This is a genomic window from Streptomyces sp. NPDC052687, assembly GCF_040678395.1.
Classification (GTDB): Bacteria; Actinomycetota; Actinomycetes; order Streptomycetales; family Streptomycetaceae; genus Streptomyces.
In genome coordinates, this window is sequence record NZ_JBFATR010000041.1 from 1 (window position 1) to 57140 (window position 57140).

General features: G+C 71.8%; 50 protein-coding genes, 1 tRNA gene, 1 other RNA gene and 3 pseudogenes (1 of these 55 running past the window's edge). 11 read left to right on the plus strand and 44 right to left on the minus strand.

The features are described from left to right. A partial coding sequence (locus AB0K92_RS25980; RefSeq protein ID WP_365926641.1) for a tetratricopeptide repeat protein occupies window positions 1–1289 on the plus strand: 1289 nt, incomplete at its 5' end. Window positions 1290–1317: 28 nt separating this feature from the next. On the opposite strand, the gene hppD is transcribed toward AB0K92_RS25980, so the two are convergent. Continuing rightward, window positions 1318–2463, minus strand: a complete 1146-nt coding sequence (hppD, locus tag AB0K92_RS25985) for a 4-hydroxyphenylpyruvate dioxygenase (RefSeq protein WP_365926643.1) — start codon at window positions 2461–2463, stop codon at window positions 1318–1320. Between the two features lie 135 nt (window positions 2464–2598). On the opposite strand from hppD, the gene AB0K92_RS25990 reads away from it, so the two are divergent. The 5 genes from AB0K92_RS25990 to AB0K92_RS26010 are packed head-to-tail and all read left to right on the plus strand — an operon-like array spanning window position 2599 to window position 6822. Then, the gene (locus tag AB0K92_RS25990) at window positions 2599–3102 is read left to right on the plus strand and encodes an Lrp/AsnC family transcriptional regulator (protein WP_365926645.1); all 504 of its coding nucleotides are present in this window, start codon (window positions 2599–2601) and stop codon (window positions 3100–3102) included. 16 nt (window positions 3103–3118) lie between these two features. Further along, on the plus strand, window positions 3119–3766 hold the full coding sequence (locus AB0K92_RS25995; protein ID WP_365926714.1) for an ABC transporter permease: 648 nt from the start codon (window positions 3119–3121) through the stop codon (window positions 3764–3766). Then, window positions 3759–5000: a betaine/proline/choline family ABC transporter ATP-binding protein gene (locus tag AB0K92_RS26000; RefSeq protein ID WP_365926647.1), complete on the plus strand. Its 1242-nt coding sequence runs from the start codon at window positions 3759–3761 to the stop codon at window positions 4998–5000. Before AB0K92_RS25995 ends, AB0K92_RS26000 begins: the two co-directional genes overlap by 8 nt. Continuing rightward, window positions 4997–5857: an ABC transporter permease gene (locus AB0K92_RS26005; RefSeq protein WP_365926649.1), complete on the plus strand. Its 861-nt coding sequence runs from the start codon at window positions 4997–4999 to the stop codon at window positions 5855–5857. The genes AB0K92_RS26000 and AB0K92_RS26005 overlap by 4 nt, the downstream gene beginning before the upstream one ends. Further along, complete coding sequence (locus AB0K92_RS26010; protein WP_365926651.1) at window positions 5854–6822, plus strand: glycine betaine ABC transporter substrate-binding protein; 969 nt, start codon at window positions 5854–5856, stop codon at window positions 6820–6822. The genes AB0K92_RS26005 and AB0K92_RS26010 overlap by 4 nt, the downstream gene beginning before the upstream one ends. A gap of 18 nt (window positions 6823–6840) precedes the next feature. On the opposite strand, the gene AB0K92_RS26015 is transcribed toward AB0K92_RS26010, so the two are convergent. The 4 genes from AB0K92_RS26015 to AB0K92_RS26030 form a co-directional block, all read right to left on the minus strand. Beyond that, window positions 6841–7629: a S16 family serine protease gene (locus AB0K92_RS26015; RefSeq protein WP_365926653.1), complete on the minus strand. Its 789-nt coding sequence runs from the start codon at window positions 7627–7629 to the stop codon at window positions 6841–6843. 107 nt (window positions 7630–7736) lie between these two features. After that, window positions 7737–8378 carry a helix-turn-helix domain-containing protein gene (locus AB0K92_RS26020; protein WP_165999190.1) on the minus strand — a complete coding sequence of 214 codons (642 nt, stop codon included), beginning with the start codon at window positions 8376–8378 and terminating at the stop codon, window positions 7737–7739. 606 nt (window positions 8379–8984) lie between these two features. Next, on the minus strand, window positions 8985–10778 hold the full coding sequence (locus tag AB0K92_RS26025; RefSeq protein WP_365926655.1) for a DEAD/DEAH box helicase: 1794 nt from the start codon (window positions 10776–10778) through the stop codon (window positions 8985–8987). Window positions 10779–10926: 148 nt separating this feature from the next. Further along, window positions 10927–12405, minus strand: a complete 1479-nt coding sequence (locus AB0K92_RS26030) for an MFS transporter (protein WP_365926657.1) — start codon at window positions 12403–12405, stop codon at window positions 10927–10929. 180 nt (window positions 12406–12585) lie between these two features. On the opposite strand from AB0K92_RS26030, the gene AB0K92_RS26035 reads away from it, so the two are divergent. After that, window positions 12586–12657, plus strand: a tRNA-Cys gene (locus tag AB0K92_RS26035). On the opposite strand, the pseudogene AB0K92_RS26040 reads toward AB0K92_RS26035, so the two are convergent. From AB0K92_RS26040 to AB0K92_RS26085, 10 genes and pseudogenes are all read right to left on the minus strand, one after another. Then, a pseudogene (locus AB0K92_RS26040) lies at window positions 12629–13126 on the minus strand (SUKH-4 family immunity protein); the annotation flags it as partial. The gene AB0K92_RS26035 and the pseudogene AB0K92_RS26040 sit on opposite strands and share 29 nt — an antisense overlap. 96 nt (window positions 13127–13222) lie before the next feature. Next, window positions 13223–15553, minus strand: coding sequence for a molybdopterin cofactor-binding domain-containing protein (locus AB0K92_RS26045; RefSeq protein WP_365926659.1), 2331 nt, complete (start codon window positions 15551–15553; stop codon window positions 13223–13225). Next, window positions 15550–17541 carry a 2Fe-2S iron-sulfur cluster-binding protein gene (locus AB0K92_RS26050; protein WP_365926661.1) on the minus strand — a complete coding sequence of 664 codons (1992 nt, stop codon included), beginning with the start codon at window positions 17539–17541 and terminating at the stop codon, window positions 15550–15552. The genes AB0K92_RS26045 and AB0K92_RS26050 overlap by 4 nt, the downstream gene beginning before the upstream one ends. Further along, window positions 17538–18431 carry an FAD binding domain-containing protein gene (locus tag AB0K92_RS26055; protein WP_365926663.1) on the minus strand — a complete coding sequence of 298 codons (894 nt, stop codon included), beginning with the start codon at window positions 18429–18431 and terminating at the stop codon, window positions 17538–17540. The genes AB0K92_RS26050 and AB0K92_RS26055 overlap by 4 nt, the downstream gene beginning before the upstream one ends. 285 nt (window positions 18432–18716) lie before the next feature. Further along, a complete protein-coding gene (locus tag AB0K92_RS26060) occupies window positions 18717–20456 on the minus strand; it encodes a beta-N-acetylhexosaminidase (RefSeq protein WP_365926665.1) in 1740 nt (579 codons plus the stop codon). Between the two features lie 4 nt (window positions 20457–20460). Then, window positions 20461–21306 (minus strand): carbohydrate ABC transporter permease, encoded by an 846-nt coding sequence (locus AB0K92_RS26065; RefSeq protein ID WP_365926667.1) that lies wholly within the window; start codon window positions 21304–21306, stop codon window positions 20461–20463. Continuing rightward, window positions 21303–22181, minus strand: a complete 879-nt coding sequence (locus tag AB0K92_RS26070) for a sugar ABC transporter permease (RefSeq protein WP_365926669.1) — start codon at window positions 22179–22181, stop codon at window positions 21303–21305. Before AB0K92_RS26070 ends, AB0K92_RS26065 begins: the two co-directional genes overlap by 4 nt. Before the next feature lie 5 nt (window positions 22182–22186). Beyond that, a complete protein-coding gene (locus tag AB0K92_RS26075) occupies window positions 22187–23479 on the minus strand; it encodes an extracellular solute-binding protein (RefSeq protein WP_365926671.1) in 1293 nt (430 codons plus the stop codon). Window positions 23480–23693: 214 nt separating this feature from the next. After that, the gene (locus tag AB0K92_RS26080; protein WP_165999219.1) at window positions 23694–23975 is read right to left on the minus strand and encodes a DUF3039 domain-containing protein; all 282 of its coding nucleotides are present in this window, start codon (window positions 23973–23975) and stop codon (window positions 23694–23696) included. A 30-nt stretch (window positions 23976–24005) separates the two neighbouring features. After that, a complete protein-coding gene (locus tag AB0K92_RS26085; protein WP_165999221.1) occupies window positions 24006–24578 on the minus strand; it encodes a YqgE/AlgH family protein in 573 nt (190 codons plus the stop codon). A gap of 267 nt (window positions 24579–24845) precedes the next feature. Here AB0K92_RS26085 and murA point away from each other — a divergent pair, with 267 nt between their 5' ends. Then, complete coding sequence (gene murA, locus AB0K92_RS26090; protein ID WP_165999223.1) at window positions 24846–26186, plus strand: UDP-N-acetylglucosamine 1-carboxyvinyltransferase; 1341 nt, start codon at window positions 24846–24848, stop codon at window positions 26184–26186. A gap of 169 nt (window positions 26187–26355) precedes the next feature. Here the strand turns inward: murA and AB0K92_RS26095 are convergent, their stop codons facing one another. The 20 genes and pseudogenes from AB0K92_RS26095 to AB0K92_RS26190 all read right to left on the minus strand — a co-directional run bounded on the left by AB0K92_RS26095 (window position 26356) and on the right by AB0K92_RS26190 (window position 45644). After that, window positions 26356–26637, minus strand: a complete 282-nt coding sequence (locus AB0K92_RS26095; protein ID WP_003990598.1) for an HU family DNA-binding protein — start codon at window positions 26635–26637, stop codon at window positions 26356–26358. Window positions 26638–27008: 371 nt separating this feature from the next. Then, a complete protein-coding gene (locus AB0K92_RS26100) occupies window positions 27009–28424 on the minus strand; it encodes an NAD-dependent malic enzyme (protein ID WP_365926673.1) in 1416 nt (471 codons plus the stop codon). Between the two features lie 389 nt (window positions 28425–28813). Then, entirely contained in the window at window positions 28814–31159 is a 2346-nt protein-coding gene (locus AB0K92_RS26105; protein WP_365926675.1) for a UvrD-helicase domain-containing protein, read from the minus strand. Window positions 31160–31341: 182 nt separating this feature from the next. Continuing rightward, the gene (locus AB0K92_RS26110; RefSeq protein WP_365926677.1) at window positions 31342–32136 is read right to left on the minus strand and encodes a zf-HC2 domain-containing protein; all 795 of its coding nucleotides are present in this window, start codon (window positions 32134–32136) and stop codon (window positions 31342–31344) included. Window positions 32137–32186: 50 nt separating this feature from the next. Further along, entirely contained in the window at window positions 32187–32711 is a 525-nt protein-coding gene (locus AB0K92_RS26115) for a sigma-70 family RNA polymerase sigma factor (RefSeq protein WP_240926208.1), read from the minus strand. Between the two features lie 277 nt (window positions 32712–32988). After that, window positions 32989–33600: an ABATE domain-containing protein gene (locus tag AB0K92_RS26120; RefSeq protein ID WP_365926679.1), complete on the minus strand. Its 612-nt coding sequence runs from the start codon at window positions 33598–33600 to the stop codon at window positions 32989–32991. Between the two features lie 184 nt (window positions 33601–33784). Then, window positions 33785–34960 carry a uroporphyrinogen-III synthase gene (locus tag AB0K92_RS26125; RefSeq protein WP_365926681.1) on the minus strand — a complete coding sequence of 392 codons (1176 nt, stop codon included), beginning with the start codon at window positions 34958–34960 and terminating at the stop codon, window positions 33785–33787. 98 nt (window positions 34961–35058) lie between these two features. Beyond that, window positions 35059–36489 (minus strand): nitrate/nitrite transporter, encoded by a 1431-nt coding sequence (locus AB0K92_RS26130; RefSeq protein WP_365926683.1) that lies wholly within the window; start codon window positions 36487–36489, stop codon window positions 35059–35061. Window positions 36490–36624: 135 nt separating this feature from the next. Then, window positions 36625–37344, minus strand: a complete 720-nt coding sequence (locus tag AB0K92_RS26135) for a hypothetical protein (protein WP_365926685.1) — start codon at window positions 37342–37344, stop codon at window positions 36625–36627. Window positions 37345–37437: 93 nt separating this feature from the next. Next, window positions 37438–38102, minus strand: a pseudogene (locus tag AB0K92_RS26140) (contact-dependent growth inhibition system immunity protein). A gap of 12 nt (window positions 38103–38114) precedes the next feature. Further along, a complete protein-coding gene (locus AB0K92_RS26145; RefSeq protein WP_365926687.1) occupies window positions 38115–38420 on the minus strand; it encodes an RNase A-like domain-containing protein in 306 nt (101 codons plus the stop codon). 29 nt (window positions 38421–38449) lie between these two features. After that, window positions 38450–39223: a hypothetical protein gene (locus AB0K92_RS26150; protein WP_365926689.1), complete on the minus strand. Its 774-nt coding sequence runs from the start codon at window positions 39221–39223 to the stop codon at window positions 38450–38452. After that, on the minus strand, window positions 39223–39537 hold the full coding sequence (locus tag AB0K92_RS26155) for a WXG100 family type VII secretion target (protein ID WP_365759493.1): 315 nt from the start codon (window positions 39535–39537) through the stop codon (window positions 39223–39225). Before AB0K92_RS26155 ends, AB0K92_RS26150 begins: the two co-directional genes overlap by 1 nt. Window positions 39538–39843: 306 nt before the next feature. Further along, a complete protein-coding gene (locus tag AB0K92_RS26160) occupies window positions 39844–40128 on the minus strand; it encodes a hypothetical protein (protein WP_365926691.1) in 285 nt (94 codons plus the stop codon). A gap of 36 nt (window positions 40129–40164) precedes the next feature. After that, window positions 40165–40329 carry a hypothetical protein gene (locus AB0K92_RS26165; RefSeq protein ID WP_165999247.1) on the minus strand — a complete coding sequence of 55 codons (165 nt, stop codon included), beginning with the start codon at window positions 40327–40329 and terminating at the stop codon, window positions 40165–40167. Window positions 40330–40340: 11 nt separating this feature from the next. Then, window positions 40341–41171, minus strand: a complete 831-nt coding sequence (gene nadE, locus AB0K92_RS26170) for an ammonia-dependent NAD(+) synthetase (RefSeq protein ID WP_365926693.1) — start codon at window positions 41169–41171, stop codon at window positions 40341–40343. Window positions 41172–41257: 86 nt separating this feature from the next. Beyond that, entirely contained in the window at window positions 41258–42109 is an 852-nt protein-coding gene (locus AB0K92_RS26175; protein WP_365926695.1) for a DUF4253 domain-containing protein, read from the minus strand. A gap of 7 nt (window positions 42110–42116) precedes the next feature. After that, window positions 42117–42770: a hypothetical protein gene (locus tag AB0K92_RS26180; protein WP_365926697.1), complete on the minus strand. Its 654-nt coding sequence runs from the start codon at window positions 42768–42770 to the stop codon at window positions 42117–42119. A gap of 126 nt (window positions 42771–42896) precedes the next feature. Then, window positions 42897–44553: pseudogene (locus AB0K92_RS26185) on the minus strand (RHS repeat-associated core domain-containing protein); the annotation flags it as partial. Window positions 44554–44690: 137 nt separating this feature from the next. Further along, the gene (locus AB0K92_RS26190; RefSeq protein WP_365926716.1) at window positions 44691–45644 is read right to left on the minus strand and encodes a LysR family transcriptional regulator; all 954 of its coding nucleotides are present in this window, start codon (window positions 45642–45644) and stop codon (window positions 44691–44693) included. A 174-nt stretch (window positions 45645–45818) separates the two neighbouring features. Between AB0K92_RS26190 and AB0K92_RS26195 the strand changes: the two genes are divergently transcribed. Further along, window positions 45819–47015 carry an MFS transporter gene (locus tag AB0K92_RS26195; protein WP_365926699.1) on the plus strand — a complete coding sequence of 399 codons (1197 nt, stop codon included), beginning with the start codon at window positions 45819–45821 and terminating at the stop codon, window positions 47013–47015. A 108-nt stretch (window positions 47016–47123) separates the two neighbouring features. Then, entirely contained in the window at window positions 47124–48143 is a 1020-nt protein-coding gene (locus AB0K92_RS26200; RefSeq protein ID WP_365926701.1) for a LacI family DNA-binding transcriptional regulator, read from the plus strand. A gap of 100 nt (window positions 48144–48243) precedes the next feature. On the opposite strand, the gene ssrA is transcribed toward AB0K92_RS26200, so the two are convergent. From ssrA to ftsE, 5 genes are all read right to left on the minus strand, one after another. Continuing rightward, window positions 48244–48643: a transfer-messenger RNA gene (gene ssrA, locus AB0K92_RS26205) on the minus strand. A gap of 99 nt (window positions 48644–48742) precedes the next feature. Then, window positions 48743–49222 (minus strand): SsrA-binding protein SmpB, encoded by a 480-nt coding sequence (smpB, locus tag AB0K92_RS26210; protein WP_165999259.1) that lies wholly within the window; start codon window positions 49220–49222, stop codon window positions 48743–48745. Window positions 49223–49296: 74 nt separating this feature from the next. Then, a complete protein-coding gene (locus AB0K92_RS26215; RefSeq protein WP_365926703.1) occupies window positions 49297–50460 on the minus strand; it encodes a S41 family peptidase in 1164 nt (387 codons plus the stop codon). Between the two features lie 68 nt (window positions 50461–50528). Next, entirely contained in the window at window positions 50529–51446 is a 918-nt protein-coding gene (gene ftsX, locus AB0K92_RS26220; RefSeq protein ID WP_165999263.1) for a permease-like cell division protein FtsX, read from the minus strand. 32 nt (window positions 51447–51478) lie between these two features. Beyond that, on the minus strand, window positions 51479–52168 hold the full coding sequence (gene ftsE / locus AB0K92_RS26225) for a cell division ATP-binding protein FtsE (RefSeq protein ID WP_165999264.1): 690 nt from the start codon (window positions 52166–52168) through the stop codon (window positions 51479–51481). Window positions 52169–52471: 303 nt separating this feature from the next. Between ftsE and AB0K92_RS26230 the strand changes: the two genes are divergently transcribed. Continuing rightward, window positions 52472–52663, plus strand: a complete 192-nt coding sequence (locus tag AB0K92_RS26230) for a hypothetical protein (protein ID WP_365926706.1) — start codon at window positions 52472–52474, stop codon at window positions 52661–52663. Window positions 52664–52730: 67 nt separating this feature from the next. On the opposite strand, the gene AB0K92_RS26235 is transcribed toward AB0K92_RS26230, so the two are convergent. The 4 genes from AB0K92_RS26235 to AB0K92_RS26250 form a co-directional block, all read right to left on the minus strand. Continuing rightward, window positions 52731–53381, minus strand: a complete 651-nt coding sequence (locus AB0K92_RS26235; RefSeq protein ID WP_365926708.1) for a hypothetical protein — start codon at window positions 53379–53381, stop codon at window positions 52731–52733. A 277-nt stretch (window positions 53382–53658) separates the two neighbouring features. Beyond that, window positions 53659–54765, minus strand: a complete 1107-nt coding sequence (prfB, locus tag AB0K92_RS26240) for a peptide chain release factor 2 (protein ID WP_165999270.1) — start codon at window positions 54763–54765, stop codon at window positions 53659–53661. Window positions 54766–54950: 185 nt separating this feature from the next. Beyond that, on the minus strand, window positions 54951–56195 hold the full coding sequence (locus AB0K92_RS26245) for a serine/threonine-protein kinase (protein WP_365926710.1): 1245 nt from the start codon (window positions 56193–56195) through the stop codon (window positions 54951–54953). Between the two features lie 129 nt (window positions 56196–56324). Continuing rightward, a protein-coding gene (locus tag AB0K92_RS26250) for a protein kinase (RefSeq protein ID WP_365926712.1) crosses the window boundary here: on the minus strand, window positions 56325–57140 show its 3' end. The gene runs 939 nt beyond the window's last position; the window shows 816 of its 1755 coding nt (coding positions 940–1755); its start codon lies beyond the right edge, outside the window; its stop codon occupies window positions 56325–56327.

Below are 57140 nucleotides of genomic sequence, written 5' to 3' on the forward strand. Positions count from 1 at the left end.
CGCCGCCCGCTGCGGGGGCCGCCGCGGCGCGGGCCGCGGTCACCAAGGGGATGCCGGCCGCGCCGCCGGAGCTGGCGGCGCTGATCGGGGAGCGCGAGTCGCACCTGCGCAGGCATCCGCGGGACGCCGCGGCCTGGGCGGTGCTCGGGACGGCGTACGTGGAGCAGGGGCGGCGCGCCGCCGATCCGGGGAACTACCCGAAGGCGGAGCGGGCGCTGCACACCTCGCTGCGGGTGCGGGCCCGCGGCAACGCGGCGGCCCTGGACGGTCTGGCGGCGCTGGCGAACGCGCGGCGGGACTTCCGGGCGGCGCGCAAGTGGGGCGAGGCCGCGCTGAAGGCGGACAGCGAGCGGTGGACGACGTATCCGCTGCTCATCGAGGCGTACACCGGACTCGGTGATCTCAAGGCGGCCCAGCGGACCCTGGACCGGCTGCGGGAGCTGCGGTCGGGTCCGGCCGTGAAGGCCCGCGCGGCCACCCTGTACTGGGATCTGGGCTGGCGCGAGGACGCGGCGGCCCAGCTGTCGGACGCGGCGGCGGCCGCCGGTTCGGCCGCCGAGCGGGCGGCGTGGCTGGAGCGGGCCGGGCAGCTGGCGTGGGAGCGCGGGGAGCGGGAGGCGGCGCTGCGCCACTTCCAGGAGGCGCTGCGCACCGACCCCGATCAGCGGGTCGCGCAGGCCGGGCAGGGCAAGGTGCTGGCGGCGCTGGGCCGGACCTCGGAGGCGCTGACCGCGTACCGGGCGGCGCTGGCCAAGCGGCCGGCGCCGGAGCACGCGCTGGAGCTGGGCGAGCTGTACGAGTCGCTGGGGCTGGACCAGGCGGCGCGGATCCACTACGACCTGCTGCGGGAGCGGGTGCGGGCGGCGGCCGCGGGCGGCGCGGACGAGGAGCTGGTGCTGGGCGTCTTCGAGGCGGACCACGGGGACGCGAGAGCCGCGGTGCGGCGGCTGCGCGCGGAGTGGCGGCGGCAGCCGTCGGTCGCGGTCGCCGACGCCCTGGGGTGGGCGCTGCACCGGGCGGGCGAGCACAAGGAGGCGCGGAAGTTCGCGGTGCGGGTGACCGACCGGCAGAAGGGGATCGGGGTGCGCAGCGCCCTGTACGCGTACCACCGGGGGATGATCGAGCGGGCCCTCGGCCATGAGGGCGCCGCCCGGCGTCATCTCCAGGAGGCGCTGCGCCTGAACCCCTGGTTCTCCCCGCTGCACGCGCCGCGCGCGCGGACGGCTCTGCGGGAGCTGGGCGAACCGCCCGTGGAGCCGCTGCCGCGGGGAGTGCTGGCGCCGGAGTAGCCCCGGCGGCAACGGCTGCCGATGGCGGCTACAGGTTGCCGCGCTTGGCCTGCTCGCGTTCGATCGCCTCGAACAGGGCCTTGAAGTTGCCCTTGCCGAAGCCCATCGAGCCGTGGCGTTCGATGAGTTCGAAGAAGACGGTCGGGCGGTCCTGGACCGGCTTGGTGAAGATCTGCAGCAGGTAGCCGTCCTCGTCGCGGTCGGCGAGGATCTTCAGTTCGCGCAGGGTGTCGATGGGCACGCGGGTCTCGCCGACCCACTCGCCGAGGGTGTCGTAGTAGGAGTCCGGGGTGTCCAGGAACTGCACGCCGTGCTCGCGCATGTGGCGGACGGTGGCGACGATGTCGTTGGTGGCGAGCGCGATGTGCTGGACGCCGGGGCCGTTGTAGAACTCCAGGTACTCGTCGATCTGCGACTTCTTCTTCGCGATCGCGGGCTCGTTGATCGGGAATTTCACCTTGCGGGTGCCGTCCGCGACGACCTTCGACATCAGCGCCGAGTACTCGGTGGCGATGTCGTCGCCGACGAACTCCTTCATGTTGGTGAAGCCCATGACCTTGTTGTAGAAGGCCACCCACTCGTTCATCCGGCCGAGTTCGACGTTGCCGACGCAGTGGTCGATGGCCTGGAAGGTGCGGCGCTCCGGCGGGGCGACGATCGGGGCGGCGGCGGCGTAGCCGGGCAGGTAGGGGCCGTCGTAGCCGGTGCGCTCGACCAGGGTGTGGCGGGTCTCGCCGTAGGTGGCGATGGCGGCGAGGACGACGGTGCCGTGCTCGTCCTTCAGCTCGTACGGCTCGGCGACGCTGCGGGCGCCCTGCTCGATGGCGTGCGCGTAGGCGGCGCGGGCGTCCGGCACCTCGATGGCGAGGTCGATGACGCCGTCGCCGTGCTCGGCCACGTGCTCGGCGAGGAAGTGGCCCCAGGGGGTGGCGGGCTTGATGACCGAGGTGAAGACGAACCGGGCGGAGCCGTTCTCCAGCACGTAGCTCGCGGTCTCGCGGCTGCCGTTCTCCGGTCCGGAGTAGGCGACCAGCTTCATGCCGAAGGCGGTGGAGTAGTAGTGCGCCGCCTGCTTGGCGTTGCCCACGGCGAAGACGACCGCGTCCATTCCCTTGACCGGGAAGGGGTCGGCCTGCCGGGCGGTGTCGGGAGTGTGGTGTGTGGTCTGCGTCATAGCCGAAGCCTGGCCCCGCTCTGCAAGGTGCGCAATAGTTTGCGTATTCACTGGGCAGTCTGCTCAGTCGTACGGCCGTATCGGCGGACTTTCTGTACAGGATGCCCACCCTGTGGGCGGGTGGGAGGGCTCGGCATGGCGATCGATCATCTGGACGGGCGGATCATCGTGCTGCTGGCGCGCGAGCCGCGGATCGGGGTGCTGGAGATGTCCCGGCGGCTGGGCGTGGCGCGCGGCACCGTGCAGGCGCGCCTGGACCGGCTTCAGTCGAACGGAGTCATCCGCGGCTTCGGCCCGCAGGTGGACCCGGCGGCCCTCGGCTACCCGGTGACGGCGTTCGCCACCCTCCAGATCCGGCAGGGGCAAGGAGCCGACGTACGGGCCCACTTGGCGACCGTGCCGGAGGTGCTGGAACTGCACACCACCACCGGGACGGGCGACATGCTGTGCCGTCTGGTGGCCCGCTCCAACGCCGATCTTCAGCGGGTGATCGACCGGGTCGTCGGTTTTGATGGCATTGTCCGGGCCTCGACCGCGATCGTGATGGAGAACCCCGTTCCGCTGCGGATCATCCCGCTGGTGGAGCAGGCGGCGCTGCCGACCGAGCCGTCGGGCCGGGCCCGGGAAGGGACGTCCTAGCCGTGGGGTGAGCGATGTGAACTTCTGGGAGTACCTGGGCAGTCGCCACCAGCAGTTGCTCGCCGACGCCGGGCAGCACGCGAGCGCGGTCTTCCAGTGCATGGTCGTGGCCACCGTCCTCGGGGTGCTGATCGGGGTGGCCACCTACCGCAGCGACTGGGCCGGCAACCTGGCCACCACGGCGACCTCCACCCTCCTCACCATCCCGTCGCTCGCCATGATCGGCCTGCTCGTCCCGGTCGTCGGCCTGGGCGTGCCGCCGACCGTGATCGCGCTGACCCTGTACGGGCTGCTGCCGGTCGTGCGGAACGCGATCGTCGGCCTGCGCGGCGTCGACCCCGCGCTGGTGGACGCCGCCACCGGGATCGGCATGTCGCGGCTGTCCCGGCTGGTGCGGGTGGAGCTGCCGCTGGCCTGGCCACCGATCCTCACCGGCATCCGGGTCTCCACGCAGATGCTGATGGGCATCGCCGCCATCGCCGCGTACGCCTCGGGACCCGGCCTCGGCAACGAGATCTTCCGCGGGATCGCCTCTCTGGGCAGCAGGAACGCGCTGAACCAGGTCCTCGCGGGCACCCTCGGGATCATCGTCCTCGCCCTGCTCTTCGACGCCGCGTACGTCCTGATCGGACGGCTGACCATCCCGAGGGGGATCCGTGCCTGAGAACACCCCGACCGGCGGCGCGACCATCGAGCTGGAGAACCTGACCAAGCGCTACCCCGGCAACCCGGCGCCGTCGGTGGACAACGTCAGCATGGAGATCGGCGCGGGCGAGACGGTGATCTTCGTGGGGCCGTCCGGCTGCGGCAAGTCGACCACCCTGAAGATGATCAACCGGCTGATCGAGCCGACCAGCGGCCGGATCCGCATCAACGGCGAGGACGTCACCGACATCGACCCGGTGAAGCTGCGCCGCAAGGTCGGCTACGCCATCCAGTCCGCGGGCCTCTTCCCGCACATGACCGTCGCCCAGAACATCGGGCTCGTACCGAAGATGATCGGCTGGTCGAAGTCCCGCATCCGCGACCGGGTCGAGGAGCTGCTGGACCTGGTGGGCCTGGACCCCGGCGAGTTCCGTGGCCGCTATCCGCGCCAGCTGTCCGGCGGCCAGCAGCAGCGCGTCGGCGTGGCCCGCGCACTGGCCGCCGACCCGCCGGTGCTGCTGATGGACGAGCCGTTCGGCGCGGTCGACCCGATCACCCGCGACCACCTCCAGGACGAGCTGATCCGGCTCCAGCACGAGCTGCACAAGACGATCGTGTTCGTCACCCACGACTTCGACGAGGCGATCAAGCTGGGCGACCGGATCGCGGTGCTGCGCGAGCGCTCGCACATCGCCCAGTTCGACACCCCGGAGGCGATCCTCACCAACCCGGCGGACGACTTCGTCTCCGGCTTCGTCGGCGCGGGCGCCGCGCTGAAGCGGCTCAACCTCACCCGGGTCGGCGAAGTGGAGATCACCGACTATCCGACGGTGAACGTCGACGACGCCCTGCAGGACATCTTCGACAAGCTCCGCCGCAGCGGCACCAACGAGATCCTGCTGCTGGACAGGCGGGGCCGGCCCTACAAGTGGCTGCGGCGCGGCGACCTGATGCGCGCCAAGGGGTCGCTGGCCCGCGCGGGCACCCTCGTGCACGACACGGTGACCCGGGACGCCACCCTGCGCGACGCCCTGGAGGCGGTGCTCACCGACAACGCCGGGCGGGTCGCGGTGACCGGGCGGCGCGGCGAGTACACGGGGGTCGTCGACGTGGAGACGCTGATGAACTCCATGCACGAGCTGCTGGAGGCCGACCGGCTGGACGCGATGGAGCACCGGCACGAGCTGGAGGAGGCGCGCGAGGAGCTGACGCACGCCGAGCGGGAGGGCCGCGGAGGGGAGGCGACGGCGTGACGAGCGCACCGGACCGCGGGCGCCGCCCCGAGGGCGAGCACGAGGTCAGAGGGCTGCCGTTCCGGGACGACGGCGAGGCCGAGGCGGAGCCCGTCCCGCATCTGCGAAGCCCGCAGCCACGCCGCATCGGCTGGCGGAAGCTGACCTTCCTGCCCGCCTTCCTGGTGGCGCTGCTGCTGGCGACCTGGCTGTGGTTCGACCAGGCCGACCTGGACACCATCTCCGAGAACGCGCTGTCCGGCGGTCAGGTCTCCAAGGCGCTGTGGCAGCACGTCCAGCTGACGGTGATCTCCACCTTCTTCGTGCTGATCATCGCGATCCCGCTGGGCATCCTGCTGACCCGCGGGGCGATCCGCAGGGCGACGCCGGTGGCGATGGCACTGGCCAACATCGGCCAGGCGACCCCCGCAATCGGCTTGCTCGCCCTGCTGGTGATCTGGCTCGGCATCGGCCGCCGGGCCGCCCTGATCGGCATCATCGTCTACGCCGTGCTGCCGGTGCTGTCGAACACCATCGCGGGCCTCAAGGCGAACGACCCGACCCTGCTGGAGGCGGCCCGCGGCATCGGCATGTCCCCGCTCGGGGTGCTCACGAAGGTGGAACTGCCGCTGGCGGTGCCGCTGATCCTGGCGGGCGTGCGCACGGCGCTGGTGCTGAACGTGGGCACGGCCACCCTGGCGACCTTCGGCGGAGGCGGCGGCCTCGGCGTGCTGATCACCACGGGCATCACCAACCAGCGGATGCCGGTGCTGGTGCTCGGCTCGATCCTCACGATCGCCCTGGCCCTGCTGGTGGACTGGCTGGCCTCGCTGGCGGAACTGCTGCTGCGCCCGCGGGGACTGGAGGCGGGGACATGAGACGGCGGATGTGTCTGCTGCTGGCGGGCGGACTGCTGACCGCGGCCTCCGGGTGCGGGCTGACCAGCGGCTCCCCCATGGCCGACGACGTGCGGCCGGGAACGATCGGGCGGGGCGAGCCGCTCAAGGGCGCCGATCTCACCGTGACGTCCAAGTCGTTCACCGAGCAGCTCGTCCTCGGCGCGATCCTGGGCATCGCCTTCGAGGCGGCCGGCGCCGAGGTCCTCGACCGCACCGGGATCCAGGGCTCCATCGGCTCCCGCGAGGCCGTCCGCAAGGGCGACGCGGACGCCGTGTACGAGTACACCGGCACCGCCTGGATCACGTACCTCGGCAACCCGGATCCCATCCCCGACCCGGACGAGCAGTGGCGGGCCGTGCGCGACGCCGACCGGAAGAACGGCCTGACCTGGCTGGCGCCGTCCGCCCTGAACAACACCTACGCCCTGGCCATGAACCGGGCCAACTTCGAGAAGTACGGCACGAAGACGCTCTCCGACGTCGCCGCGCTCGCGAAGAAGGACCCCGGCGCGGTGACGCTGTGCGTGGAGGGCGAGTTCGCCAACCGGGCCGACGGGCTGCCGGGGATGCAGAAGGAGTACGGGATGGACGTCCCGGCGGGCCGGATCACCCAGATGGACACCGGCATCATCTACACCCAGGCGGCGAAGGGCAGTTGCACCTACGGCGAGGTCTTCACCACCGACGGGCGGGTGAAGTCCATGAACCTGGTGGTGATGGAGGACGACAGGAAGTTCTTCCCGAACTACAACGCGGCGCCGGTGATCAACACCAGGACGCTGAAGGAGTGGCCGGCGATCACCGGCGTCCTCGACCCGATCACCAGGAAGCTGAACAACGACGTGGCGCAGGACCTGAACGCCAAGGTCGACGTGGACGGCGAGGACCCGCACCAGGTCGCGCTGGACTGGCTGGTCGCGGAAGGGTTCGTGAAGCAGGGCTGACCGGGGCGGCGGCCCGGCTCAGCAGGACGGCACGGCCTTGCCGGAGTCCAGCGCGACCAGCGACCGCACGGCGCCCTCGAGTGTGGTCACCGGGATCAGCCGCAGCCCCTTCGGCGCCTCCGCCTTCGCGTCCGCGCACTCGTCCCTCGGCACCAGGAAGACGGTCGCGCCGTCCCGCCGGGCGGCCTGCGTCTTCAGGGCCACGCCGCCCACGGCGCCGACTTCCCCGTCGGCGGTGATCGTGCCGGTGCCGGCGATCGTACGGCCGCCGGTGAGGTCGCCGCCGCGGCCGTCGCCGTCCAGCTTGTCGACGATGCCGAGCGAGAACAGCAGCCCCGCGCTGGGGCCGCCGACGTCCGCCAGCTCCAGGTCGACGTCGATGTCGTCGTCGGAGCGGCCGAGGTAGTTCAGCGCGGCCGCGGTCGCCGCGTCCTGCGACTGCCGCATCTGCTTCGCGTTGAACTCCTCGATCTCCTTCACGTTTTCGCCGCTCGGGTAGACGGCGTCCAGCGGCATCACGGCCCGGTCGGAGCGGAACCAGCCGTCGAGCAGGTCCGCGAGCGACACCCGCACCTCCGGGCCGGTCGCCACGATCGTCGTCATCCGCAGCTCGCCCCGCGTGTCCCGGACCGGCGCCCCCGAGATGGTGATCACCGGGGTCCCCTTGTTCTTCCCCAGCACATCCGCCGTCGACCCCGGCTGCGCCACCGCGAACGGCAACGGCGCGAACACAGCGGTCGCGACCAGCGCCACGACGGGCACCGAACAGACGGCGAGGGCCTGGGAACGCGTGAGACGAGAGAGCACGGAGTCAATCTAACGCGATGCTGCGCAACCGCCCCCGCCCAGCCCCCGCACCGGGCGCCGTACCAGGGGGCTCGCCGATCACGCCGGGCTGATCGACGAGACACCCCCTAGCGCAGGGCCTCCGCGACCTCCCTCGCCGCCTCGACCACGCGGGCCCCCACCCGCTCCGGCACCGCGTCGGCGAGCATCACGACACCCACGCTGCCCTCGACCCCGGTGACCCCGAGCAGCGGCGCGGCGGCGCCGCTCGCCCCCGCCTCCAGCTCGCCGTGGGTCAGCGTGTAGCCCGGGTCGCCCGTCGGCTTGGCCCGCGCGGCCAGGATCGCCTTGCCCGCGGCGCCCCGGTCCAGCGGATGCCGGAAGCCCGCCCGGTAGGCCACGTGGTAGTCCGTCCAGGTCGGCTCGACGACGGCGACGGCCAGCGCCTCCGCCCCGTCCACCAGCGTCAGATGCGCCGTCGCCCCGATGTCCTCGGCCAGCGACCGCAGCGCCGGCAGCGCCGCCTCCCGTACCAGCGGATGCACCTGGCGGCCCAGCCCCAGCACGCCCAGCCCCACCCGGGCCCGTCCGCCCAGGTCACGGCGGACGAGTGCGTGCTGCTCCAGCGTGGCCAGCAACCGGTACACCACGGTCCGGTTCACGCCCAGTCTGGTGGATAGCTCGGTGACGGTCAGCCCGTGGTCCGTGTCGGCCAGCAGCTTGAGGACGCGCAGTCCTCGGTCGAGCGTCTGAGAGGTCTCCGCGGTCACGACGCCCACTCCTTAGTGGTGAGGTCGGCAGCCCTCCCTCGCGGCGGATGCGTCGCCGAGTCCCGTCAGCGACGCGCTGGTAGAGGCTGCCGATCGGCTGGCGGCCCGGCCTTGTTCCGGGCCGCGTCGCTACACGGCTGCGCTCCGCGGCGGCGCTGCCACGGGGCGTGTGCGTAGCGGGACAGTAGCGAGCCGGTCCGCTCAGCGGAAGGCTCCGTCCAGAATCCGGGCATGAGTCGATACGACGTGCCGTGACATATCCCGATACGTACGGCGCGCGGCTCCCCACCGCACGCCCCGCCGCCTACGCGCTGCCGCTCACCCCCCGCGGCTTGCCCCGCCCGCCTCGGACGCCGAAGCTTGCGGGGGCGGGGCAGACCGTGGGAGGCGTCGAAGGCCCGCGGGGAGGCGGGGAAGACCGCGGTGGGCGCGGAAACCCGCGGGAGGCGGGGAAGACCCCGGTAGGTGCGGAAACCCGCGGGGGGCGGCGAAGGCTCGCGGCAGGCGTGGAAGACCCGCGGGAGGTGGCGAAGGCTCGCGGCAGGCGCGGAAGACCCGCAGGGTGGCGCGGAAGGACCCGCGGGAGGCGGCGAAGACCCGGTGGGCCTACCGCATCCGCGTGGCCCACTCCTGCACCTTGGCGATCCGCTGCCGCAGCTGCCCCGCGGTGGCCTCCGCGGCCGGCGGCCCGCCGCACACCCGGCGCAGCTCGGTGTGGATGACCCCGTGCGGCTTGCCGCTCTGGTGGACGTACGCGCCGACCATCGTGTTCAGCTTGCGCCGCAGCTCCATCATCTCCTTGTGCGAGACGACGGGCCGCCGCTCGGCAGGCAGTTCCAGCAGGTCCGCCTCGCTGTCCGGCTTCTTCTTGCTGTGCGCGATCTGCCGCGCCTGCCGCTTCTGCAGCAGCAGCTGTACCTGCTCGGGTTCGAGGAGTCCGGGGATGCCGAGGTAGTCCTGCTCCTCCTCGCTGCCCGGGTGCGCCTGCATGCCGAACTCGGCGCCGTTGTACATGACCCGGTCGAAGACGGCGTCGGACTCCAGCGCCTCGAACGGCAGCATGTCCTGCTCGCCGGTGTCCTCGTCCTGCTGCTTCTCCGCCTCCTTGAGGAGCTTGTCCTCCTCGGCGTACGGGTCCTCCTCGCCGTCCTTCTTCGGCTTGTCGAGGACGTGGTCGCGCTCGCGCTCCATCTCGTTGGCGAAGCCGAGCAGGTCCGGCACGGTCGGCAGGAACACGGACGCGGTCTCGCCCCGGCGCCGAGACCGCACGAAGCGCCCGACGGCCTGCGCGAAGAACAGCGGCGTGGAGATCGTCGTCGCGTACACGCCGACCGCGAGGCGCGGCACGTCGACGCCCTCGGACACCATGCGGACGGCGACCATCCACCGGTCGGTGTTGTTGCTGAACTCGTCGATCCGGTTCGACGCGCCCGCGTCGTCGGACAGGACCAGGGTCGCCTTGTGGCCGGTGATCTCGCGGATCAGCTTGGCGTAGGCGCGCGCGGAGTCCTGGTCGGAGGCGATGACGAGGGCGCCCGCGTCCGGGATCGCCTTCCTGACCTCGGTCAGGCGCTGGTCGGCGGCGCGCAGCACGGCCGGCATCCAGTCGCCGCGCGGGTCGAGCGCCGTACGCCAGGCCTGGCTGATGGCGTCCTTGGTCATCGGCTCGCCGAGCCGGGCCTGGATCTCGTCACCGGCCTTGGTCCGCCAGCGCATGTTGCCGCTGTAGCTGAGGAAGATCACGGGGCGGACGACGCCGTCGGCGAGCGCGGAGCCGTAGCCGTAGGTGTAGTCGGCGGCCGAGCGCCGGATGCCGTCCGGGCCCTCCTCGTACGTCACGAAGGGGATCGGGTTGGTGTCCGAGCGGAACGGCGTACCGGTCAGGGCGAGGCGCCGGGTCGCCGGCTCGAACGCCTCCAGGCAGGCCTCGCCCCAGGACTTGGAGTCACCGGCGTGGTGGATCTCGTCGAGGATGACGAGGGTCTTGCGCTGCTCGACGCGGTTGCGGTGCAGCATGGGCCGTACGCCGACACCGGCGTACGTCACGGCGACGCCGTCGTACTCCTTGCCGAGCGGCCCGGCGCTGTACTCGGGGTCCAGCTTGATCCCTATCCGCGCGGCGGCCTCGGCCCACTGCTTCTTCAGGTGCTCGGTGGGCGCGACCACGGTCACCTGCTGCACGACGTGGTGGTGCAGCAGCCAGGACGCGAGCGTCAGCGCGAAGGTCGTCTTACCGGCGCCGGGGGTGGCGACCGCCAGGAAGTCTCGCGGCTGCTCCTGGATGTACTTCTCCATCGCCCCCTGCTGCCAGGCACGCAGCTTGCTGGCGGTGCCCCAGGGGGCGCGGCCGGGGAAGGCGGGCGAGAGGTGGTGCGAGGAGGAAGCGGCGGTGGTAGTCACGGTCTCCGTCGTGGGGGTCGAGCGGCTCGGCTACGTATGACAACCGGGCCACCCTACCGGCGGGCCGCCGCCGTCAACGCGCGAACCAGGCCGGGTCGCCCGAGGGTGGGACCCACGTCACAACACCCTCGGTGACGGCGGTGGTGACTCACCGTTCCCGCACCCTGGTGGTGACCCAGGCGCCCAGCAGGGCGACCGCCGCCATGGGCAGGAAGACGGCGGCGAAGGCGGCGGGGTGGGAGGCGGCGCCGGCGGCCTCGGTGGTGGAGTGGGCGACCGTGCCGCCGCCGAGCGCGGCGAAGGCGGCGCCGCCGGCCGCGAGCAGGATCACATTCGACAGGCCGTCGGATATCTGGAGCGCGGCCGAGTTGCTGCCCGCTTCCTCGGGCGCGGACAGGTGGAGCAGCAGGACACTGGTGGAGGAGATCACCAGGCCCATGCCGAAGCAGCCGAAGCCCCAGGCGACGGCCACCGTCCACACCGGCACGGCCTCGATCAGCACGCTCGGCGCGGTCGCGATGGCCGCGGCCACCAGCACCATGCCCAGCGTCATCAGCCGGTCGCGGTACGGCTCCACGCGGGACCGGGACTGCACCCACGAGCCGAGCGCCCAGGTCGCGCCGCCCGCGGCGAGCGAGAACCCGGCGAGCGTGGGCGTGAGGCCCCGCTGGGTGACCAGCATCAGCGGCACGAACGACTCGGCCGCGATGAACGAGCCCGCCGCGACGCCGCGCAGCAGCACCACGGACGGCAGCCCGCGCGCGGCCCGGTAGGTGCCGCGCGGCAGCAGCCCGAGCACGGCGGGCACGAGCAGGGCGGCACCGGCCGCGCCGGGCAGCAGGGAGAGCCAGCGCAGGTCCTGGGCGGCGTACTGGAGCAGCCCGGCGCCCAGCGAGATGCCGAGCGCGAGCCGGATGCGCCGCGCGTCGAAGGAGGCGGCGTCCTTCGACCCGTCGACCGGGCCGCCCGCCCGCCGCCGGATCTGGGGCAGCGCGAGGGCCAGCGGAAACACGACGAGCACCGGAATGCCGACGAACACCCAGCGCCAGCCCAGCTGCTCGGTGACCGCTCCCGCGGCGAGCGGTCCGACGATCGACGGCACGACCCAGCCCGCGGCGAACGCGGCCATGATCGCGGGCCGCAGCCGCTCGGGGTAGGCCCGGCCGACGACGACGTACAGCGCGACGATGACGAGTCCCCCACCGAACCCCTGCACGGCCCGCCCGAGGATGAACAGCCACATCACCCCCGCGGTCCCCGACAGCAGCAGCCCCGCCGCGAAGGCGGCGATACCGCAGGTCAGCGGCGACAGCGGGCCGCGCCGGTCCGACCACTGCCCGGCCAGCACCATGCCGAACAGACTGGTCGTGAAGTACGCCGAGAACGCGAACGCGTACAGCGACACCCCGTCCAGCTCCCGCGCCGCCACCGGCATCGCGGTCCCCACGGCGGTCGCCTCGAACGCGATCAGCACCACGACGGAGACGATCCCGATACTCAGCGCCCGGTAGGACCGCCCGAGAACACCTCCGCTCGCGTGACTCGGCGGCTCGGATGCACCCGGTGTGTGGACGGGATCTGCTGCTGCGTCGGCGACTTCGGCGTCGCGCGGATCGAGGGCGGCCATGTCCGTCAGAGTAAGGGGCTCGGAGCTGTTTGACCCCTGTCGGGAGGCGGTGATCACCTCAGCCCTTGGTCGTACGCCCTCCGCGCCCCGTTCATGAACGGCGTGTGGCAGTCGCGTTGCAGGGCCCCCGGACCCCTTGAGCCCCCTCCCCACCCCGCCCTACGGTCGACGCAACACGTTGGCCGTGTGCCCGAGTGGTTGAGGGGCTCGCCTGCAAAGCGAGTTACGCGGGTTCGATTCCCGCCACGGCCTCTATGCCTCCCATTGCCTCCGTGCCACCCGCGCGCAACAGGCACAGGGCCAGGACCAGTTCCGAGACGTCTCGGTTCAGGGGGTCCAGGCGGGCGTCCGGTTCGGTCCAGCGGAGGATTTCACCGGTGGTGCCCTCGACCACCAGGCCCGCGTCTCCGGTGATGCGGCCGAGGCGTATCAGGCGGTCGGCGTCCTGCGGGAGTTGGTCGAGGGGGAAGTCGCCCGTGTACTCCTCGTCGGTGTAGAACTCCGTGAGGGTCGGCAGCGGGAGGTCCGTGTCCAGGGAGAACAGGGCCTCGTCCTCGGGCAGACCCGTCTCGCGCAGGAAGCGGCGGGTGGGTTCGTGGGTGAGCGTCGCGGGGAAGTCGACGTCCTCGAAACGGACCACGCGGCCCGCGCCGAACTCCTGGTCCAGCAGGCGCGCGGGCAGGTCGAGGGCGAGGCCCGATGCGGTGGCCGGGGTGCTGATCGCCGTGACGACGGCGCCGGTCGTGCTCATGGGAAGAACACTACGCGGCGCCACTGACAATCGCCCTGACCAGGGCGAACAGCGCGATTCCGGGACCTATGGGGCCGGGGTCGTCACCACCGCCGCCTGCGGGCGGATCGGCAGCCGGTTCACCGGGCGGCCCGTCGCCGCCCGCACCGCCGACGCGATCGCCGCCGGCGAGGCCACCACGGGCACCGCGCTGACCGCCTTGGCGCCGAACGGCGCGACCACGTCCCGCTCCTCGACCAGCTTGACGATCCGGATGTCCGGCGCGTCCAGGGCCGTCGGCAGGGCGTAGCCGGTGAGGTCGGGGTGCCGTATCACGCCGCGCGGGGTGCGCAGGTTCTCGGTGAGCGCGATGCCGACGCCCTGGGTGACGCCGGCCTCGATCCGGGCCGCCAGCTGGGCGGGGTTCAGCACCCGGCCCACGTCCTGCGCGACGGCGAGCTCCACCACGCGGACCGAGCCCAGCTCGATGTCGACGTCGACCACCGCGCGGATCGCGCAGAAGGCGAGGCCCACGAAGGCGTCGCCCTGCCCGGTGGCGTCCAGCGGCTCGGTCGGGTGCGGGCGGCACTGCGCGGTCGCCCACAGCTCCTTGCCCTCCAGTGCCTCGGCGACCGTGGTCGACAGGACACCGTCGTAGGACGTGATCTTCCCGTCGGCGACCTGGAGCAGCTCGGTGGACATGCCGAACTTCTGCGCCAGCGGCTGGAGGAGCTGCGCACGGACCATCTTGGCCGCGCGCTCCACGGCGCCGCCCGAGACCCAGGTGTGCCGGCCGCGGCAGCCCGCGCCCGCCGGGGGCTGGTCGGTGTCGACGGGCGCCACGTGGACCTCGTCGACGCCCAGGATCTCCTGGACGATCTGCCGGGCCAGCGTGGAGAATCCCTGGCCGGTCTCGACGGCCGCGCACAGCACCGTCGCCACCCCGTCCTGGACCTTCACGGTGGCCGTGGAGACCTCGTCGGCGCCCTCCGCGCCGAGCATGTGCACCATGCCCAGGCCGTAGCCCACGCCCCGGCGCACCGCGCCCGGCTCGCCCGCGCCCTCGGGGCCGCCGGGCAGCAGCCACTCCTCCTCGGGGGTGTCCTTCGGCAGCGGCGGCAGGGGGAAGTCCCGCACGGCCTGGAGGAGTTCGGCGACCGGCGCCGGGCAGGTCACCGTCTGGCCGGTGGGCAGGACGTCGCCCGTCGCCATGACGTTGCGCAGCCGCAGCTCCGCCGGGTCGATGCCGAGCTTCTTCGCGAGCTTGTCCATCTGCGCCTCGTACGCGGCGCAGACCTGCATCGCGCCCTCGCCGCGCACATGGCCGGAGGGCGGGTTGTTGGTGCGCACCGCCCAGCCCTCGATGAAGGCGTTGGGCACGACGTACGGTCCGCAGGCGAACGACACGGCCGCCGCCAGCGCGTCGGACGAGGTGTCCGCGTAGGCGCCCGCGTCGAGCAGGATCTGCGCCTCGACCTTCACCAGCCGGCCCTCGGCGTCCGCGTGGTGGCGGTAGCGCAGCAGGGTGGGGTGGCGGTGGGCGTGCCCGAGGAAGGACTCCTCGCGCGTGGCGGTGAGTTTCACCGGGCAGCCGGTCTTCAGCGCGAGCAGGCCGAGCGGCAGCTGGAAGCCCTGGTCCTCGCGGTCGGCGGTGGCGCCGGGGACGCCGGTGACGACGACCTTGACGCGTTCGGGCTCCAGGCCGTAGCAGGCGGCGGCGGTGTCGCGGTCGGTGTGCGGGTCGGTGGAGGCCACGTACAGCTCCACGCCGCCGTCCGGGCGCGGTACGGCGAGGCCCGCCTCGGCGCCGATGGGCGCCGGGTCCTGGCGGCCGATGCGGTACAGGCCTTCGACGACGACCTCGCCGTGCGCCTGCGGGTCGCCGTGGCGCAGCGGGATGTGCCGGATCAGGTTGCCGTCGGGGTGCAGCGGCTCCGCCTCGAAGGCCTGCTCCGGGTCGGTGACCGGGTCGAGGACCTCGTACTCGACGATGACGGCCGCGGCGGCCATCCGCGCGGTGTCCGGGTGGTCGGCGGCGACGGCGGCGATGGGCTCGCCGTGGTGGCGCACCACGTCGGAGGCGAAGACGGGGCGGTCGGCCTTGCCCCGGCCGTACAGCGGTCGGCCGGGCACGTCCTCGTGGGTGACGACCGCGCGGACGCCGGGCATCGCGCGCGCGTGCGTGGTGTCGATCGACGTGATGCGCGCGTGCGCGTGCGGGGCGCGCAGCACGGCCGCCCACAGCAGGCCCTCGGCCCACAGGTCGGCCGCGTACGGGAAGGTGCCCTCGGTCTTGGCGCGCGCGTCGGCGGCGGGCAGGGAGGAGCCGAGGCCGTGCGGGATCGGCTCCGGGGCGGGGCCGGCCTCCGCGGCGCCGGCCGCGGTCGCGGTGGTCGCGGTGGCGGCTTCGTTGCTCACGCCTGGCCTCCGTCCTGTCCCTGTCCTTGTCCGTACGGCGGTTGGTGCGGCTGGTGCGGCGGCTGCTGGGGGTGCGCCTGCTGCTGGTGGTGGTGCGGGTGGTCGTGCGATCCGAACGCGTCGAACGCCGACGGGTTGACGCTTCCGGCGCCCGGCCCCGCCTGGTGCGGGATACGGGCGTCCTCGGCTCCGTGTTCACCGGCCTCGGCCGGGTCCCCGGCGTCGGCGGCGGAGTGCGCGTCGCGTTCGGCGACGACCTCCTTGACGGCCTCGACGACCCCGCGGTAGCCGGAGCAGCGGCACAGGTTGCCGCACAGCGCCTGGCGGGTCTCCAGCTCGGTCGGCGCGGGGTTGCCCTCCAGCAGGTCGTGCACGGTCATCGCCATGCCGGGCACGCAGAACCCGCACTGCACGGCGCCGCACCGGGCGAGCGCCCGCTGCACGTCCGAGGGCTGTCCGTCGACGGCCAGGCCCTCGACGGTGCGGACCTCGCTGCCGGCGGCGGTCACGGCGGGCACCAGGCAGGAGGCGACGAGCCGCCCGTCGACCTGCACGTTGCACGCCCCGCACTCGCCCTGCGAGCAGCCGTCCTTGGCGCCCGCGAGCCCGAGCCGCTCGCGCAGCACGTACAGCAGTGACTCGCCGATCCACGCGTCGGTGACGGGGCGGTCGCTGCCGTTGACGCGCAGCACGTACGACGCGAGGGGGTGCTCGTCGGCCGGGGGCGCGGGGGGTCCCTCGGCGGGCGCGGAAGCGGTGTCCCGCGCGGGGTCCGGTTCCGGGTCCGCCGGTGCCTGGTCCTGCTCCGCGGGGGCCGCGGCCCCGGCGTCCGGGTCCGCGGCTTCCGGGGGCGCGCCTTCGGCGGAGGCGGCCTCCGAGGGGCCGGCCTCTTCCGCCGCGCCGTTCTCGTCGGTGGAGGGCTGGGGCGGGGTGGCCGAGGCGGCCTCCGCGCGGGGGGCCTGTCCGGCCTGCGGGGCGGACCCGGGCTCCGCGTCCGGCTGTTCGCCGCCCTGCGCGGCGTGGTCCGGCCGCTGGTCGGTGTGCGGGGTGTAACCCGCCTCGCCGCCCGGCGGTACCTCGCCCTGCGCGGCGTAGTCCTGCCGCTCGTCGGTGTACGGCGCGTACCCGTTCTCCGGGGACGTCTCCGCGAGCCCCTCCGTGGCGTCCTGCGCGCCCGTGGAGCCCTCCGTGGCCGTCCCGCCCGCCTCGGCGGCGCCAGGAGCCTCAGCGGGCCCGGAGAGGGCCTCAGGGGCGCTCTCGGCGGGCCCGGCGAACGGGGCCGCGCCGGGGGCCGTGTCCGGGGCCGTCCCGGTCTGCGGGTGGTGTCCGGCGTACGTGCCGTGCGCGGGCGTGCCGCCGTCCCCGGCCGTCGCCTCCTGCGCCCACGGCAGGCCCGCGCCCTGTGTCGCCCAGGGGGCGGGCGCGCCGCCGGGCAGGGTGGGGGGCGGGGTGCCGCCCCACTGCTCGACCAGGGCGGACGTGGTGAACTCGCCGGACTCGTCCGGGAGGTCGCCCCCGGCGACGGGGATCGACCACTGGCCGGTCACGTCGTGGCCGGGCGCGGGCGGCGCCTCCGCCGTCTCGGCGGTGCCGGTCGCCCCGGCCGTCTCGTCGTACGTCTCGTAGGTCCACTGCCCGGTCGCGCCGGGCTCGTAGGTGAACCGGTCGTGCCCGGCGTCCTGCTGGGGCAGCGCGTTCGGGTCGGGCCACTGGACGCCGTCCGCGGGCATGGACCAGGTGCCGGTGGCCGCCGGGTCGGTGCCCGCGGTGGTGGCCGGGGTGACCGTTATGGGCGGGGGCACATAGCCGTGGCCGGGCGCGGCCAGCGGGCTGTCGGAGGAGGCGAGCAGCGCGTCGATGCCGCCCTCGGGCAGCTTCACGAACGCGGTCGCGCCGTCGTCGTAGTCGCCCTGGGGCAGCGGGTCCCAGCGGCCGCCGCCCGGGGGCGTGCCCTCTCCGTGCCGGTCCGCGTGCTGGTCGTCGGTCACGACAGCGCCCTCCCCAGTGCTCGTCGGGCCAGCGCGGCGACGGTGCGCCGCAGGTGCAGTACGGCGGGCGGCAACGGTGTCACGGAGCCGTCCTCGGCGGGGGCCGGGTCGGGGATGCAGGCCGCGGCGACGTACTCGCCGAACGCGTGCAGCGCCTCCGGCACGATCGCGCGGTCGTTGTCCCAGTCGATCAGCTGGGCGACCCACTGCTCGGCCTCCAGGGGGCGCAGCGGCATCGGCGCTATGGCGCCCACCGCGCAGCGCACGCCGCGCCGCGCGGGGTCGAGGACCAGGGCGACGGAGGCGACGGCCCGCCCGGGGCCGGTGCGGCCGGTCGCCTTCAGGAAGACCTGCGGGGCGTGCAGCAGCGGCACGCGCACGTACCCGATGAGTTCGCCGCCGCGCAGCATGTCCATCCCGGCCAGCAGGTGCGACACGGGGATCTCCCGGCGGGCGCCGCCCGGACCGGCGATGACCAGCGTCGCCTCCAGGGCGGCCAGCACCGGCAGCGCGTCGCCGGTGGGCGCGGCGGAGGCGATGTTGCCGCCCAGGGTGCCCGCGTTGCGGATGTGCGGCGGACCGGCGGCGCGCGCGGCGGCGGCGAGCGCGGGGATCAGGGCGGCGAAGTCGGGGCGGCCCATCCGCGCGTGGGTCAGGCCCGCGCCGAGCAGGGCGTGGCCGTCCAGGTACTGCCAGCCGCGGATCTCGCTGATCCGGCCGAGACCGACCAGTCCGGCGGGCCTGAGCTGCCCGGAGTTGACGGCGGTCATGAGGTCGGTGCCGCCCGCCACCGGGACCGCGGCGGGCATCGCGGTGAGCGCCGCCACGGCCTCGTCGAGCGTGGCGGGCAGGGTGACGGCCTGCGCCGCCTGCGGTGCGTGCGTGGTCAAACCGGCTGCCCCTTCCCGCTGCCCCACCTGGTCCCGCCTGTGCTGCCGTACGGTACGTGCTGACAGGGCGGACGTGGCAACTCTGGCACATCTTCGCAGGGCCCGGACGCGGGGGTCCGCTAGGAGGCATTCGCCCACCTCACCGGGGGGTTGGTCCGTTTCCGCACGGCTGCTCCGGTGCGCGCGGATTGCACCTCTTCAGTGAAGTTGCCGGATTTTCTCCTCTCGCCCGCGTCCTCTCTCCCCGTCCGTCCGCTCCCTCCCCCCTCTCCCCCGGTCCGCCTCCTACCGGTTCGGGGGCGGCCCGTCGATCGGGCGGCCGAGCACGCCCGGCCGCCGCTGCCACGGGCGCGGTCCGGCGGGCGGCCGGTAGGCCACGCCGAGGGCGTCCAGCCGCCGGTAGTGGGCGGCCATCCGCCGCTCGAAGTCCTCGAAGTCCCGCACCGGCGGGGCGGGCAGCGCGCTCCAGGCGACCTCCGCGAAGGCGGCGAGCCGGGGGAAGACCTGGTAGTCCACCCGCGCGGTGTCCTCCATCACCTCGGTCCACACGTTGGCCTGGGTGCCGAGCACGTGCCGGGCCTCCTCGGGCGTCAACTCGGCGGGAACCGGCTCGAACCGGAAGACGTCCTCCAGGGTGCGGACGTAGCCGATGGGGACCGGCTCGTCCGCTCCCGCGTCCTGCCGGTGGTCGAGGTAGACCTGCTGCTCGGGGCACATCACGACGTCGTGGCCCGCGCGGGCGGCCGTCACCCCGCCCTCGTAGCCCCGCCAGGACGACACGGCCGCGCCCTCGGCGAGGCCGCCCTCCAGGATCTCGTCCCAGCCGATGAGACGGCGCCCCCGCGAGGTGAGCCAGCGGCCGAAGTGGCTGATGAACCAGGCCTGCAGACCGTCCTCGCCGGCCAGCCCGAGTTCCTCGATCCGCGCCTGTGCCGCGGCCGACCGCCGCCACTGGTCCTTCGGGCATTCGTCACCGCCGACGTGAATGAACCGCGACGGGAACAGTTCCAGCACTTCCTCGAAGACGTCCTCGTAGAAGCGCAGGGTGTTGTCGGTGGGGGCGAGTACGTTGGGAGAGATTCCCCAGCTGTCCCAGACGGAGAGGGCGGTGGTGTCGATGACATCGGTGTTCCCGAGTTCCGGATACGCCGCGATGGCGGCCTGCGAGTGGCCCGGTACGTCGATTTCCGGGACGACGGTGATATGCCGCTCGGCGGCGTAGGCGACGATCTCCCGGAGGTCGTCCTGGGTGTAGTAGCCACCGTGCGGCTTCTCCTCCCACAGCGGTGAGGCGCGGTGACCGAATTTCGTCCGCGTCCGCCAGGAGCCGATCTCGGTCAGGCGGGGGTGCTTCCGGATCTCGATCCGCCAGCCCTGGTCGTCCGTCAAGTGGAAGTGGAAGACGTTGAGTTTGTGCGCGGCCATCAGGTCGAGGCAGCGCAGGACTCCGTCCTTCGGCATGAAGTGCCGGGCGACGTCGAGCATGAGGCCGCGCCAGCCGAAGCGGGGGGCGTCCTCGATCTCCACCATCGGAAGGTCCCACCGCCGCCGCGCCGGATCGACCGGTGCCCGCCGGAAGGCGTCGGGGCCGAGCAGCTGACGGAAGGTCTGCGCGCCCCAGAAGACGCCGGCCGCGCTCCCGCCGTCGATCCGGACCCCCTGCCGGTCGACGGCCAGGCGGTACGCCTCGGACGCCAGCTCCGGGTCCACCCGCAGCACGATGCCGCGGCCGTGACCGTGACCGTCACCGCGGCCGTCACCGCGGCCGTCGGCATGACCATCGCCGCGGCCGTCACCGCGGCCGTCGGCATGACCATCGCCGCGGCCGTCACCGCCGCCCTCGCCGCGGCCCTCGGCGAACGGCAGCCCGGTGGCGGCCCCCAGGGTGGCCCGCAACCAGCGCGCCACCCGTCCGGTGCCGGGCTCCGCGCGCAGCACGGTCGCCTCGTCCAGCGGGAACACGTCCCGCGCGGGCGTCGCCCATCGGGCCTCGCGCGGAGCCGGAATCAGATCCTCGAATCCCATGTCGTCAGTCCTTTACCGCTCCGCCCAGCCCGGAGACCAGCCGTCGCTGTACGAGTACGAAGAACACCAGCACCGGAATCGTCATCACGGTGGACGCGGCCATCACGCCGCCCCAGTCCGGATCCTCCGGTTTGTAGAAGACCAGCAGGGCCATCGGCAGCGTCGACCGGGAGGTGTCGCTGATGATGAACGACTTGGCGAACAGGAAGTCGTTCCAGGCCGAGATGAAGGAGAACACGCTGGTGGCCACCAGGCCCGGGAAGACCAGCGGGAAAAGGATCTGCCACAGAAATCGCGCCCGACTCGCCCCGTCGATGTACGCGGCCTCCTCCAGCGCCTGGGGAACCGCCTTCACGAACCCCCGCAGCATCCAGATCGCGAACGGCAGCGAAAAGGCGATGTGCGGCAGGATCAGCGACCCGAGCGTGTTCAGCTGACCGGCGTCCCGCATGAGGAAGAACAGGGGGATCGTGAGCGCCTCCACGGGCACCATCTGGGCCACCAGAAACATGATCAGCAGGGTGGTCCGGAAGCGGAACCGGAATCGCGTCACGGCGGTCGCCGCGAGAAAGGCGATCAGGCCCGAGACGATCACCACGGTGACCGCGACGAGCGCACTGTTGAGGAAGTAACGGCCGAATTCCTGCTGATCGAAGACGCGCCGGAAGGACGCGAGCGAGGGCGCGAGCGTCCAGGGCCGCGGCTCGCTCGACTCGATCTCCCCGGCCGGCCGGACGGCGCTCAGCACCATCCAGTACAGCGGGAACGCCACCACGGCCGCCACCAGCAGCGCGGCCGCCTCGGCGGCCAGCCGCCAGGGACGCCGTACGAGACCTCTCACGCCGTTCACAGCTCCTCCCCCTGCCGGCGCAGCAGCCGCAGGTACGCGAGGGTCACGGCGAGCAGGATCAGCAGCATCACCACGCCGATCGCCGAGCCGAGGCCGTACTCGGAGGACGCGAACGCCCGCTGGTAGGCGTAGACGTTCAGCACCAGGTTCTGCCCGGCGATGCCGCCGCCGCCCGTCATGACGTAGATCTGGGTGAAGACCTTGAAGTCCCAGATGACCGACTGGATGGTCACGATCGCCAGGATCGGGCGGAGCAGGGGCACGAGCACGGACCGCCAGATCCGCCACTGCGAGGCCCCGTCCAGCGCGGCGGCCTCCAGCACCTCGGCCGGCACCGCGTGGATGCCCGCGTACACCGTCACCATCACGAACGGGAAGGAGCACCACACCACTTCGAGCAGCACCAGCGAGAAGGCGCTGTACCGGCCGTACGTCCACGAGTGGTCGCCGAGTCCCAGCACCCGGTTCACCGGCCCGAAGTCCGGGTCGAACAGCAGCAGCCACACCGTCGAACCGGTGACCGCAGGAGTCGCCCACGCCCCCAGCGCGGCCAGCATCAGCACCAGCCGGGGCAGCGCGCGCACCCGCGTCAGCAGCACGGCGAGCGCGCAGCCCACCACCAGGGTGCCCGCCACACAGGCGCCCGCGAACACCACGGTCGCCAGCAGCACCTGCCAGAACTGCCGGTCCCGGAAGAGGGCCGCGTAGTTGCCGAATCCTTGGAAGGTGGCCGGCTCCCCGCCGCTGACCTGGGCCTGCGTGTACTCGAACAGCGAGATGAGCCCGAGCTGGTAGACGGGATAGACGAGCAGCCCGCCGAGGACGACGAGTGCGGGGGCGAGATAGATCCAGGGGACGGCGGAACGCGACGGCATCCCGCTCACCCGGCGGCGCCGAACGCGTCGTCCATCTTCCTCGCCGCGTCCCTCGCCGCGGCCGCCACGTCCTTCCGCCCGCTGACGATCTCCTGGAACATCGTCGGCAGCACCTGGGAGGAGTCGATCGACGCCCACGCGGGCGAGACGGGCACGAACTTCGTCCCGGCGGCCAGGGTTTGCACGAAGGGCTGCACGGACGGCTCCTCGGCCGCCACCTCCTGCCGTACGTCCGTGAAGGTCGGCAGGAAGCCCATCGCGTCGAAGAGCCGGCCCTGTGTGTCCTTGGACGCGAGCCGCTTCATCAGGTCGACGGCGAGGGTACGGTGCCCGGTGCTGCGCAGCACGCCGATGTTGTTGCCGCCGGCGAACGCGGGCGCGATCCGTCCGGCTTTCACCCCTGGGAGCGGTACGACGGCGTACTTGCCCTTGACGGCGCCCGCCTCGACGGCCGCGCGGCTGAAGTCGCCGCCGATCGCCATGCCGGCCTTGCCGGCCGCGAAGGCGGTGACCGTGTCGTTGCCGCCCATGCCGGCGCACTTGGCGGCGGGGCAGTTGTCGTCGGCGAAGAGCGCGGTGTACGCCGCGATGCCGCGCCGCGCGGCGGGGCTGTCGAGGGCGGCGGTGTACGTGTCGCCCCGGCGGACGGCGAGTTCGCCGCCGTGCGCCCAGACGAACGGCAGCGCGCCGTAGGTGTAGGCGCCGCCCACGACGAGCCCGTACAGGTCGGGGCGGGCGGCCCGGATCCGGTGTGCCGTCCGCGCCAACTCGTCCAGGGTGCGCGGTACTTCCAGGCCGAGGTCGGCGAAGACGTCCGTGCGGTAGTACAGGGCGCGGGCGCCGACGAAGAACGGGGCGCCGTAGACCCGGCCGCCGACGGTCACCGACTGCCGGGCGGTCGGGTCGGTGTCGGCGGCCTCGCGCCAGGCGGCGAACTCATCGCTGACGTCGGCGAGACCGCCGTCGCGGACGTAACCGGCGGTGTCGGTGTTGCCGTACTCGATGATGTCCGGCGCGGACGCGGGGTCGTTGAAGGCGGCCTTGACGCGCTGGGCGCGGGTCTCGACGGGGATGTACTCGACGGACACCTCGGTGCCCTCGTGGTCCTTCTCGAAGCGCTCCACGACCGCGTCGACGACCCGTTCCTTGGGCCGGTTGCCGGCCTCCTGGAAGAGCCAGACCCGCAGGGTGCCGGTCTTGTCGTCCTTGCCGGGGGCGGAGGTGTCCGAGGTCTGGGGGGCGCAGGCGGTGGCGGCCAGGACGGCGAGGAGTACGGCCAGCCGGGCGGGGTGCTTCATGACAAGCCTCCGAGCGTTGCAGCATATGCAATGGCGATTTCGCTCTGCACAACACAGGGAGGCTAAGGACTACATGAACATGCCGACAAGAGGTCTACGCCAGTTCGTGACGCACGAAAGGCCCCGGAGCACGCGAAAGGCCCCCGGAGCACGCGGAAACGTGCTCCGGGGGCCTCGCCGAGAACTCAGCGGGACACGGCGGAAGGGTTACGGGTTACTTGTCGCCCTTGCCCTTGTCGTCACCGCCGGCGCCCATGGACTCGTAGATCTCCTTGCACAGGGGGCACACGGGGTACTTCTTCGGGTCGCGGCCCGGCACCCAGACCTTGCCGCAGAGCGCCACGACGGGAGTGCCGTCGAGGGCGCTCGCCATGATCTTGTCCTTCTGGACGTAGTGGGCGAAGCGCTCGTGGTCACCGTCGCCGTGGGACACCTGCGGCGTCGGCTCTACGAGGGTCCCCGTACCAGTCCCGCGCTCGGGCTCGAGAGTGCTCATAGGACCCAAGGGTACTGAAGCTCACCTGCTTCAGTTGAGCGAAGGGTCGTCGGGATACGTGGCCACCATCGCCAGCTCGTTGCGCTGCCGGCGCAGCACCTCCCGCCAGAGTCTCTCCGGGGCCGGCGAGGAGACGTCACCGGGCTCCGACTCCACCACGTACCAGGCGCCGTCGACCAGCTCGTCCTCCAGCTGGCCGGGCCCCCAGCCGGCGTACCCGGCGAAGATCCGCAGCGAGCCGAGGGCCGAGGCGAGCAGCTCCGGCGGGGCCTCCAGATCGACGAGGCCGATCGCGCCGTAGACCCGGCGCCAGCCCAGCGGGTCGGCCTCCCCGGGCGCGACGCCCGGGACGACGGCGACCCCGAGGGCCGAGTCCAGTGACACCGGGCCGCCCTGGAAGACCACGCCGGGCTCGCCGGCCAGGTCCGCCCAGCCCTCCAGGATGTCGCCCACCCCCACCGGCGTCGGACGGTTGAGGACGACACCGAGGGAACCCTCCTCGTCGTGGTCGAGAAGGAGCACCACCGCGCGGTCGAAGTTCGGGTCCGCCAGGGCGGGCGTGGCCACGAGCAGCCGCCCTGTGAGCGAGGACACCTCGGTCATGCCAGACATGATCCCGCATCTTCCCCCGGTGTGGGGAGGCAATCCGGATGCCCGGGTGAAGGCACACCGGGCGCACCGGCGCGCCCCGCGCGCACGACGGCCGCCCGCCCCGGCCTCCGTGACCCCATGTGCCCGATAGGGAACGGTTCGTGTTGTGACACACCTATGACGTGACCAAGAGGTCATCGGGCTTACGGCAGAGGGGTCCACGGCGATTACTCTGTCTCTCCTGCCCTGCCCCGAACACTCCCACGGAACGCGAGATTCATGACCGTCAACGACGATGTCCTGCTTGTCCACGGCGGAACCCCGCTGGAGGGCGAGATCCGTGTCCGCGGCGCGAAGAACCTCGTGCCGAAGGCCATGGTCGCAGCGCTGCTGGGCAGCGCGCCGAGCCGCCTGCGCAACGTTCCGGACATCCGCGACGTGCGCGTGGTGCGCGGGCTGCTCCAGCTGCACGGGGTGACGGTCCGTCCGGGCGAGGAGCCGGGCGAGCTGGTCCTCGACCCGACCCACGTCGAGAGCGCCAACGTGGCGGACATCGACGCGCACGCGGGCTCGAGCCGCATCCCGATCCTGTTCTGCGGGCCGCTGCTGCACCGCCTCGGTCACGCCTTCATCCCGGGCCTCGGCGGCTGCGACATCGGCGGCCGGCCCATCGACTTCCACTTCGACGTGCTGCGGCAGTTCGGCGCGACCATCGAGAAGCGCGCGGACGGCCAGTACCTGGAGGCCCCGCAGCGGCTGCGCGGCACCAAGATCCGGCTGCCCTACCCGTCGGTCGGCGCCACCGAGCAGGTGCTGCTGACGGCGGTGCTCGCCGAGGGCGTGACGGAACTCTCGAACGCGGCCGTCGAGCCGGAGATCGAGGACCTGATCTGCGTCCTGCAGAAGATGGGTGCCATCATCGCGATGGACACCGACCGCACGATCCGCATCACCGGTGTGGACAAGCTGGGCGGCTACACCCACCGCGCCCTGCCGGACCGCCTGGAGGCCGCCTCCTGGGCGTCCGCGGCGCTGGCGACCGAGGGCGACATCTACGTCCGCGGCGCCCAGCAGCGCTCGATGATGACGTTCCTGAACACCTACCGGAAGGTGGGCGGCGCCTTCGAGATCGACGACGAGGGCATCCGCTTCTGGCACCCCGGCGGGCAGTTGAAGTCCATCGCCCTGGAGACGGACGTGCACCCCGGCTTCCAGACCGACTGGCAGCAGCCCCTCGTGGTGGCCCTCACGCAGGCCACGGGCCTGTCCATCATCCACGAGACGGTCTACGAGTCCCGCCTCGGCTTCACCTCGGCCCTGAACCAGATGGGCGCCCACATCCAGCTGTACCGCGAGTGCCTCGGCGGCTCCGACTGCCGCTTCGGCCAGCGCAACTTCCTGCACTCCGCGGTCGTCTCCGGCCCGACCCGCCTCCAGGGCGCCGACCTGGTCATCCCCGACCTGCGCGGCGGCTTCTCGTACCTCATCGCGGCCCTGGCGGCCCAGGGCACGTCCCGGGTCCACGGCATCGACCTGATCAACCGCGGCTACGAGAACTTCATGGAGAAGCTCGTGGAGCTGGGCGCGAAGGTGGAGCTGCCGGGCAAGGCCCTCGGCTAGCCGGCCGCGACGCGAACGCCGATGGGGCGGTCACCCGGACTCGGGTGACCGCCCCATCGGCGTGTGGTGGAACGCCCCTGCGAGGGGCGCGGGGAACTGCGCGACCGGCCACCGGCGGCCCGCAGGCCGCGGGACGGCCCGCAGTCACCCAGCGCTCACAGCGGAGCGCTTACTTGCCCTTGGCCGCTTCCTTGAGCTTCGAGCCCGCGGAGACCTTCACGCTGTACCCGGCCGGGATCTGGATCGGCTCGCCGGTCTGCGGGTTGCGCGCGGTGCGAGCGGCACGGTGGGTGCGCTCGAAGGTCAGGAAGCCGGGGATGGTGACCTTCTCGTCCCCCTTGGAGACGATGTCGCCGACGACGTCGGCGAACGCGGCCAGCACGGCGTCGGCGTCCTTGCGGGTCACCTCGGCGCGGTCGGCCAGCGCGGCCACCAGCTCACTGCGGTTCATGTTGTTACTCCCGTGTTCTTCTTGCTGTTGGGGCGTGCCACGCGGCGGAGCCGCATCGCGGGCACAGCGAAGCCGATGCTGCCAGGGCCCTCGGACGGGTCCCGGACCCGGGTCCGTCGTCAGACGCTCGCGCCCAGGACCGCATCCTGCCCCTACCTGCGGCGGGAAAGCCAATCCGGCACCCGTTGGAGTCGTGAGAACACCCTTGGGAGTCACACGACGAGCGCCACTGACCGGCCGTCCACCCGGATGGCGGTGGCCGGCGGCCCGCTCACCCTAGAGGGCGGGCGGGCCCGCTCGGTTCCACGACGCGCCGGAATCCCGGCCCACCGTGGTGATCCTCACAGGCCCGGGGCGGGCCCGGCGAGGTCTCAGGCGGTCACTCCGGCCGCCTTCGCCGCCTCGCGCACGGCACCGGCCACGGCGCCCGCGACCTTGTCGTTGAAGACGGACGGGACGATGTAGTTCGGGTTCAGCTCGTCCTCGGTGACGACGTCGGCGAGGGCCTTCGCGGCGGCGAGCATCATCTCGGTGTTGACCGTGCGGGACTGGGCGTCCAGCAGGCCGCGGAAGACGCCCGGGAAGACCAGCACGTTGTTGATCTGGTTCGGGAAGTCGGAGCGGCCGGTGGCCACAACTGCGGCCGTCTGACGGGCGATTGCCGGGTCGACCTCGGGGTCGGGGTTCGCGAGCGCGAACACGATGGCGTCGTCGGCCATGGCGGCCACGTCGTCGCCGTCGAGGACGTTCGGGGCGGAGACGCCGATGAAGACGTCGGCGCCGCGCACGGCCTCCTTGAGGGTGCCGGTGATGCCCTCGGGGTTGGTGTTGTCGGCGATCCAGCGCAGCGCCGAGTCGGGGGCGGCGTCGACCAGGTCCTCGCGGCCGGCGTGCACCACACCGTGGATGTCGGCGACGACGGCGTGCTTGACGCCGGCGGCGATGAGCAGCTTGAGGATGGCCGTACCGGCCGCGCCGGCGCCGGACATGACCACGCGCACGTCGCCAACTCCCTTGCCCACCACGCGCAGTGCGTTGGTGAGGGCGGCCAGGACGACGATGGCGGTGCCGTGCTGGTCGTCGTGGAAGACGGGGATGTCGAGGGCCTCGCGCAGCCGGGCCTCGATCTCGAAGCAGCGGGGCGCGGAGATGTCCTCCAGGTTGATGCCGGCGAAGCCGGGGGCGATGGCCTTGACGATCTCGACGATGGCGTCGGTGTCCTGGGTGTCGAGGCAGATCGGCCAGGCGTCGATGCCGGCGAACCGCTTGAACAGGGCCGCCTTGCCCTCCATGACCGGCAGCGCGGCCTTGGGGCCGATGTTGCCGAGGCCCAGCACGGCGGAGCCGTCCGTCACGACCGCAACGGAGTTGCGCTTGATCGTCAGCCGCCGCGCGTCCTCGGGGTTCTCGGCGATCGCCATGCAGACGCGGGCCACGCCGGGCGTGTAGACCATGGAGAGGTCGTCACGGTTGCGGATGGGGTGCTTCGACGCCATCTCGATCTTGCCGCCGAGGTGCATCAGGAACGTACGGTCGGAGACCTTGCCGAGGGTGACGCCCTCGATGGTGCGGAGCTTGCCCACGATCTCGTCGGCGTGCGCGGTCGAGCTGGCCGCGATGGTGACGTCGATACGGAGCTTCTCGTGTCCGGACGCGGTGACGTCGAGGCCGGTCACCGAGCCTCCGGAGGACTCCACCGCGGTGGTGAGCTGCGAGACGGCGGTTCCGCTCGCGGGCACCTCCAGCCGGATGGTCATCGAGTAGGAGACGCTGGGCGCCGTTGCCATGGCCGACTTCCTCTGCTTTCACCGTGTCGCGAAGTTGTGCCGTCCGATCGTCGCACCTACCACCGAGTAGGGAGTAGTCGCCCCGGATTGCGGACGTTTTGTTCACGGGGCGTGCGCGACTTCGGAAAACATCTTCCACGATACGAGAATCGATCAGCCAGCCACAAGGCAACAAAGAGGCCCACGTCACACTGACGTGGGCCTCTTCGGACGTTCATGACACCGACCCGCCATGCTCGCCTCGCGGCAAGTGGTCCCTCGAAGGGACGAAGGTTGGGCCCGGGGGCTTGGATCGAGCCGGTGTCACACCCAGGCTAACAAACGATCCCGCGCGGCCATTCCCGTCCGGAAGAACACCGGGGGAACATCCGCGCGCCCCGGTGTCCCCCTCAGTCCCTGAGCAGGTCCGGCACCCCGGCCGCGTCCGGCTCGTCCCGCTCGCCGGAGACCACCGTGAGCTGCTGGGTGGCCCGGGTCAGGGCGACGTAGAGCACGCGCAGGCCCGCCGGGGACTCGTCGGCGATCTCGGCCGGCGAGACGACGACCGTCGCGTCGTACTCCAGGCCCTTCGCCTCCAGGCTGCCGAGGGCCACCACGCGGTCGCCGAGCCCGGCCAGCCAGCGCCGGGCCTCCTCGCGCCGGTTCATCGCGACGACGACGCCGATCGTGCCGTCGACCCGCTCCAGCAGCCGCGCCGCCTCCGCGCGGACCGTCTCCCCCAGCGACTCGCCGACGACCGTGAACCTCGGCTGCACGCCCGTCGAGCGCACCGCCGACGGCGACTCGGAGCCCGGCATCGCCAGCGCCAGCACCTTCGCCGCCAGCTCGGCGATCTCGGCCGGGTTGCGGTAGTTCACGGTGAGGCGGAAACGGCGGCGCGGGCGGGAGCCCAGGGCCTCGTCGCGGGCCTCGGCGGCCTCGTCCGGGTCGGACCAGGAGGACTGGGCCGGGTCGCCGACGATCGTCCAGGTGGCGTGGCGGCCGCGGCGGCCGACCATGCGCCACTGCATCGGCGTGAGGTCCTGCGCCTCGTCGACGATGACGTGCGCGTACTCCACCCGCTCCCGCGCCAGGCGCTCGGCGCGCTCTCGCTGCGACTCCTCGCGCACCGGCATCAGCTCCTCCAGGCCGGTGAGCTGGTCGAGCGGGTCCAGCTCGCGCCGCTTCCTGGGGCGGGCCGGGGCGCCGAGGATGGCGTTCAGCTCGTCCAGCAGCGCGATGTCGTGCACGGAGTGGCCGTCCCGCTTCAGCGAGCGGGCGACCTTGCGGACCTCGACGGGGTTGAGGACCCGCCGCGACCAGCGGCCGAGCCGCTTCTCGTCGGCCATGGCGGCCAGGACGGCGGCCGGGGTCAGCTCGGGCCACCAGGCGTCGAGGAAAGCGGTGAAGGAATCTTCACTCGTGATGTCCTCGTCGAAGGAGGAGCGCAGCTCGGCGGCCAGCTCCGGGTCGGTGTGGCGGCCGGCGGCGCCCGACTTCTCCCACAGCGCGTCCAGGATCAGCTTGCGGGCGCGCGGGCGCAGCAGGTTGACCGGGGCGGTGCCGCCGAGGGCGGTGCGCCGGACCCGGTCCAGCTCCTCGGCCTCCAGTTCGATCCGGCGGCCGAAGGCGACGACCCTGAGCCGGTCCGGCGAATCGTTCAGCTCCAGCGCGCCGCGGGCGGCCTTGCGCAGCACCTTCAGCATCCGGGACGAGCCCTTGGCGCGGGCCACCGCCGGGGAGTCGTACAGCGTGGCCGCGGCGCCGTCGACGAGGGAGCCGATGGCGCGGATGGCGACCTGCCCCTCCTCGCCGAGCGAGGGCAGCACGCCCTCGGTGTAGGCGACCAGCAGCGGGGTCGGCGAGACGATGAGGATGCCGCCCGCGTACCGGCGCCGGTCCTGGTAGAGCAGGTAGGCCGCGCGGTGCAGGGCGACGGCCGTCTTGCCCGTCCCCGGGCCGCCCTCGACGTACGTCACGGAGGCGGCGGGGGCGCGGATCACCAGGTCCTGCTCGGCCTGGATGGAGGCGACGATGTCCCGCATGGTGTGGCTGCGGGCCCGGCCGAGGGCGGCCATCAGGGCGCCGTCGCCGATGACGGCCAGCTCCCGGCCCTCCAGGAACGCCTTCAGCTCCGGGCGCATCAGGTCGTCCTCGACGCCGAGCACCTTGCGCCCCTTGGAGCGGATGACCCGGCGGCGTACCACCCGGCCAGGGTCGACCGGGGTCGAGCGGTAGAAGGGGGCGGCGGCGGGCGCGCGCCAGTCGATGACCAGCGGGGCGTAGTCCTCGTCGAGGACGCCGATGCGGCCGATGTGCAGGGTCTCGGCGATGTCGGCGGTGCTGTCGGGGCGTACGGCGCCCTCGGCGGGCTCGACAGCCGTGTACGCGCCGTCCGGGCCCTTCTTTCCGTCCTTGCCGGGCAGCAGGTCGATCCGGCCGAACAGGAAGTCCTCGAACTCGTTGTTCAGCCGGTTGAGGTGCACGCCCGCGCGGAAGACCTGCGCGTCGCGTTCGGCGAGCGCGCCGGGCGTGCCGACCTGGCCGCGGCGGGCCGCGTCCTCCATCAGGAACTCCGCCTCGTGGATCTTCTCTTCCAGGCGGCGGTAGACCCTGTCGAGGTGCTGCTGCTCGACGCCGATCTCGCGCTCGCGCACGGAGTCGTGTCCCGAGTCGTGAGCGGAGTCGTGAGCGCAGTCGTGAGCGGTGTCCTGAACCGAGTCGACCGCGGAAGTCTGCTGAGCCTGTGCGGCCACCGGGCCCCCTTCTGACGTGCTGGGCAGCCGTCCACCGTACGCCAAAGGGGGCTCCGCTGCTACGGGGGCGCCTGCTGAAGTGGGGGTTGCGTCCGGCGGCGGGTGCGGGTTCGTGGTGGCTTGTCGCGCAGTTCCCCCGCGCCCCTGGGGCACACCCCCTCGGGGCGCCCCAGGGGCAGGCGCTACGCGTCGACCTCCACGAGCCGCTTGCCGTCGAAGGTCATGACCTCGAAGTGGTCGATCTCCTCCGGGGTGAAGGCGGCGCCGCCGTGCACGTACAGCGGCTGCTTGGCCTGCTCGGTGGTGGCGCCGGGGATGCCGTAGCCCCAGTTCGGCACCGACCAGGAGGTGACCGTCTCGCGCTCGCCGTTCTTGCCGACGGCGATCAGCGAGCACTTCTGGGGGCCCTTGACGTTCTTCAGCTGGAGGACGGCGTGGGTGCCCCAGGCCTTCTTCTCCAGCGCGACGGTCGCGCTGACCTGGGTGCCCGGGTCGGTGGCGGTGACCTTGTCGTCGATCTCTTCGAAGGACGCCTTGGCGGGGCTGGTGGCGTGGGCGGTGACGGACCGGCCGCCACCGCCGTCGTCGTCGCCCCCGCTGGTCGCCACGGCGACGAACGGCCCGCCGACGATCAGCGCGGCCGCCGCCGCGACCATGTAGAAACCGCGCCGGCGCTTCTGCGCGCGGCGCTCGGCGATCTCGTCGACCAGCCTCTCCACCAGCCTCGGGCTCGGCTTCGCGGACAGGGACTCGGCGACCGCGGGCGTGCCGCTGCCCGCGGGCAGGTCGGCGAGCGCCGCCAGCATCGGCTCCATCCCGGCCAGCTCGTCGAGCTGCTGGGCGCACCACTCACAGGTCGCGAGATGCGCCTCGAAAGCGGTTGCTTCGGCGTCGTCGAGAATCCCGAGGGCGTACGCGCCGACGGTCTCGTGTTCGTTCGGGCCCGCGGACCCCTCGGGCCCCTGAGATCCCTGCATGGGGCCAGACATACCCGGACCCCCCGCGCCGTATCCCCCGTATCCACTCATCACGCCGTCACCCCCCGCTCCTCCAGTGCCAGCTTCATCGAACGCAGCGCGTAGAACACCCGGGAGCGCACCGTGCCGCTCGGTATCCCCAGGGTCTGAGCCGCCTCATTGACGGTACGCCCTTTGAAGTACGTCTCGACCAGCACCTCCCGGTGGGCCGGGGTCAGGTCGTCGAGCGCGTCCGACAGCGTCATCAGCCACAGCGCCTTGTCGATCTCGTCCTCCGCGGGGATGACCTCCAGCGGCGACGGGTCGACCTCCTGCGGCCGGGCCTGCCGGCTGCGGTGGCCGTCGATGACGATGCGCCGGGCGACCGTCACCAGCCAGGGGCGTACCGAACCGGTCGCTCGGTTGAGCTGACCGGCGTTCTTCCAGGCACGGATGAGCGTCTCCTGCACCACGTCCTCGGCGCGCTGCCGGTCTCCGGCGACCAGGCGCAGCACATAGGCGAGCAGGGGTCCGGCGTGCTCGGCGTACAGCGCGCGCATCAGCTCCTCGTCGGGCTCCGAGGGCTGCGCAGACATGCGATGTCGGGCCCTCGTTCCACGTTCCTTGGCCACGACGGAATCCTTGCGCACGCCCACCTCCGATGTCCGGGGGTTCCCCCAGCCGGTCGCTCGATGACGGGTACGCACGCGGGACGCCGGGTGTTCAAAGCGAGGGCACGGATTTCTGTGAGGTGCCGCGCCGAAGACGGTGACGAGGGGGGCGACGAGGTGGACATGAAGCCATAATTCCGCCGCCCGGCCTTCACATTTCCCGCACGCGCTGCGGGAGTTGGCGCGTGGGATGTGGTGTACGTCACTTGCCGTGCGCGGCGCCGGCGAGGGCCGCGCGGCGCCGGTGCCTGGCCACCCGCACCCGGTTGCCGCACACCTCGCTGGAGCACCAGCGGCGGCGCCGCCCGCGCGAGGTGTCGAGGTAGACGATCGGGCAGTTGTCGCCCGCGCACTGGCGCAGACAGGCCCGCGCGGCCGGGTCGGTGAGCAGGTCCACGGCGTCCCGGGCGACGGCCGCGAGCAGCGCGGCGCACTCGGGCGGGCGGTCCAGACGCCGCACCAGCGTGCCGTCCTCGGCGCGCACCGCGCGCGGGGCCGGGGGCGCGGCGCGGGCGATCTCGTTGAGCCGGGCGAGGGCGCGGTCGTACGCCGTGCCGGTCCGGGCGGGCCGCAGCGCGCCGCGCACCAACGGGTCGATACGAGCGCGCAGTTCGCGGAATCCGAGCAGCCAGGTGGTGTCCGCGTGGCCGAGCGGGGTGCCCGGCGGCACGAGTCCGGCCCCGCTGATCCAGGCCCGCAGCACCGCGACGGAGTCGAGCCGTTCGCCGGGGTGTGTCGTCGCGAGCAGGTCGAGACAGTGCCGTCCGGCGTCGAACCGCAACTCGTGAGCGTCCGTGGCCGTACCCAGTGCCATGCGCCTGTCACCGCCTAGGGGTCACCTGGGTGTTCCCTCTTACAGTGCCTGCCCGGATTCGCCTCCGTAACCCCTTGGGACGGCCATGCTTGGGCGTTGGCGGGGGTGTGGTTCTGAGGGTTCGGCGCGGGCGGCGGCTCAGGCAACGGCAATCCTTGGCCGGAAGGTTGGCGCGGGCGGCGGCTCAGGTGTCGGCGTACTTCGCGTCGGCCGCCGGGTCGAGGGCGAGGCGGTAGCCGCGTTTGACGACGGTCTGGATGAGTTTGGGGGCGCCGAGGGCCGTGCGGAGGCGGGCCATGGCCGTCTCGACGGCGTGCTCGTCGCGGCCGGCGCCCGGGAGGGCGCGCAGGAGTTCCGCGCGGGCGACCACCCAGCCCGGCCGCCGGGCCAGCGCCCGCAGCAGGGACATCCCGGCGGGCGGTACGGGCCGCAGCTCCCCGTCCACCAGCACCGCGTGGCCGCGGATCTCCACCCGGTGCCCGGCGATCGGCAACGCCCGTGCCCGCGCGGGCAGTTCCTGGCACAGCAGCTGCACGAGCGGGCCGAGCCGGAACCGTTCGGGCTGCACGGTGTCCACGCCGTGGGCCTGGAGGGGCAGCGCGGTGACCGGTCCGACGCAGGCGGGCAGGACGTCGTGGTGGAGGGCGGTGAGCAGTTCGGGCAGCAGTCCGCGTTCCTCGGCGCGGTTGAGCAGGGACTGGGCGGCGGGCGCGCTGGTGAAGGTGAGCGCGTCGACGCCACGGGAGACGGCCGCGTCCAGCAGCCGGTCCACGGGCGACAGGTCCTCCGGCGGCAGCCAGCGGTACACCGGCACCCCGATCACCTCGGCGCCGCCGGCCCGCAGCGACTCGACGAACCCGGGCAGCGGCTCCCCGTGCAGCTGTACGGCGATGCGGCGCCCGTCGACGCCCTCCTCCAGCAGCCGGTCCAGCACCTCGGCCATCGACTCCGACGACGGTGACCACTCCTCGGTCAGCCCGGCGGCCCGGATGGCGCCCTTGACCTTGGGGCCGCGGGCCAGCAGCTCCACGCCGCGCAGCCGCTCCAGCAGGGCCTCGCCCAGGCCCCACCCGTCGGCGGCCTCGACCCAGCCCCGGAACCCGATGGCGGTGGTGGCGACCACCACGTCCGGCACCCGGTCGAGGAGTTCCTTCGTGGCGGACAGCAGCTCGCTGTCGTCGGCGAGCGGCACGATCCGCAGCGCCGGGGCGTGCAGGACCGAGGCTCCGCGCCGCTGGAGCAGGGCGCCCAGTTCATCGGCCCGGCGCGCGGCCGTCACCCCCACGGTGAACCCGGCGAGCGGCCCGTGTCCGGCCCGCTCCTGGATCCCGTCGCCCGGTCGCTGCTGTCGCTCGTCCATCACACTCGTCCCGCACTCGAGTCGTTCCGCTTACATGCCGCCGAGCCTGTCAACGCCGCGTGACAGGCTCGGTTCGGCTCGATGTCGCCGGTGTTACGTCATACCTCGGCGTAGCTGAGCTGCTGCTTCCGCTCGGTGGCCGGCTCGGTCGCGGCCTCGGACCGGGTCGGGCGGCGAAGGTATACGGACCAGGTGACCACGAAGCAGGCGGCGTACCAGACCAGGAAGGCGACGAAGGCGCCGGTGCCGGAGCCGTAGGAGAGGAAGGACTGGCGGAAGGCCATGTTGATGCCGACGCCGCCGAGCGCGCCGACCGCGCCGATCAGTCCCATCGACGCGCCCGACAGCCGCCGCCCGTAGGCCGCGGCGTCCTCGCCGCGCAGCCCCTTGGCGAGGGCCTTGGCGTGGAAGATGCCGGGGATCATCTTGAAGGTGGACCCGTTCCCGAGGCCGCTGAGCACGAACAGCACGACGAACACGGGCACGAACAGGGCGAGCGACTTCTGCATGCTGGCGTAGACGAGGACGGCGGTCGCGGCGCCCATGCCGACGTAGTTGCAGAGGCTGATGCGGGCGCCGCCGTAGCGGTCGGCGAGCCAGCCGCCGAGTGGGCGGATCAGCGAGCCGAGCAGCGGGCCGATGAAGGTCAGATAGGCGGCCTGCAGGGGCGTACGGCCGAACTGGTTGGTGAGGACCTGGCCGAAGGCGAAGGAGTAGCCGATGAAGGACCCGAACGTGCCGATGTAGAGGAACGCCATGATCCAGGTGTGGCCGTCGCGGGCGGCGTCCTTGGCGGCCCCGGTGTCGTTCTTCACGTTCTCCAGGTTGTCCATGAAGAGCGCGGCGAGGACGGCGGCGACGAGGATGAGCGGGATGTAGATCCCGAGCAGGACGCGGGGACCGCCGCCGGCCCCGATGATCGCGAGCGCGGCCAGCTGGATCACGGGCACGCCGATGTTGCCGCCGCCGGCGTTGAGGCCGAGCGCCCAGCCCTTCTTCCGCATCGGGAAGAAGGCGTTGATGTTGGTCATGGAGGAGGCGAAGTTGCCGCCGCCGACGCCGGCCAGCAGGCCGACCAGGAGGAAGGTGGAGTAGGAGGTCCCCGGCTCCATCACGGTGAACGCGGCGATGGTCGGGATCAGCAGCATGGCCGCGGAGACGACCGTCCAGTTCCGCCCGCCGAAGATCGCCACGGCGAAGGTGTACGGCACCCGGACCACGGCTCCCACCAGGGTGACCACCGAGGTCAGCAGGAACTTGTCGGCCGGGGTCAGCCCGTACTCCGGTCCCATGAACAGCACCAGCACCGACCACATGGTCCAGACGGAGAACCCGATGTGCTCGGAGAGCACGGAGAAGAACAGGTTCCGCCGGGCGATCTTCTCCCCTTTCTCCTTCCAGAAGGTCTCGTCCTCCGGATCCCAGTGCCGGATCCAGCGGCCGCCTCGGCCGGGGGACGAGCCCCTGCCGGGGGCGGGGGATGCGGGGGTCGTACTCGGGGTCGGACTGGGCGGACTAGGGGCCGTCATGACGCCTCCACGGGACTCCGGTCTGGGCTTCATCCCGAAGGTAGGGAGGGCGCGTTTCCTGCCTGTGGCTATGGGTGACCGGAAAGGAACTTTGCTCTCACCCCGGCCGGGGACGGGATGAGAGGTTCAGTGGCCTCAGTGGGCGGGGGGCTGCCCGTAGGGGGCGGGGGTGTGGGGGTACGGCGGCGGCTGCGGGGCGCACGGCTGGGGGTACGCCGACTGCTGCGGGGCGTACGGCTGGGCGAACGGGTTCCCGTGCCCCGGCAGCTGCGCACCCGGCGGCAGGTACCGCACCCGCCCGCCCTCATCGGTGACCGGGATGAACCCTGCGGCCTGGAGCCGGGCCGCGAACTTCGCGTTGCGCCGCCGGTTGAAGAAGAACCCGAACGCGAGGATGCCCATGAGGAACACCCACATGATCGCGCCCCAGAGCAGCGCACCGGAGCCGCCCTGCACGGCGAGCACCGCCGACCCCACGGTGACGCCGACCGCCGCGAAGGCCATCCGCTTCTCGACGCCCTTGCCGGTCAGATCGAAGTTGATCCGTGCCTTGAGCAACTCCAGCGCGTCCGGCACGAACGGGGGCAGCGACACCCCGTCCCCCGCGTTCGGATACTGAGCCCAGTTCTGCGCGGCACGGGCACGGGCGTGGGGGCTGGGGTCCGGCACGATCAGCATGGTGAGCGAGTTGTCGTGCCCCCCGCCCGTGCGCACGTCGGCGTACTCGTACCCGAACTGCTGGGCGATGAAGGCGAGCTTGGCGAGCTTCTTCACGGACGCCATCGCACTGGTGACCTGCACGGGCTCGCCGCTGGCCATCAACCGCAGCATCTTCCGTATCTGCCGCTTGCTCACCCGTACCCACTCCCCGTCTCGTCCGGGTCACTCTGTTCACTTGAGCAACGCGGGCAGTTTTCCACACGGGCGCCGCTACGCACACGGTGGCCTTTACTGTGCGAGCGGTTGCACCAGCCGGTCGGCGACAAAGGTCAGCCAGCCGCTCGGTGTGTACGGGGCGGGAGGGTCGACCTCCATACCCAGCTCGCCGAGGGCCAGCGCGTAGCCGGTCTCGTCGAGATCGAGGGCGAGCAGTTCGTGCAGCTCGCCGACGAGCCGGGCGACGACGTGCGGGTCGGTGGCGGTCCGGTAATCGGCGACGGCCTCGTCATGGTCCGCGAACTCGTCGGGCATGTCCTGCGAAAACCAGCCCCCGAGGAACTGACCCAGCTCCGGGAAGCGGGCGTGCCACTCCCAGTGGGTGGTGGGCGAGCCGGGCGGCGGCACCTCACCACTCTCGATGCTGCGCCGCAGGTGGTCGGCAAGGATGACAGCCAGTCCTGGATCTCACCCTCGGGCAGGCCCACGTCGGGGATGGCGTAGAACTCGCCCAGTCGCAGCCGGAGCCGTCCGGGCGGATTCTCGGCGTACTCCCGCACCTGGCGCTCGGCAACGGCCAGTGCCCAGGGTCGGGTGTGCCAGGTATGCCGGAGGTAAGCCGTCAGAGCCTCCCCGGGCACATCCGGGGTGTCGTCCGCCGGCTGCCCGGTGTACGCGCGGATCACCTGGTCCAGTTCGCCGTAGCGGCGGTCGTGTTCGAGAGGGCTCAGAGGCACGGTTTCGGGCCCTTACACATAGACGGGGAATGTGGCGTGGACGACGAAGCCGTGCGGGGCCGAGGCGTCCCGCCGGAGCACGACTCGCGCGGCCCACACGTCGACGGGTTCCCTCCCCGCCAGCATCATCGCCTGCAGCAGCACCCGGCCGACCGGTTCGGGCCGCGAAGGCCAGGATGCCTCGATGGTCAGACGCGGGCGGGTGCCCTGGGCGAGCCAGCGGTGGATGAGCTGCTCGTTGGCGGTGACGACCTGCTGGGTGGCCCACTGGGCGGTTTCCCGGTCGGGATACGTGGCGGATCGGTTGACGGACGGCATGGCGGACGGGACCTCTGGTGGATGTCGGGTCAGGGCAGTGCGACGTGTTCCCGCCGCATGTGGTCGTCGATGGCCTGGAGCAGCTGACGCAGCGCCTGCGGGGTCGCCCAGCCGACGACGGGCGACAGGCCATCCTGCATGGCCCGCTCCCCAGGGAAGAGGACAAGGGCTGACTGGGCCTCCGCAGCGAGCGGGGCCAAGAACTCGGCGCAATAGGGATGTTCGGAACCGATCGCGGCTTCCACGGATTCTGTCAGCGTCGGGAATTCTCCCCCGTACACCCAGTTGACCCCGAATCCGGAGAGCTGGGGAAATCTCACGTCGATCTCCCAGCGGGACAGAGGAAGCTCGTCGTAGTCGTCCTGCGGGTCCTGTTCCAGGGCGCGGAGTTTCGCCGCTAGGGAGTGCAGGTACATTGCCCGGTCCGTTCCGGCTCCGGCCCGCTCCAGAAGCTGCCGGAATTCCTCGGGCTGGGTTCCCCGGTCGCTGTCGCAGAGACCGGCGGCGTGGTCGAGCAGCGCGGTCACGGTGGCGATCGGGCAGACCCAGTCCGTCGCGACGGTCGCGCGTGTGGTCCGGATGAAACGCCGCAGCTCGGCGTCGAGGGACAGCGCTCCCCCAGAGTCCCTCACCAGGGCTGCGAGGTCCAAGATCCTGCGCATCGGGCCGTCGACGAAGAGCCGCGCAGTGAGCGGTTGCTGAGCGGCGACTCCGTTCGACATCCGGAACAGATCGGACGGCTTGACGTCGATCGTGCCGTTCTGCCCGCCGGGCCCCGGCGCCGCCGGCTGCGGACCCGCCATCAGCGCGCTCCCCAGCCCCGCAGCACGGCCTGATGCGCGGCGGCGTAGTTGACGTGGCTGGTAGTGGCGCACTCGTGCAGCCACTTCTGCGCGGCCTGTAGATCCTGCGCCAAACGGTCCCACTCGTCGAGCTTGTCAACGAAGACCTCTCGGGCCTCGCCCTTCCATGACAGCACGACCGGTACAACGCGGTCGTAGAGGTCGTCGAGCCGCTCGTTGAGCTGCTTGAGGATGTCCTCGAGGTCTCCGGCGAGTTCCGTGAGGGTGCCGAGGGAGACGGTTATGTGATCGTCGCCGCTGCTTCCCGTAGCCATGCTGGCTCCCGTTCATGCGCTTTGCGTGTTTCGTGCTCGATCGGACGACGCAAAGAGGACAGGAAAAGTCAAAGCTGCTTCGCGACGACTCCGACGCGCTCGCCGGCCCCGTCTCCGTGTTCGGCGTCGACAGCTTGTCGACCTCGCTGTCGATGTTCACCTCGATCCGCCGAAAGCATATTGCCGCTCTGCGACGCTGCGGACACTCACGCGAAGCTGGACCCAACCGACTCGAACCGCAACAGTCGTCCAGAGCGGTCAGCCGAGGACCAGTTTCGTCGCAACGCCGGCACCGAGGTCCGAGGGTCAGCGCACCGTGACCGTGTAGACGAAGAACGCCGGCCGGTCGTCCGGTGTGCTCGTCGCCGTCGGATAGGGACTCATCGAGGGCGTACCGGAGGCCGACGCGCTCGGGTACGGAGTCGCCGACTCGGTGCCGCTGTGGCAGCTGCCCATGGGGCAGTGCAGCAGCATCACCGTCGCCTTCCCCGACTTCCGCGCGGTGAAGTCGAAGAACCGGGTGCCGTCGCCGCCACCGACGAGATCGCCGCCGTCCTCGATCTCCTCCCGCTTGCCCCGGTACTCCAGCACGTCCGCGTCCGGCCGGGGCTCGGCCAGGTACCAGTTCTACCCGAGCGCGGGGCTGGCCGGCACCTCCAGGGTGAACTCGTCCCCCGCGTCCACGGTGATGGCCCGCTCCTCGGGGCCGTACCCGCCGACTCTCCCGCAGCTGGTCACCAGGACGAGAGCCCCGGCGGCGGCCATGGGGGCCAGCACGCTGCGTACGTTCACTGCCCGGCCGCTCAGGGAGCGATCGGCAGCTGCCGCTTGTGCTCGGTGAGCCGGTACCGGCGCACGATCGCCTCGAAGGCGGGCTCGGCGACCGGCTTGCCCTCCAGGAAGTCGTCGATGTCGTCGTACGTCACACCGAGCGCGTCCTCGTCGGGCTTGCCCGGGTCGAGGGTCTCGAGGTCGGCGGTCGGGGTCTTCCAGACGAGGGAGTCCGGGGCGCCCAGCTCGGCGGCGACGGCCCGCACCCGCCGCTTGGTGAGCCCGGTCAGCGGTACGACGTCGGCGGCCCCGTCCCCGAACTTGGTGAAGAATCCGGACACGGCCTCGGCGGCGTGATCGGTCCCAACGACCAGCCCGTTCTCCGCACCGGCGACCGCGTACTGCGCGATCATCCGCTGCCGCGCCTTGATGTTCCCGTGCACGAAATCCTGGTGGTGCGCGTCCCGGAAGACGGTCCCGCCCGCCACGACGGCCTCCAGCGCCGCATCACTCGCGGGCTTCACATCGACGGTCAGCACCCGGTCCGCCCGGATGAACTCCAGCGCCCGCTGCGCGTCCGCCTCATCGGCCTGTACGCCGTACGGCAGCCGCATGGCGAAGAACGTCGCCTCGTGCCCAGCGGCCCGCACCCGCTCCACCGCGAGCTGGCACAGCCGCCCGGCGGTCGACGAATCCACCCCGCCACTGATCCCCAGCACCAGTGCCCGCAGCCCCGTGGACGTCAGCCGCTCGGCCAGGAAAGCCACCCGCCGCTCGATCTCCTCCCGAGCGTCGAAGGACTCGCTGACCTGGAGCTCGCGGGCGATCTGCTGCTGAAGGGCTATGGGCGTCGGGTCGGTCACGGCTTCTCCTCACTAGGGCCCACAGTCTGGGGCCACAGTGTCTGGCGGGACGGAGAAACTTTAGAGGACGGCCATACAAGAGGCTCTCAGTCCCACCAGCAGGACCACACGGTGGAGCGCATCTCGCCATCGGCCAGCTCAGTGATGTCAGGTGCGCCGTCACTTGAGTAAGCGAACCGTTCGACAGCTGCCTGCGCGGCAGCCGACGGTGTGAGCGGAGGGCGGCTCACTGTCAACCGCACGTTGCTGCCATCGATGTAGAAGAGCTCGGCACCGAAGCGCCGTTGCCAGCTGCGCAGAAAGCACAGATGGTCCGCGGGCTCCAGGCCACGTCGCACTGTCTCGACCCACCAGTTGGGTGTGTGGGGAAGTCCTTGCAGCAGAACGGGGATCTCGTACCCCTGCCGTGCCTCCACCAGACACATCCACAGGTCCTCATGCCATGCCAGAAATCCCTTCCAGGGGTCACCTGGCACTGGTGCATCGATGGGCCCGGCCAGTGAAGGGGCGACAAGCCGCGGAGTCAACTCCTGCAACCACTCCTGCTCGGTCTCCACGTCCGGGCTCTTGTCGAAGCAGTCCACACGAAAGGCGGCGACCACCTCGGCGATGACCTGGTCCGGGTCGCGAGCGACCGCTTCTGCCACGGCCTCCCGGCCGGCCACGGTCGTCACCCCGGGACAGCCCCCCACCAGAGTCACCGGATCCACCAGTGACAGCACCGGGTACCACCCGGAGCCGTCGGCGTGCTCCGCGTGCAGCCGTCGCCAGACACTCCAGGCTCGCGCCCGCGACACCGAAAAACCACAAGCTCGGATACCGTCCGCAGACACGGCGGCCACCACCGCCTCGGGTGGAACGGACACCCCGGCACGGGCGGCGAGAGCACTCACCTCCTCGCCACCGAATCCACTGTTCGGCACCAAGAACTCCGGCATCTTCTCCCTACTTCCGCAAGGTCACGGTGAAATCATAGCCGTCACCCTGCATGCGGATCGCTGTGAGAGCATTTGCCTTCTGCTGCGAATTGACGACGGCGTTAACAGCCGATCGGGCCATGCTCTCACCCACCCGCAACCTTACAAAGGCTACGTCAGCACCCTGGGCATCGGCACTGAAGATCTCCTTGACGATCCTCTTTCGCTGATCGCTCTCCAGGCTCTTGAACTCCCACCGTTGCCCGTCCGCCCAAGCATCGAAAGTTTTCCTGTCCCCCTCGGAGCCGGGCGCCGGAATATGGTCCCCGCGAGCCACAACCGACTTCCCCTCCTTAGCGAGATCAAAGGCTATTTCGAATTTTTCGTCGTTGAACCCGAACCGACCCGGCTTCTTCTTTGAGGTCCAGGATTCATCGATCCGACCCAGCACCTCGTTGACCATCTTTTCTAGTTGGCTGTTTGTCCACTGGCCCTGAGATCGGCAGCCCGCGCGTCCCCCCGGCTCTGACCGGCAGGAGCGATCGTTGATGTCGTCGACCTTCTCCAGGTACTCGCCGAACGAAAACTTATGCAGTTTCACGATCTGTTCGAAGCGCAGCTTTCGAAGCTTCAGGGCTACGCTGCCACTAGTGAAGGCCCACCGCGCGGCCTGGTCCGCCATGCTGTACGTCTTGGTCTTCTCGTACGGCTGTCCGGCCTACGACGTTGGCGGAGCCGCGGGGGACGCAGGTTGGGTCGGCGTCCTGTTCAGCCCGTCAGCTCCGCGGGTCGGGCAGTCCTTTTCCGGGCACAACCCCGTGGGGTCGCTCTTGGTGACCGGGCTGTTGCTGCTGTAGGCGTACCCGTTCATCTGAAGCGGGTTCGCGAGGTCGATGATCGGGTCCGCCGACAGGAACCGCCCGGAGTTCTGGTCGTACTCCCGCGCCCCGATGTGCGTCAGCCCGGTCGCCGCGTCGTCGATGCCCGTGCCCAGGTAGCTGCGCTTGTTGGGCCAGCTGGCCGGCTTCGTGCCGCGGATCTCGCCGTACGGCTTGAAGGAGCGGCGGGTGATGGCCTGGCCGGAGGCGATGTCCACCGAGGTGTTGGCGGTGTTGAGGTGGTCGGCGAGGAGGACGCTCAGCTTGTGGCCGGTCGTGGCCGCGTTGGTGGTCGTGCGGGCCACCGTGGGGGCGCCGGCCTGGCCGTAGGAACGCGAGGCCCGGGTGATGGTGCCCGTGCTGTTCGTCGTCAGTTCCGTTTCGCCCAGGTAGAGGGTCGAACCGGTCGGTGAGTTCTCCAGGAGGCGGTTGCCGGCGGCGTCGTAAACATACGTCGTCTTGGTGCCGTTGTCCGTGATCGCGTCCAGCTTGTTCTCGGGCGTCCAGTCCAGGGTCTGGTCCCGGTCGTGCAGGTCGCGGATCCTCGTGTTGCCCGTGGCGTCGTACGCGTACGTGCTGTCCTTGCCCGACGGGGTGGAGGCGATCGACGTCATCGTGTGCGGCTGGGCCAGGTAGGGCGCGGTCGTGCCGTTGCCCGTGACCTGCTTGCCGTAGCCGTAGCGGTAGGTGACGTTCTTCGTCGCGTCCGCGGTGTCGTGCTCCGTTCATCGTCGCGCGGTTGCCGATCCAGTCGAAGGTGAACGACTGGCGGTAGGCGGTGTCACCGGTGGAGACCGTGGCCGGGTCGGGCGCCGCGGCGGCGAGCGACTGCGTCAGCCTGGGGTCGGGCGTCGCCGCGTCCGTGGCCTCGTCAGGCGCGTCGGCGACCGGACCGGCGGATGGCGCGTAGTCGGCGCGATAGCCCCAGGTGGTGCCGCCTGCCGCCTTGCAGCCGGTGCCGTTCCCGAGAGGGGTGATGTTGGACGTCCAGGCGTGCGTCAGCTCGCCCATGGCGTCGTACGTGAAGCACTGGGTGTCCCACGTCCTGGTGCCGCTCGCGCTCACCAGCTCGCGCATGCTGGACGTGATCGTGCCGGAGAGGTCGTAGGAGTAGCGGTTGTCCGTGATGCGGTGGGTCGCCGTCTCACGGTCGGCCACGGTGCGCTGGAGACGGCCGGTGCTCGGATCGATGAAGTTCGTCGTCCACACGCGGTAGGGCTGCGCGGCGGAGACCGTGCGCAGGGCCTCGCCGAAGGGCGAGTAGGTGACGTCCGACGTGTACCAGGTCAGACCCGAGGTCGACTCCGGGAGGCCGTCGGTGTTGTAGCGCGTGACGACCTTTTCCCTCGCCAGGCCGCCCTTCTCCGGCAGAGTCACCGACTGCGGCTTCCCTGTGGGCGTGTACGTGTAGGTGTACGCGTACGTGCCGGAAAGGCCCGTCGTCATCGAGTTCGCCGGGATGACGGTCTCGCTCCGGATGACGTTGTACTCGGCGTCGTAACCGTTGACGCGGTTGATGTAGTCGCCGGTCGAGGTGCGCCTGATCGAGTCCGCCGGCTTGCCGATTCCGCCGGACGCCGAGTCGTACTCGGTGAACGTCTCCTGCCCACGGGCGTTCGGCCCCACGACGTAATGGAAGACCCGTATCGCCATCGGCTGAGGCGTGATCGGCCGGGGAGGGGGCCTCGCCTGTGCGGGCGAGGCCCCTCCTGCGTGTCACTGTGTCACTTGGGCGTCGTCGCCAGCGAAACGTCCAGGCCCGGCACCCAGCTCCCCGCCGGGCGGCGCAGCCACTGCCCCTCCGTCGCCAGTTCCGCCGCCGCCCTCCGCAGCGCGTTCAGGCCCGGATGGTTCAGGCCCTTGCGCCACACCAGTGAGACGGGTGACAGGGGGACCGGGTCGACCAGCGGGCGCAGGACGCAGCCGCGCAGGGGTGGGAAGTCGACCACGGCGAGTACCGGATAGCCGCCCTTGGACATGATCCGCTCGAATTCCTCGTCGCCGACGGCGAGGGGGACCGGTGGGGCCACCTTGATGCCCCGGCCTTCGAAGAGGCGGTGGGCGAGGTCGGTCCACTCGGGGGTGCGGGGGTTTCCGGCGCCGGCGTAGACCGTTTCGCCCGCCAGCTCGGTCAGGGGGACGGTCTGCCGGGAGGCCAGGCGGTGGTGTTCGGGGAGGACGATGGCCATGGGTTCGAAGCGGACCGGCTGGTGCTCCAACTGGCGCCGCAGCGCCGGGTCGAGGCCCGCGTAGCGGCCGAAGGACGCGTCCAGACGGCCCGCGACCAGGTCCTCCGCCGCGCCGGTGAGACCGCTTTCGTAGCGGGCCATCAGCTCCAGTTCGGGGGCGAGTTCGCGGGCGCGGTGCAGGACGCGGCGCGGGGTGCCGAGGCCGGCGGAGTTGAGGTCGACGAGCAGGGGGCGGGCCTGGCCGAAGGCGGCGAGGAGGTCGTCCTGGGCGGCGAGGACGCGGCGGGCGTACGGCAGCAGGCGCTCGCCGTCGCCGGTAAGGGTCACCTGGCGGGTCGTGCGGACGAACAGCTCCGCGCTCAGCTCCCGTTCCAGCCGCCGTACGTCACGGCTGAGCGCCTGCTGGGCGACGTAGAGGCGGGTGGCGGCGCGGGTGAAGTGCAGTTCCTCGGCGACGGTGACGAAGGCGCGCAGGAGGCGGGGGTCTATGGAGCGGGAGTCTGCGGGGCGGGACTCCGCGGGGCGGGACTCCGCGGGGCGGGACTCCGCGGGGCGGGACTCTGCGGGGCGGGCGGGCACCGGGCGAATTTACAACACGGGTGTGTCAATCGGCCTCGAACAGGTGTTGGACCGCTTGATTGGGTCCGGGGGACGGTGTTCCCCATGCCGTACCGAGATCTCTTCGCCCGCCCGGGCGCCAAGGCCTTCACCGCCGGGAACCTGATCGCCCGCCTGCCGATGGGCATGTTCAGCGTGAGCGCGGTCGTGATGATCGCCGGGTCGCGCGGCTCGTACGCCCTCGCCGGCGCCGTGACCGCGACCGGGCTCGCCGCCACCGCGCTGGTCGCGCCCTGGACGGCCCGGCTGGTCGACCGGTACGGCCAGGCCCGGATCGCCGTGCCCGCCACCCTCCTGGCCTGCCTCGGCAGCATCGCCCTCGTGTTGTGCGTCCGCCACGACGCTCCCGACTGGACCCTGTTCGCCGCCTACGCCGCCACCGCCACCACCCCCAACATCGGCGGCATGGCCCGCGCCCGCTGGGCCCGTCTGCTGGACGGCGACCCGGCGTCGCTCCACACGGCGAACGCCTTCGAGCAGGCGGCCGACGAGCTGTGCTTCATGCTCGGCCCGGTCCTCGCGGCCTTCCTGTGCGGGACGTTCTTCCCCGAGGCGGGCACGCTCCTCGCCGTCGTCCTGCTCCTGACCGGCGTCCTGCTGTTCGCCGCCGCGCGCGGCACCGAGCCGCCGCCCGCGGGGGCGGCCGCGCGCGGCACGTCGCCGATCCGCGCGCCCGGCATCCCGCCGCTGCTCGCGGTCTGCGTCGCCGTGGGCACGGTGTTCGGGGCCATGGAGGTCGTCACGCTCGCGTTCGCGGACGCGCGCGGGCAGCAGACGGCGGCCGGGCTCGTCCTCGGGCTGCAGGCGGCCGGGTCGTGCGCGGCCGGGCTGGTGTACGGCAGGGTCCGCCCGGGCGGTCCGGCCGAGACCCGGTACGTCCGGTGCATCGCCGCCATGGCCGCGCTGCTCACCCTCCCCCTGCTCGCCGCCGCGCTCACCGGCTCGCTCGTCGTCCTCGCGGGCGCGCTGCTGATCGCCGGGATGGCGACGGCGCCGACGATGGTGACCGGCATGGCGCTCGTGCAGCAGCGCACGCCCGAGGGGCGGCTCAACGAGGGGATGACGCTGGCGGTGACCGGTCTGCTGGGCGGGATCGCCTGCGGCAGCGCGGTGGGCGGCTGGACGGCGGAGCACGTGTCGGTGACGGCCGGGTACGGGGTGCCGGTCGCGGCGGCCGTGACGGCGCTGGCCCTGTCCCTCGGCATCCGCCGGCCCGTGCCGCTCGTCGCCTCGCTCCGCTGATCCACCGGGATTGCCGCCCGACCCATTGACGGCCCTCCGGGCCCCCCATACCTTCGCTCGTCGAAGCGCTTCGATGACCCGCGCGTCACGCATCGATCCGGGGGACTGATGGTCAAGATCACGGATGTGGCCCGGCACGCCGGGGTCTCCCCCAGCACGGTGTCGTACACGCTCAGCGGCAAACGGCCGATCTCCGAGGAGACCCGGCGCCGCGTGCAGGAGTCCATCCGCGCCCTCGGCTACCGCCCGCACGGCGCCCGGTCGGCGTACGGGGGCAGGACGAACGTCCTCGCCCTGGTCCTGCCGCTGCACGCGGGCGTCCACATCCCCGTGGCCATGGACCTGGCGGTGTCGGTGGTGAACGCGGCACGGGCGTACGACCACGACGTACTGATCCTTACGCGGCACGACGGCCGGGACGGCGAGGACGGCCTGCCCCGGCTGGCGGAGACACCCCTGGTGGACGCGCTGATCGTGACGGACGTCCGGCTGCACGATCCACGGCTGCCGCTGCTGCGCGACCTGCACCGGCCGACGGTGCTGATCGGCTACGCGGCGGACCGGACCGCACCGACGTGCGTCGACCTGGACTTCGCGGCGGCGGGCGAGGCGTGCGTGGACCACCTGGCGGCCCTCGGTCACCGCGCGGTGGCCCTGATCGGCTCGCCGCCGGAGGTCTACGTCCGCCGCACCGCCTACGCCCAGCGCCTCGTCCAGGGGTTCACCGCCGCCGCCGACCGCCACGGCCTGGCCTCCGCCGTCCACCCCTGCGCGGCGACTCCCGAGGCGGCCCGCGCGACCGCGGAACGGCTGCTGCGCGAGCAGCCGGCGCTGACCGGTGTCGTCGTCCACAACGAGGCGGTCCTGGATCCCCTGCTCGACGCCTTCGGCCGGCTCGGCCTGCGCGTGCCCGACGACCTCTCCGTCGTCGCCCTGTGCCCCACCGCACAGGCGGAGTCCGCCCGCGTCCCGCTCACCTCGGTCGCCCTCCCGGCCACCGAGATCGGCACCCGCGCGGTGGACCTCCTGATACGCGAGCTGAACGGCGAGCAGGTCCCGGCGACCACCCTGCTGCCCCCACGGCTGACCGTGCGGGCGAGCACGGCGCGGCGACGCTCGTCGGCGTGAGACCCGGGGACGCCCGTGGCCCTGCGCCCCAGCGGGATGACGAAGGCCATGACAAAGGCCCTGCCGCTCGCAAGCGACAGGGCCCGTGCCCACATGGGGTAAGTGGAGATGGCGGGAATCGAACCCGCGTCCAACGGTGTGGAACCAGGGCTTCTCCGTGTGCAGTCTGGTGCGATTTTCTCAGCCCTCCGGATCACCCAGACAAGTCCGGAACGGGCTCAGTCACTGTGTGGTTTCCCTCTTCACCCCGTGACCGGGATCGAGGTTTAGTCCCCTAGCTGATGCCAGGATCCGGGTCGGGAACAGCCCCGGGCTGACACTCCCTTAGTAGGAGGCTCGCTCTGCTACCTGAGATCAGGCAGCGAGGGCGAAGGCCTGCTGGGAGGAATCGCGCTTGGTGTTGGCGATTATTTTTTTCGGCCTGTGGTTTACGAGATCATGGCCGCTTCCTCGACACGCTTCCCCTGCTTCGACAGCCGCTGTCGAAACCGATCATCCCCATGTTGATTTATCAATCACCGCACCCAGCGTGTGAGTGCAGGTGCCATCATACGGGGTCAACGGTCCCCGGTGCCACCGTATTCCCGGCCCGGACGGAGCTACGCCCGCTGCTTGCGCCGTACGGCAGAGATGGCGCGCTCGGCCTCGCGCCGGTCCTGCTTCTCGCGCAGCGTCTGCCGCTTGTCGTACTCCTTCTTGCCCTTCGCCAGCGCGATCTCGACCTTGGCGCGGCCGTCCTTGAAGTACAGGGACAGCGGGACGATCGTGTGGCCGGTCTCCTGGGACTTGGACTCCAGCTTGTCGATCTCCGCGCGGTGCAGCAGCAGCTTGCGCTTGCGGCGGGCGCTGTGGTTGGTCCAGGTGCCCTGGCTGTACTCGGGCACGTGCACGTTGTAGAGCCACGCCTCGTGCCCGTCCATCTGGACGAAGCCGTCGACCAGCGAGGCGCGCCCCTGGCGCAGTGACTTCACCTCGGTACCGGTGAGGACGAGACCCGCCTCGTAGGTGTCGATGATGAGGTAGTCGTGCCGCGCCTTCTTGTTCTGCGCGATCAGTTTGCGCCCTTTTTCCTTAGCCATAGTGCCGCCCATTTTCGCACTACGCGGGGGGTGCGGGGGAAGTCATTATGCGCGGGTGCCGCCGGGCCCGGGCGCTAGCCCCCGAGGCCCGTCAGGATCGTCCCGGCGCGGCGCAGCGCGTCCTGGTCGGCCTCCAGGTCGGGGGTGATGCCCCGCCCGTCGACCGCGCGGCCGGAGGGGGTGCGGTAGTGGCCCACGGTCAGCTCGGCGACGGAGCCGTCGGGCAGCCGGCTCGGCATCTGGACCGAGCCCTTGCCGAAGGTGCGGGAGCCGACGACGACCGCGCGGCCCCGGTCCTGCAGGGCCCCGGTCAGCAGCTCGGCCGCGCTCATGGTGCCGCCGTCGACGAGCGCGACCAGGGGTCTTTCGGTGTCGCCGCCGGGTGCGGCGTGCAGGGCGCGCTGCTCGCCCTCGACGTCGTACGTGGCGACCAGGCCGCCGTCGAGGAAGGCGGAGGCGGTGGTGACGGCCTCGGTGACCAGGCCGCCGGAGTTGCCGCGCAGGTCGAGGATGATCCCGCCGTCGCGCGGGGCCCGCCGGACCGCGTCGCGGACGGTGCCGCCGGTGCCCTTGGTGAAGGCGCCGATCTTGATGAGGGTGTTCCCGTCGGGGAGGGTGCGGACGGTCACCGTGTCCGTGGAGAGCCGGGCCCGGCGCAGAGTGAGGCTCCACGCGCGTGTGCCGCGCTCCAGGCCGAGCCGTACCGGCGTACCGGCGGGCGCGTCGGTGGCGTCGCCGCGCAGTAAGGAGACCACCTCGGTGACCGGCCGGCCGTCGACCGCGCGGCCGTCGACACTGCGCAGCCGGTCGCCCGCGCGGACCCCTGCTTCGGCCGCGGGCGAGCCGGCGGCGACCTTGGTCACCTCGATCCGCCCGTCGCGCTCCCGTCGCGCCCACAGTCCGACGCCCGTGTAGGCGCCGTCCAGGGCGTCCTCGAACTCCTCGTACTCGCCCTGCGAGTACACGGCGTCCCAGCGGTTCCCGCTGCGGCTGACGGCGCGCTCGGCGGCCTCCAGGGGCGACGTGCCGTCGGCCATCGCGCGCGCGGCGGCGTCCCGGACCTCGTCGGGGCGGGCCGCGGGGGTGGCCGCGCGGGACGGGCCGGGCGCCGGCCCCCGCTCGGTGCCGGGCAGGGAGCCCGTCGTGGCACCGGCGACGAGCACGCTCGTGAACACCAGTGTCAGGGCGGCCCCGCGGCGCGTGCGGCGGGGCTGACAGAACAGGTCACGACCTGACATGGCGGTGAGTCTAGGACAACGCGAAGGGCCGCACGGTCCGTTGACCGTGCGGCCCTCGTTGGCGTGCGTCACACCTTCAAGTACTTGCGCAGCGCGAAGAACGCGGCCAGCGCGGGCATCAGCAGGCTGGTGGCGAGGATGAGCGGCAGCTTCGCCAGGACGGCGTCCCAGCCGATGAAGTTGATCAGCCGGAGCTGGTCGGCGAGGGCCAGTCCGTGGTCGATGAGGAAGTACCGCGCGGTCACCAGGAAGCCGCACGCGACCGCGCCGCCGATCAGACCGGCGACCGCGGCCTCCGCGATGAACGGGGCCTGGATGTAGAAGCCGGAGGCGCCGACCAGCCGCATGATGCCGGTCTCGCGGCGCCGGCTGAACGCCGAGACGCGCACCGTGTTGACGATCAGCATCAGCGCGACGACCAGCATGAGCGCCATCACCGCGCGGGCGGCCCAGTTCATGCCCTCCAGCAGCTTGAACAGGTTGTCCAGGGTCTCCCGCTGGTCCCGCACGGACTGCACGCCGTCCCGGCCGCTGAACGCGGTCGCGATCACCCGGTACTTCTCCGGGTCCTTGAGCTTGATGCGGTACGACTCCTGCATCTGGTCCGGCGTCAGCGAGCTGGCCAGCGGGGAGTCGCCGAACTGCTCCTTGTAGTGCTTGTAGGCCTCGTCCTGCGACTCGTACGTGACGGTGTCGACGACCGGCATCTTCTCCAGGTCGGACTTGATCTGCCGCTTCTGCTCCTCGGTGACCGCGCCGCGGGCGCAGGCCGGATCGGACTCGGCGTCGGCCTTGTTGCAGAGGTAGATCGAGACGTTGACCTTGTCGTACCAGTAGCCCTTCATGGTGTTGACCTGGTCGGTCATCAGCAGCGAACCGCCGAACAGGGTCAGCGACAGGGCGACGGAGACGATCACCGCGAAGGTCATCGTGAGATTGCGGCGGAGACCGACACCGATCTCCGACAGAACGAACTGGGCGCGCATGGCGGCTGGTTGTGCCTTTCCGTCGTGGATCGTCAGTGCTGGTAGCCGTAGACGCCGCGGGCCTGGTCGCGGACGAGGCGGCCCTTCTCCAGCTCGATGACGCGCTTGCGCATCTGGTCCACGATGTTCTGGTCGTGTGTGGCCATCACGACGGTCGTACCGGTGCGGTTGATCCGGTCGAGCAGTTTCATGATGCCGACGGAGGTCTGCGGGTCGAGGTTGCCGGTGGGCTCGTCGGCGATCAGCAGTTTGGGCCGGTTGACGAAGGCCCGCGCGATGGCGACGCGCTGCTGCTCACCGCCGGACAGCTCGCCCGGCATCCGGTCCTCCTTGCCGCCGAGGCCGACCAGCTCGAGCACCTGCGGCACGGACTTGCGGATCTCGCCGCGGGACTTGCCGATGACCTCCTGGGCGAAGGCCACGTTCTCGGCGACGGTCTTGTTCGGCAGCAGCCGGAAGTCCTGGAACACCGTCCCCAGCTGGCGGCGCATGTGCGGCACCTTCCAGTTGGAGAGGCGGGCGAGATCCTTGCCCAGGACGTGCACCTGTCCCTGGCTGGCCCGCTCCTCGCGGAGGATCAGCCGCAGGAAGGTGGACTTTCCGGAGCCGGAGGACCCCACGAGGAACACGAACTCGCCCTTCTCGACCTCCAGGGAGACGTCCCTGAGGGCCGGGCGGGTCTGCTTGGGGTAGACCTTGGAGACATTGTCGAATCGGATCACGGATGCACCACGGGTCGCCGGGGGTAGATGAGCGTGACCATACGCGAAGCGGGCAGGTGACCGCAGGCACCGGTAGGGGTTGCGCGCGGGTTGTGCGCTTTTGTTCCGAGCGTGAGCGCACTCGCTCAGGGGCGCGGGGAACTGCGCGAGAATCTCCTACGGTGCGCAGCGCCGCCACGACGGAAACCACCCGTCTCGATGGGCCCCGCGCACCCTCCGGAGGAACCTGGCACAGTGGAGGGGGAACGTTCGCGCCCCCGCGAGCGTTCTTGAGGAAAGAACCGGCACAAGGAGGGCGAGCACATGACGTACGACCGGCTGGTGTGCGCGAACTGTGCCGCGCCCGTCAGCGAGGGCCGCTGCCCCGTGTGCCGGGCCAGCCGTGAGCGGCTCCAGCAGGAGAACCCGCTGGCGGCCCTGAATCCCATGACACTGATCGCCCTGCTGGCGGTGCTGATCGCCGCGCTGGCACTGCTGGCACACCAGACGGCGTGACGTGAAAGGGCCCGGAGCACCAGCTCCGGGCCCTTTCGACTACCGTCCGCTACGGCAGGCCGCCCGATCAGGCAGCCGCACCGCCACGGCCGCCCACGAGGCGCGGCAGCACACGGAAGCCGATACCACCGGCGATCATCGTCGCGGCGCCGACCAGCAGGAACGTGGTCTGCGCGGCACCGGTCTCGGCGAGTTCCTCACCGCCGCCCTGGGCGGTGGTGTCGGCCGGGGTGTCGGAGCCGGTGTCCGTCAGGGCCGAGGATCCGGCGCCCTGGGCGGAGTCGTTGGAGCCGCCGTCGGGGTTGGCGTTGTTGCCGCCGCCGTTGCCGCCACCGTTGCCGTTGCCGTTCCCGCCACCGTTGCCGTCACCGGGGTTGCCCGGGTTGCCGGGGTTGCCCGGCTCGACCGGGTCCTCCGGCTCGGTGGGCTCCTCGGTCGGGTCGGTCGGCGGCTCCTCCGTCGGAGGCTCCTCGGTCGGCGGCTCCTCGGTGGGCGGCTCCTCCGTCGGAGGCAGCTCGGTGGGCACCTCGGTCGGGACCGGGTCCGTCGTCGGGGTCGGCTCCGGGTCGGGGCTCGGCGTCTCGCACCCGATCCCGAGGAAGCCGCAGTCGTCCGACTCGGCGGCGGAAGCGGCACCCGCGGCGGTCAGCGAGGCACCGGCGGCGATCACGGCGCCCGCCACTATGCGCGCGACACGGATCCGCGTCTTGTTGGTCATGTGGTTGCTACCCCCAGTAGCTGATCGTCAGTGAGGCGGCGCTCGGGGCCGTGATCGACGGAGATAGCTGTGATGAAGCCCCCCGGTTCACATGCGCCCCTGAGATACGCATGCCGCGCTTAACCCTTCCGATTTTTCAAAGCAACGTCAAGGCCGTTGCGGGCGCATTGTCCGCTTGTACTGCGCTTTGCGGGGGATGGCAGCTGTGAGTGTGATGTAAAACCCGGACAAACGACAACCGCCCCTGAAACAGGGGCGGTTGGCTTTGTCGACAAACTTACTTCTCCTGCTGCTTGCGCCAGCGAATTCCGGCCTCCAGGAAGCCGTCGATCTCGCCGTTGAACACGGCCTCCGGGTTGCCGACCTCGTACTCCGTGCGCAGGTCCTTGACCATCTGGTACGGGTGCAGGACGTACGAACGCATCTGGTTGCCCCAGGAGTTGCCGCCGTCGCCCTTGAGGGCGTCCATCTTGGCCTGCTCCTCCTGGCGGCGCCGCTCCAGCAGCTTGGCCTGCAGGACGTTCATCGCGGTGGCCTTGTTCTGGATCTGCGACCGCTCGTTCTGGCAGGAGACGACGATGCCGGTCGGGATGTGCGTGATGCGCACCGCGGAGTCGGTGGTGTTCACGCCCTGGCCGCCGGGGCCGGAGGACCGGTAGACGTCGATGCGCAGGTCCGACTCGTCGATGTCGACGTGGTCGGACTGCTCGACGACCGGCAGCACCTCGACACCGGCGAAGGAGGTCTGGCGCCGGCCCTGGTTGTCGAACGGCGAGATGCGCACCAGGCGGTGGGTGCCCTGCTCGACGGAGAGGGTGCCGTAGGCGTACGGCGCCTGCACGGCGAAGGTGGTCGACTTGATGCCGGCCTCTTCGGCGTACGACGTCTCGATCAGCTCGGTCTTGTAGCCGCGCTGCTCGGCCCAGCGGAGGTACATCCGCTGGAGCTTCTCGGCGAAGTCGGCGGCGTCGACACCGCCCGCCTCGGCGCGGATGTTGACGAGCGCCTCACGGGAGTCGTACTCGCCGGACAGGAGCGTGCGCACCTCCATCTCGTCCAGCGCCTTCTTGACGGCGGCCAGCTCGGACTCGGCCTCGGCACGCGTGTCCGGGTCGTCCTCCTCCTCGGCCATCTCGAAGAGCACGGCGAGATCGTCGATCCGCGAGCGCAGGGCTTCGGCCTTCCTCACCTCCGCCTGGAGGTGGGAGAGCTTGCTGGTGATCTTCTGCGCCTCGTCCGGGTTGTCCCACAGGGACGGCGCGGCCGCCTGCTCCTCGAGCACGGCGATGTCTGCCCTCATCTTGTCGAGGTCCAGAACGGCCTCGATCGACTCCATGGTCGAGGAGAGGGACTTGAGCTCTTCGGATACATCGACGACTGCCACGCTCCCAGCGTAACGGCTCCGCCGGTTTGCCAGTGCCGTGGCTGAGGCCGGTTGTGACGTACCCGGCGTCGGTGCGGGCCTCGCTGGGGGCTGCCGCCCCCAGACCCCCGCTTCGGCCCTGAACGGGCCTCGTCCTCAAACGCCGGACGCTCTGCTTTTCACGAGCCCCGGTCCGGATGTGGCCGCTACGGCATCTCCGGAGCCGAGTTCTTCGTGTCCTGTGGGGTTCCGCCCGGCTCGTCGTCCGAGGTGGCGAGCCAGGTGCCGGTGCCGATGGCGGCGACGAGGGCCACGGCGGCGGCGCCCAGGGTGAGGCGGCGCCGGCGGGTGGCGGCGCGGTTGCGGGCGGAGCCGGGGCGGGGGGCTCCGGCGGCGCGGGGGGCGCGGGCGGTGCCGTGGGCGCCGCCCGCCAGCTCGTCGGGGGCGGGGACCCGCATGGAGGTGTGGGTGTCCCGGTTGGAGTCGGGAGAGGCGCCGGGGACCAGGGAGACCGCGCCCCGGCGCTGCCGGGCGGGGGGCCTGGGAGCACCCGGCGCGGGGGCGGGGGCCTCGTCGGCGGGCTCGGCGGCGTCGACGTCCGGCTCGTCCACATCCAGCGGCGGCATCCCGGCCAGGGTCGGCAGCTGCTCGCGCAGCCGGGCGGCCAGCTCGGAGGCGCGCAGCCGGGAGGCGGGGGCCTTGGCGAGGCACTGCACGATCAGCTGCCACAGCTCCTCGGGGATGCCGGGGAGCGGGACCACGGTCTCGGTGACATGGCGGCGCAGCACCGCGCCCGGATGGCCGCCGCCGAACGGGGTGAAGCCGGCCAGCAGCTCGTAGAGGACGGTGGCGAGGGCGTAGATGTCGACGGACGCGCGCGGGGGCAGGCCCTCGACGATCTCGGGGGCCAGGTAGTCGGGGGTGCCGATGACCTTGGTGGCGCGGGTGCGCTGCGGGGTGTCGATCAGCTTGGCGACGCCGAAGTCGGTGAGCAGGGCGCGGTGCGCGCCGCCCGGTCCGAGCGGGCTCTGCATGTCCAGCAGGATGTTCTCCGGCTTGACGTCGCGGTGCACGACCCCGGCCGCGTGGGCCGCCGCGAGGCCGTCCGCCACGTCGGCGACGATCGCGACGGCCGCCTCGGGGGCGAGCCGCCGCTCCCGTTCCAGCCGGGTGCGCAGGTCGGTGCCGCGGACGAGGTCCATGACCAGGGCGAGGTCGTTGCCGTCGACCACCAGGTCACGGACGGAGACCACGTTCGGGTGGTCGAGCCCGAGCAGGGCCGTCCGCTCCTGGACGAAGCGTCCGACGAGTTCCTGGTCGGATGCCAGATCCTCGCGCAGCAGCTTGATCGCGACGGGGCCCTCGGGTCCCTCGCCGAGCCACACCGTGCCGGCGCTGCCCCGTCCCAGGATCTGGTTCGCGGTGTACCGGCTGCCGATCTTCCGTGCCAAGACTGCTCCTACAGACGCGTGTTGTCGCTAAAACTACGCGTCCGGGGGACCGGCCTTCACCGGGGAGCCGGAAATCACCCCCCGGGTGTCGACAAATCGGCAGGCTCATCACCGGCTTCGCCGGGCCGGTCACTGACCGGAGCCGGTCCCGGTGCCGGATCCGGAGCCCGAGCCGACGAGGTCGCCGACCCAGTCGGCCACCGAGCCGACCCAGTCGGTGAGCTGGTCCCAGTAGCCCTTGCCGGTGCCGATCCAGTCCTGCAGCGGGCTCAGCTCCCAGATCAGCCAGCCGGCCACGAACAGGATGACGATCGTGAACAGGCACCCCTTCAGGCAGCCCAGGCCGGGGATGCGCATCGGGTTGGCGCTGCGCTGACGCGGCGGGCGCGGCTCCCGCGCGGGGCGCTGCGGCTCCGGCGGGGCGGGCGGGGCGTACCGCTGGGGCTGCTGCGGTTGCGGGGGCTGCTGGGGCTGGGGGGTACGGCGCGGCGTGTACGGCTGCGGCTGGTGTTGCTGCTGCTGGTGTTGCTGCTGCTGGGGATAGCCGTAGCCGGACGGCGGGCCCTGCCGGGGGCCGGGCTGCGGGCGCTGCGGCTGCTGCTGCGGGCGGGCGACCTGCCGCTGGGGGCGGCGGCGCAGCGGGTCCTCGTTGGGGTCGAGGTACTGGATCTGCGTCTGCTCGTTGCGGTCCCGCGCGGCGCGCAGCTGCGTCTGCCAGGGGTGCTCGCCGCCCTGCCCGCCGGGGTCCTGGCCCTGTCCCGCCTGGTGCGGGGGCACCGGCGGCATGACGGCCGTCGGGTCGGCGGCGCCGGTGTGCGGCAGGACGGCGGTGGGGTCGGCGGCGCCGGCCGGGCCCCCGGTGTGCGGGAGCACGCTGGTCGCGGCGTTCGGGTCGTAGGCGCCGGGCGCGGAGCCGTGCGGGAGCACCTGGGTGGGGTCGGCCGC

Bases quoted from the DNA above. Each gene is read 5' to 3' on its own strand.
- hppD (WP_365926643.1), bottom strand. From the start codon at position 2,463: ATGACGCAGACCACACACCACACTCCCGACACCGCCCGGCAGGCCGAC.
- AB0K92_RS25990 (WP_365926645.1), top strand. From the start codon at position 2,599: ATGGCGATCGATCATCTGGACGGGCGGATCATCGTGCTGCTGGCGCGC.
- AB0K92_RS26010 (WP_365926651.1), top strand. From the start codon at position 5,854: ATGAGACGGCGGATGTGTCTGCTGCTGGCGGGCGGACTGCTGACCGCG.
- AB0K92_RS26030 (WP_365926657.1), bottom strand. From the start codon at position 12,405: ATGGCCGCCCTCGATCCGCGCGACGCCGAAGTCGCCGACGCAGCAGCA.
- AB0K92_RS26060 (WP_365926665.1), bottom strand. From the start codon at position 20,456: ATGGGATTCGAGGATCTGATTCCGGCTCCGCGCGAGGCCCGATGGGCG.
- AB0K92_RS26070 (WP_365926669.1), bottom strand. From the start codon at position 22,181: ATGCCGTCGCGTTCCGCCGTCCCCTGGATCTATCTCGCCCCCGCACTC.
- AB0K92_RS26075 (WP_365926671.1), bottom strand. From the start codon at position 23,479: ATGAAGCACCCCGCCCGGCTGGCCGTACTCCTCGCCGTCCTGGCCGCC.
- AB0K92_RS26080 (WP_165999219.1), bottom strand. From the start codon at position 23,975: ATGAGCACTCTCGAGCCCGAGCGCGGGACTGGTACGGGGACCCTCGTA.
- AB0K92_RS26085 (WP_165999221.1), bottom strand. From the start codon at position 24,578: ATGACCGAGGTGTCCTCGCTCACAGGGCGGCTGCTCGTGGCCACGCCC.
- murA (WP_165999223.1), top strand. From the start codon at position 24,846: ATGACCGTCAACGACGATGTCCTGCTTGTCCACGGCGGAACCCCGCTG.
- AB0K92_RS26095 (WP_003990598.1), bottom strand. From the start codon at position 26,637: ATGAACCGCAGTGAGCTGGTGGCCGCGCTGGCCGACCGCGCCGAGGTG.
- AB0K92_RS26100 (WP_365926673.1), bottom strand. From the start codon at position 28,424: ATGGCAACGGCGCCCAGCGTCTCCTACTCGATGACCATCCGGCTGGAG.
- AB0K92_RS26110 (WP_365926677.1), bottom strand. From the start codon at position 32,136: ATGCAGGGATCTCAGGGGCCCGAGGGGTCCGCGGGCCCGAACGAACAC.
- AB0K92_RS26115 (WP_240926208.1), bottom strand. From the start codon at position 32,711: ATGTCTGCGCAGCCCTCGGAGCCCGACGAGGAGCTGATGCGCGCGCTG.
- AB0K92_RS26120 (WP_365926679.1), bottom strand. From the start codon at position 33,600: ATGGCACTGGGTACGGCCACGGACGCTCACGAGTTGCGGTTCGACGCC.
- AB0K92_RS26125 (WP_365926681.1), bottom strand. From the start codon at position 34,960: ATGGACGAGCGACAGCAGCGACCGGGCGACGGGATCCAGGAGCGGGCC.
- AB0K92_RS26130 (WP_365926683.1), bottom strand. From the start codon at position 36,489: ATGACGGCCCCTAGTCCGCCCAGTCCGACCCCGAGTACGACCCCCGCA.
- AB0K92_RS26145 (WP_365926687.1), bottom strand. From the start codon at position 38,420: ATGCCGTCCGTCAACCGATCCGCCACGTATCCCGACCGGGAAACCGCC.
- AB0K92_RS26150 (WP_365926689.1), bottom strand. From the start codon at position 39,223: ATGGCGGGTCCGCAGCCGGCGGCGCCGGGGCCCGGCGGGCAGAACGGC.
- AB0K92_RS26155 (WP_365759493.1), bottom strand. From the start codon at position 39,537: ATGGCTACGGGAAGCAGCGGCGACGATCACATAACCGTCTCCCTCGGC.
- AB0K92_RS26175 (WP_365926695.1), bottom strand. From the start codon at position 42,109: ATGCCGGAGTTCTTGGTGCCGAACAGTGGATTCGGTGGCGAGGAGGTG.
- AB0K92_RS26180 (WP_365926697.1), bottom strand. From the start codon at position 42,770: ATGGCGGACCAGGCCGCGCGGTGGGCCTTCACTAGTGGCAGCGTAGCC.
- AB0K92_RS26195 (WP_365926699.1), top strand. From the start codon at position 45,819: ATGCCGTACCGAGATCTCTTCGCCCGCCCGGGCGCCAAGGCCTTCACC.
- AB0K92_RS26200 (WP_365926701.1), top strand. From the start codon at position 47,124: ATGGTCAAGATCACGGATGTGGCCCGGCACGCCGGGGTCTCCCCCAGC.
- smpB (WP_165999259.1), bottom strand. From the start codon at position 49,222: ATGGCTAAGGAAAAAGGGCGCAAACTGATCGCGCAGAACAAGAAGGCG.
- AB0K92_RS26215 (WP_365926703.1), bottom strand. From the start codon at position 50,460: ATGTCAGGTCGTGACCTGTTCTGTCAGCCCCGCCGCACGCGCCGCGGG.
- ftsX (WP_165999263.1), bottom strand. From the start codon at position 51,446: ATGCGCGCCCAGTTCGTTCTGTCGGAGATCGGTGTCGGTCTCCGCCGC.
- AB0K92_RS26230 (WP_365926706.1), top strand. From the start codon at position 52,472: ATGACGTACGACCGGCTGGTGTGCGCGAACTGTGCCGCGCCCGTCAGC.
- AB0K92_RS26235 (WP_365926708.1), bottom strand. From the start codon at position 53,381: ATGACCAACAAGACGCGGATCCGTGTCGCGCGCATAGTGGCGGGCGCC.